The sequence below is a fragment of the Rhizobium sp. 05N430 genome, from assembly GCF_056396985.1.
Window position 1 is genome coordinate 1 of record NZ_JBFTMO010000025.1, and the last position, 51,999, is coordinate 51,999.

Genomic DNA, 51,999 nt, shown 5'->3' on the forward strand with positions numbered 1-51,999 from the left:
ACCGCCAAACCGCCAACCAAGACCAGAAGGTTGGTATCGAGATCGTCCGCAGGGCGATCGAGGCCCCCGTTCGCCAGATCGCCGAAAACGCTGGTGCCGAAGGCTCCGTCATCGTCGGCAAGCTGCGTGAAAAGACCGACTTCTCCTTCGGCTGGAACGCCCAGACGGGCGAATACGGCGATCTTTATACACAGGGCGTCATCGATCCGGCCAAGGTCGTGCGGACCGCACTCCAGGATGCGGCCTCGGTCGCCGGCCTTCTGGTGACGACCGAGGCGATGATCGCCGAGAAGCCCAAGAAGGATGCCGCGCCGGCGATCCCGGCTGGGGCAGGCATGGATTTCTAAACAATCGGGCCAGGCTCGCCCCACTCGCTGGGGCGAGCCAATCGCGGAGTGGTTATGAGCTTGCCATCGAAAGAAGACGCGCGTCTGTGCGCGAGTATTGTCAGGGAGATCGCACGGGCCAAAGGAATAACGGGTGACCCGACCTCCGTCGGAGCGCTGACGGTAGCAGTCGCCAGACTCTTCAATAAGGGTCTGCGGGACCGCGAAACTCTTCTGTCAGAGGCAATGACAACCGTCGATGAGCTGATGTCTGATAAGGAACGTGACTCGCTTTCCGGCGTGCTGCGACACATGAACCGAGGTGCCATCGATCGTCTATCGAGCCAGACGATGAGTGAGGACAACCAGCAATAACAGCCAAGCCGGCCACTTAGCACTGCTTCATCCGGTGAACATCATCCCCGTAAGACGTCTCGACGACGTATGCGTCTGCCGCCTTACTCTCTGATGAACATAACCGTGGATAAGGGCGGCAAGTCCGCCTCTATAGAAAACGATCGACCATGCGCGGCATTGGTTTGGGACTGAGCGTCTGAAGTTGCCATGCCGGAGCCACCATATACTGTATCATCGGTGCTGAGGATTCGGCGCCAAAGGCCGTCCAACGGCACGCCTATCCGGTAACGGTGCCGTGGTACCGGCGTAAAGTTTGATACGATGAGGCAGACGGCCTTTTGCTTTTCGTCGTACCGGATCATCGCCAGCACAGAATGTTCAGCATCGTCAGCGACAGCCCACTCGAATCCATCCGAATTTAGGTCTCCGTATTGTAGGGGTGGAAAATAAGAGTACACTCGGTTCAAATCCCTGACCAATCGCTGGAGCCCGCCATGGCGAGGCTCGTCGAGCAGATCCCACTCGACTGAAGTGTCGTGGTTCCACTCGCTCCGCTGTCCGATGTCGCACCCCATGAACAAAAGCTTTTTGCCTGGATGGCCCCACATGAAACCGTAAAGCGCTCTTAGGTTTGCAAGCTTCTGCCAGTCGTCGCCCGGCATCTTCGTCAGCAAGGAACCCTTACCGTGCACCACCTCGTCATGGGAAAACGGTAAGACAAACCTTTCCGTGTAGGCGTAGATCATCCCGAATGTCATAGAGCTGTGATGGTATTTGCGATAGACGGGATCATCCGACATGTAGTTGAGGGTGTCATGCATCCAGCCCATGTTCCACTTCATATCAAAGCCTAGGCCGCCATCTTCGGGCGACGCCGTCACCTTTGGGAACGCCGTTGATTCTTCGGCGATCATCAAGACGTTCGGGTGGCGTTCATGCACGACGCTATTAAGATGCTTGAAAAATTCGATGGCTTCCAGGTTCTCGCGGCCCCCATACCGGTTGGGTATCCATTCCCCTTCTGGCCGGCTATAGTCTCGGTAAAGCATCGAGGCCACGGCGTCGACACGAAGTCCGTCAACATGATACCTGTCCAACCACTCCAAAGCGCTGGCGATCAGGAAGCCTTTCACCTCGGCCCGGCCCAAGTTGTAGATCAGTGTATTCCAGTCGCGGTGATACCCTTCTCGCGGGTCCTCGTGCTCGTACAAAGCCGTTCCGTCGAACCGAGCGAGGCCCCAGACGTCACTGGGGAAGTGAGCTGGAACCCAGTCCAGAATGACGCCGATATCACTATCGTGGCAGCGGTCTACGAAATATCCGAAGTCCTCTGGCGTGCCATACCGTCCTGTCGGCGCAAACAGCCCTAAAGGCTGATATCCCCATGAACCGCCGAACGGATATTCCATGATCGGCAAGAGCTCGACATGGGTGAACCCCATTTCTTTGACGTACGGTATCAGCCGCTGCGAGAGCTCGAACCAGTCGAGTGACCTGCCCCCGTCGGTCATTTCCCGTAGCCACGATCCAGCATGGACCTCGTAAATCGATATCGCACGATCCAAAACGTTTGTGCTTGCGCGTTTCTCCATCCACCGAGCGTCGCGCCACCTGACGGGTTCAGGGGACGCAACGACGGAAGCCGTAGACGGCGCGGCTTCAGCAGCTCGTGCGACTGGATCGGCCTTCTGCGCGAGCACGCTCCCCTGACCATCCAAAATCTCGAACTTGTAGCGCTCTCCAACCGTCAGATCCGGAATAAAGATCTCCCACACGCCAGCCTCGCGCCTCAGGCGCATAGGATGTCGTCGACCGTCCCAGGTGTTGAAGTCACCAACAACCGACACCCGACGGGCATTCGGCGCCCAGACGGCAAAACGGACACCCTCAACGTCTTCGACCCAAATCGGATTCGCGCCGAGCGCCGATGCAAGTTGATAGTGCGTTCCCTGGGAAATCAGATGAAGGTCGAGTTCGCCGAGCAGCGGAGCAAACCGATAGGGATCGTCGGTTTCCTGCGCGCCACCTGGCCAGAGGATTTTCAGCCGGTACTTTGCGCCGCTTTCGACCGAAGCTTCGAAGACTCCAGCCGGGTGCACTCGCGCCGATACCGCGAGAACCGTGCCGCTGAGGCTGTCAAGCAACTCGACGCCGAGCGACCCTGGAAAAAACGTGCGGACCTTCGTCTCGCCGTCGGCTGTTTTATGCGGACCGAGAACGCCGAAAGGGTCCCCGTGCCGGCCCTCGACGATCGCAACCAGTTCATCGGGATCAAGATCCGATGTCATCGCTACTGCTTGCTGTGTCATGCAGGCTCTCCTTGGAGCCGCGACACAATTTCGCCGAAACCAAACAGAGGTATCGGAAGCCACTTCGGCCGGTTGCGGGCCTCGTAGGCGATTTCGTAAGCGGCCTTCTCCAAGAGAAAGATGTCGAGGAGTTCTTGTACCGTCTGGGGATCACTTGGCAGGTTCGACGATCCAGCCAAGGCATGAGTGTAATTTTCAAGAAAAAGTCGTTTGGCGGAAGTGCCGAACCGGACGATAAGTTGGCGCCGGCGTTCATCGTGATGGTCGGAAACAGCGTCGTTCTCGAGCGTCGCGGTTGCCACCAGGTAGTCTAGCGAGCGTAGTAGTCCCGCTGCGTCCCGCAGGGGGCTCGTCTTGGCACGACGCTCCGCGAGATTGCGCGCAGGTTCGCCTTCGAAGTCGATGATGACGGCGTCGCCTTCGGTCACCAAAATCTGACCCAGATGGAAATCGCCATGGGCGCGCGTAAGAAGCGTCGTCGCAGATTTTTCAGATCGCCGAGCCGCGAGATCTAGGATCTGGTCCCTCTCAGCTAGCAGCGACCGAACGGCATCTTCGAGCGGGCCCTCAATAGTATCAGCGATCTCCTGCAGCTTCGAGAATGCATACGCGATTTCTCCGGTGACCGATCTTTTGATCGTGTCGACGTCCGCCAATCCAGCCCGGCGGGGCGCGAAAGACGGATCTTCGGTCGGCTTGGCTAGCAGCACATGCAGCTCCCCGAGGCGCTGGCCGATCATGGCCACAAAACTGAGAAGTGGCCTTAATTGATCGTCGGCAGCGTCCAACTCGGCTTCGGTGGTCGCAACCTCGTCGGCAACGCGACGCAGATTGGCGAGCATCCAGTTCCACGCGTCTCCCTGGTTGYGGATAGCGCCTTGCACGACGATAAGTGTTGAGCGGCGCCCTTCTCCGTCGGTGCGAGCGACCTCGCCAAGAAGGGGTGCAGTGTGTTCATATCCCTGCAGGGTTAGATGGCGCGTCATCTCTACTTCGGGATGGATGCCTTCAAAGACGTGCCTAATGAGTTTTATCATTGCGACGTCGCCAACGATGAGAGAACTATTAGACTGCTCGGCTGATAACCACCTGATTTCCATCTCGTCGTTGATATCCAGGCGGTCAAGGAAGTCGGTTCCAATATACTCTATGGTCCCGGACCGACCGGTGATCTTAGATCGATTTTTCAGACCCTCGATGATCCCCCGCGCCATGGGCTCGACGGTAAATCCATCCGTCAAGAAACCGACACGCCGCCCTTGCCGAATTCTCGCGAGGGCCAGTTGTTGCCCGAGGATGTTGGGCGTGGTGTCATCCCATTCGATCGCGAGCGGAAGCTGATAGCTTTCGACGTGATCGGGCAAGACTGCCTCGACTTCACCGAGCACGACGCCGTCGGCGAAGGGTATGGAGCTCGCCGAAATCAGTCTCGCCGACTGAAGCGGCTGGTCCTTTGCGCCGAACCATCGCCGTCTCGCCAGGTACGCCGGAAGAATGTCGCCGGCCAGCACGGCTTGATGTGGAGTTTCATCGAAAAGTTCGGTGAGGCTGCGCCGGATCACAACCGTATGAAAATCTGGAAGTTGCTCCGGCGGAGCGGTGCGCCATGCGGGACCGTCCGATTGAGCGTTGAGTTGAAACCAGAAGAATCCGTAGGGTGGCAGCGTCAGAAGATAGGTGAGCTGCCCGATCGGCGGAAAAGGCGACATACCCGTAAGCTCGACAGGCACTCGACCCTCGTAAGCCGAGAGGTCAAGTTCGACGGCTTGAGGGACTCGCGACAGGTTGGCCACGCACAGTATCACCTCGTCGTCATGCTCGCGGATATAGGCCAGAATGCGCCGGTTCTCCGGTGTCAGAAATCGGAGCGATCCTCTGCCGAAAGCGGGATGGCGACTGCGCAAGGCCAGCATTCGGCGCGTCCAGTTCAACAACGAGTGCGCGTCTGAAGTCTGGGATTCGACGTTGAGGGCCTCATAGCCATATTGCGCGTCCGAAACGGGCGGAAGCACCAAGCGCGCAGGATTGGCTTTAGAAAACCCGCCGTTACGATCGGGGGACCACTGCATCGGTGTGCGAACGCCGTCGCGATCTCCGAGATAGATGTTGTCGCCCATTCCGATCTCGTCGCCATAGTACAGCACAGGTGTGCCACGCATCGATAGAAGAAGTGCGTTCATCAGCTCGATCCGCCTACGGTCGCGCTCCATGAGCGGTGCGAGACGGCGCCGGATGCCGAGATTGATACGCGCCCGCTTGTCGGACGCATACGTGTCCCAGAGGTAGTCGCGTTCCGCATCGGTCACCATCTCCAGCGTCAGCTCGTCGTGATTTCGCAGAAAGATCGCCCACTGGCATGTATCAGGAATGTCCGGGGTCTGCCGCATAATGTCTGTGATCGGAAAGCGATCCTCCTTTGCAATTGCCATATACATCCGCGGCATGAGGGGGAAATGAAACGCCATGTGGCACTCGTCTCCATCCCCGAAATATTCGCGGGTATCCTCCGGCCACTGGTTGGCCTCGGCAAGCAGCATGACGCCAGGATGGGTTTCGTCGAGCGCCGCTCGGATCCGCTTCAGGATTGCATGCGTTTCCGGCAGGTTCTCGTTATTCGTCCCTTCACGTTCAACCAGGTAAGGGATTGCGTCCAGACGAAAACCATCGATTCCCGTCTCCAGCCAAAAGCGCATCACAGACAGCAGTTCTTTCATTACGAGTGGATTGTCGAAATTAAGATCGGGCTGGTGCGAGTAGAAGCGATGCCAGTAGTATGCCCCAGCGGTCTGATCCCAAGTCCAATTGGATTTCTCGGTGTCTATGAATATGATGCGGGTCTCGGGGAATTTACGGTCGTTGTCAGACCAGACATAGAAGTCGCGTTCGGGGCTCCCCGGAGCAGACTGCCTCGCCCGTTGAAACCAGGGGTGCTGGTCGGAGGTATGGTTGATGACCAGCTCCATAATCACCCGGATGTTCCGATCGTGGGCGGCTGCAACGAATTTGCGGAAGTCGTCAATCGTGCCGTAATCGGGACTGACGCTGCCATAGTCTGCGATGTCGTAACCGTCGTCGCGCCGCGGTGAAGGAAAGAAGGGCAGCAGCCAGATGGCATTGGCGCCAAGCGCCGCAATGTGATCGAGCTTTTCGAAGAGTCCTTCGAAATCCCCTATCCCATCGCCGTTGGCGTCGTAGAACGACTTAATGTGCAACTGATAAATGATGGCATCCTTGTACCACAGCGTGGAGTCCGCAGTCTCGGTCCGGTTCTCGCTTGTCGACACGGCGTCCATTTCAAATCTCTCCTGTTCTGACGCGCCAGATTGCGAACGGCAAATGCCACGGATCCAGCCGGAGCGTCTGCCACTTGCCCGTAAGCAAGAACCTTCGGCCGCTGACCAGGTCCTCTAAGTCCAGTGTGCCGCCATCGTCTTTTCCAAACTGCCATAACGGGATCTCGACAGTACTTTCCTCGCTTCCGTGAGGGTTGAGGCAAATCCCAACGAGCAAAACATTGTGACGGCCGGGCGCCGCCTTCTCAAAAAACATCACATTGGGATTTGAAGAACTGAGGAGTGTAAGACCAAGGTGGGAATGGAGAGCGGAATTGTCGCGCCGAATGCGGTTCAACATCGTGATTTCAGGTTTTATGTTGCCGGGACGGTCATAGTCCCAAGCGCGAATTTCATATTTCTCGCTGTCAGCATATTCCTTGCGCTTGACGTCCGGACGGCCCTCGCAAAGTTCGAAACCGTTATAGACGCCCCAGAGCCCTGACAGCGTCGCAGCCAAGGCAGCGCGGATGGCGAATGCTGGCCGTGGAGCATCCTGGAGAAAGTCCGGATTGATGTCGTGCGTGTTGACAAAGAAGTGCGGCCGAAAGAATTCCTTGGCCTCGGTCTGGGTAATCTCCATCATGTACTGCTCGAGCTCCCACTTGGTGTTGCGCCAAGTGAAATAGGTGTAAGACTGCGAAAAGCCGACCTTGGCCAAGCGGTACATCACCTTCGGTCGCGTAAACGCTTCCGACAGAAACACGACGTCTGGGTGACGAGCGCGGATGTCGCCAATCAACCACTCCCAGAAGGGGAACGGTTTGGTGTGCGGATTGTCCACGCGGAACAGTTTGACGCCCTCGTCCACCCATAGCTGGACAATATCGCGCAGTTCCTCCCAAAGGGCGGGCACCGCGTCCTTGGAATAGAAGTCGACATTGACGATGTCTTCGTACTTCTTGGGCGGGTTTTCGGCGTAGCGGATGGTGCGATCCGGGCGCCATTCGAACCAGCCTGGGTGATCCGTTAGCCAAGGGTGGTCCGGGGATGCTTGGATCGCGAGGTCCAACGCAAGTTCCAATCCATGTTCTCGGGTTGCCTTGGCAAGACGCCTAAACCCTTCGAAGCCACCGAGCTCCGGATGTATTGCATCGTGGCCCCCCTCCGGCGACCCGATTGCGTAAGGGCTGCCGGGATCGCCCGGCTCCGCCCTAAGACTGTTGTTACGACCTTTCCGGTTCGTACTTCCGATCGGATGAATGGGGGGAAAATATAGGACGTCAAATCCCATGTCGCGAATTGCCGGTAGTCGGCTGATGACGTCGTCGAACGTGCCGTGACGCTCGGTGTCACCGCTTTGCGACCGCGGAAAGACCTGGTACCAGCTTGCGAATGCAGCCTGCACTCGTTCAGCGTCAACAAGCGAGGGTGGTGAACGGGTGCGGAATGGACGCTCGTCGGCTTCCGACATCAGTGCCGACAGATGAGAAGACAGAAGCACCTTCGTCTTTTCACTAGAGTCGCTATTTGCCAAGATTTTTAAAATTTCAGTGATTTTTTCTCCGGGGGCCGCCATTCTTTCGCTGGCCTTGCGCAAAAGCGCCTCCCCCTCGATCAATTCGAGCGTGAGATCCAAACCAGCTTCAGCTTTCTTTGAGAGTTCATGGCGATATATGGCAAACGGATTTTTCCAAGCTTCAACGCAAAATTCATAGCGACCGATCCTGTCGAGCCGGAATTGCCCCACCCACCGGTCGTTGTTGTCGAGGATGAGAGGAGATTCCGTCCAGTTGGCATCATCAACGGCACGATACAGAAGAGACGCTGCCAGCCGATCATGGCCATCGGCGAAAATGTCCGCTTTGACGGAAACCGTCTCCCCGACAACGCGCTTTGCGGCAAAACGCCCTTTATCGACTTGCGGCTCGATATTCTCGATTGCGATCCGTTCCGACTCATCAGACGCCGCTCCCGGCGAAGACACGCTCTCGCTGACAATCTCGTCGCCTACGGCCGCATTGAGCAGTTGAAGTTCTCCAGCCGCTAGGAATCTAGGTTCGCTTCCGGGAGCTTGGACGAAAAAAGGCGCTGCGGCCTGTGAGACAATTTCCCAGGGCAAGGGACTGGGCCGGCGAAGGTCTCGGTTGATGACCACGATCCCCACCCGCTCCGCCACGCGAAGGTCATCGTGATCGGCTAAGGTTATGGCGGTTGCTTCCGGAGAAGTCACGTATGCCGTCGGCACCATCGGCCTTGAGGAGGCAATGGCGTCGTTGGCCTCCCGGACTGCTGAGGAAATATCGAATGCTCCGCCAGACCGAAGCATGTCGAAGTCTAGTTCTCCGCCACGCGTCACGTCGAGCGGAAGTACGGCACCAAATTCGAAACCCATCGGAATCATCAACCCGTCTCCGAGAGCGGCGGAGAGCCGGAGGGCACGCACGGATCTTCGTTCTCGTACCTCGCGACCTTCTGTTCCATGGGCTAATCGTCTAGCGAAAGGCGCTTCTGGAAACGCCACCTGCAGGCCTAGCGCTCGTTGTAAACGGTGTTCTTGGAGAAACCATCCCTCGCGCATGTCCCACCAGGCAAGGGAGGAAAATACGCCATCAAAGCCGCGGCCTTCCAATCTGGCGCGAAAGGCGAAATCGGTACCGGGCGTATAGACGAGCCGCAACGGCCGCTTATGCCCGAAATCGAACCCACCCAGGCGTTGCAAATCTAAATCCCCGAGCCGTTCCAGTCCTAGGAACCGGAAGCCGGCGACGCCGAGTTCGGAAAGCTCCGAAACACGTGCAATGAGAGCTTGAACGTCTAACGTCGCGCTGTCGGCGTGTCGCCATGGAGCAGATGGTGAGTGACGGGGATCAAGAGCCCCTAACCCGACGCCCCCTTCTGTTCGAAAGGTTGCAATCGGTGCGTCCATCATGAGGCCCAGGCCTCTAGATGCCGCGCTTTCACATAGAAACGATAGGGGGTCATTCAACGAGTTGGGAAGTCTCGACCCGTTATCGATAAAGTTGCGATTTGAAACGTTTACGATCCCACCGCAAAAAAGCGGCGCGGTCATCACTGTGTCAAAATGCAATGAGGCGGCGTGATCTAGGGTTTGCAGCCAGCTATTGGCGTCCGAAAGATCGATGAGGTTCACATAGTAAATCCGAGGTCTCGAAATTGGTAGTTGGCGCGCGGGCATCATAAACGCTGTCTCCAAGGTCGGGCATGGCGGGGCGCAGTACGCCAACCAGAGCCAAAGAAACTTCGAAATATGGCTGTTGTTCCACTCTAAACCGATGTTCCGGCGGTATCGCCCCGAAAGCTAGGTGGCTGTCGCCCGCAGCCTGCAACTCGAATGGATCATTTCTGACCGGGGGCGACACCATATCGATGACCCACAGTTGGATTTACGGCAACCTCTGGAGAGACTGCAGCACCACTGCCGACAACGTAAACGTCGGCGTTGAGGCAAGGCAGCCGGGACGGCCTGCACATTCGCCTAGGCGGCCATCCGGACCAGTGTTTCGGCAACCATGCGACTGTCATACGGTTTCGGAATGAAAACGCCGCGCTCCGGAATTTCGTTGCTGCCTGGACGCTGTTTGCCTGAAACGATGAGAATTTCGACGGGCGGCCAGCGGTCGCGAACGGCAGCGGCTAACTTTAAGCCATCCATGGAACCCGGCATGTCGATGTCAGTCCAGAGGATGACGATTGCTGGATCGCTCTCAAGAAGCGCGATCGCTTCATCGGCGTTGCTCGCTTCGATGGCCTCGAAACCAGCGTCTTCGACGACCCCGACCGCCATCATCATCAAGAGAGGCTCGTCTTCCACTACGAGGATTTTGGTGCGACTCGCAGTCATTTTCCCTCCTCGCTTTGAACCCGAGCGTCCGCGGTAGCGAACGGTTCCACCGTGAAACCAACTTCAAACGCCAGGCCTTCGGGACGGTAATCTGGGTTATAGCGGGCTTTTGCGGCAGCAGGAAACGCTCTTTCGATGAGAATGGATCCAAACCCCTTGCGCGTCGGTGCTGAGACTGGCGGGCCGCCTGTTTCCGTCCAGAGCAGGTAAAGCCGCCCGTCGCCGTAAGTCCATTCGATGGAAACCAGTCCGCCATCGCTGCCAAGGCTTCCGTACTTGGTAGCGTTGGTAGCCAGCTCGTGAATGACGAGCGAAAGCGGAAGCGCCAGGTTTGCAGGCAGGGCAACCTCCGGCCCATCAATTCGGAAGCGCTGGTGATCGTCGCCCCCGTGAGACCGCAGCGCGGTCTCGACCACCTCTCGCACGGTAGAGGCGCTCGCGTCTTTCGACAGAAGGAGATCGTATGTCGATGCCAGAGACGACAGTCGGCTCGCGAACGAATGGTAGGCGTCGGGATCGGCCTTGCTGAAGCTCTGACGGGCAATAGCCTGCACAAGGGTAAAGCCGTTTTTGACACGATGCGCAAGCTCGCGGACCAGAAGCATTCGCTCCTCCTCGGCCCGCTCGTTCTGGACGCGACGACAGTCGAGCTCGTCCAGAAGGGAATCGAGCGCAGCGCCCACGGCGTGCATTTCGTCGGTGGGTTTCATCGAGGTGCGGGCCGTAAGCTCGCCCGAACGCCAGCGATCCATGACCGAGGCGACCGAAACCACTGGCGATATCAAGAACCTGGTCCCCACGAAGAAAGCCGCCAGGAAGGCAACAACAACGCCTCCAACGATCGCAAGGACGTTGATGGTCGTCGCCCGGTTGATGGGGGCGAACGCTTCGTCCTTCGAGAAGCCAGCGCTCACATAGAGGGGACTGCCGCCCGGCGTAATTGGCTGATAGCCAAGAACACGCTCGGTTCCATCCTGGCTCACCACCTCGATCACGCCCGGCTGCACGGCGTGGACCAGCTTTTGAAAATCGTGAGGGATGACAGTTCCAACGAAACGTTCCGGCTGTGGCACGCGCGCGAGGATGGTGCCGCCGCTATCTGCGATCGTGACGGCATTGCCTGGAGCGACCCCGCGCTCGGCGATGCGTTTCTGAAGCCAGTCGAGCTTGACCCCGCTAACAACCACCGCCTTCGTGGTGCCGTCGACGACCACCGGCATCGCCACGGGCAGAACGGCCGTGTCCGACATCCTGCTCTTCGTGTACGTCCCGACGACGAAGTCTTCGCCGGCGACGGCAGCCGTGAAGTAATCACGATCGGAAAACGTCACGCTCGCAGGGGCTTCAACGCTTCCGCATACGGGCCTGCCTTCGAGATCGACGACGAAGATCATCCGGATGTTCGGGACGCTGGATGCAACCGACCTAAGGAACGCGTTGCAGACGGCGGGGTCGAGGTTCCGCACTGCCGGCATGGAGCGCACGGAGATGAGAAGCGAGTGCAGTCCTTCGACGATCCGCTCGACTTCTGAGGACGCCTGCCGGGCCGCCTGCGCAGCTTGTGCGCGCACTTCGTCGTTGCGCTGGCTCCGCATCGCATACTCGTTATATCCGAGCATTGCGACGACCGGAGCAAGCGCGGCGACGGCGACGGCGACAAGCTTCCTTCTCATGAGACTCCCTCTCGATAAGGGTGGTTAGCATGCCGAAAGATTGTTGGCTATCGGGGCGCGGCGAGACGGGCTTGGCCCATGGCCGCGTTGCACTAGATACGGTGTCAAATGGAGGAAACAGAATGACGAAACTTACATACCATGTCGGTGCGCACGACGGCGGCTACGGTTACAGGCTGGGCGACGTCTGGTCGGAGACTTTCGCCGACCATGACGTGGCGCTGTCCGCTGCGAAGTCGGCCGCGGAACGGCAGCATCTCGAAGGTCGCGACGCTGAGATTTCCTATCAACTTTCGGATGGTCGCTGGCACAGCGAGCACGTCGACGGGGGAGATCGACCGGATACGGAGGTGGTGGACGACGGAACAGGAGCCCCGAAATGACGACACTGACCGGTTCCTGCAAATGTGGAAACGTCCGAGTTGCCCTGCGTGGCAACCCAGTCAGGATCGGCATCTGTCACTGCACCGACTGCCGACAGGAGAGCGGTTCGGCCTTCACGTTTTTCGCAGTGTGGCCGGCTACTGAATTCGAATCCCAGGGCGAAACGCGCGAGTTCGCTGGACGGCGCTTTTGTCCGAACTGCGGTTCCAGGTTGTTCTCGGCGAACGAGGACGAGGCCGAGATCAAGCTCGGCATCCTCACCGAGGCGCCCACACCACTCGCACCGACGTACGAATTATGGATAAAACGGCGGGAGAAATGGCTACGGCCCATCGAAGGAGCGGAGCAGTATCTCGAAGATCGGACATGAGATCCGATAAGCGGGACTGAAACTCATCCCGGTCTTGGAGCCTGGTTTTCTTGCGGGGAATGAATGCGCGCATCTCTATCCGCTCTCTGCTTCGAAGCTATTTCGGTGTCGACGGGCCGCTGATTTCGAATGAACTCGGACTCGCGCCTGTTGAATTCGGTTGGCTTGCGTCTGCGTTTTTTGGATCGTTCGCGGTGCTACAAATTCCTGTCGGCATCGCCTTCGATCGCTGGGGCATGCGGTTGCCGATGACCTTGATGATGATCGCGGGCGCTGCAGGTTCAGCACTTTTGGCGGCTTCATCCGATTTCTGCTCCGCCTCCGCTGGTCAGGTTGCGATCGGAATTGGATGTGCGCCGATGGGCGTTTTCTACTATCTCGGACGACTTCATTCACCAGACAAAGCCGCCCGCCTGGCGGCCACGGTGAGTTCTGTAGGTTCCGTGGGAGCGCTGCTCTCAGCGTCTCCGTTATCATGGTTCACGGCAGAGTGCGGGGGGCGCGCTGCATGCTGGTGGCCTCGATGATGATGCCGGGCTGCGCCTTCTCAGTCGCGGCAACCCTACGACAGACAGGCTCGTCGTTAAACGCTGTTCAGGTAAGCGCCGCTAGCTCGTGGAGGTTGTCCCACCTCCTCTATCTTGTACCTATCTGCTTCACGCCCTCGCTCGGAGGCACTTTTCGAAAACGCTTGGGCTGGACCGTACCTTACGGACGTATTCGGGCGCGACACCGATGTCGGCGCAGTACTGACCGGGGTGAGCATATTGGGAGTTGCGACTTCGCTCGCATTGCCATTCGTGCTACTCAAATGGCATGCATGGTCGGACACTCGTGACCGCCACCTATGTCATCGGCCTTCTAAGCGCGGTTCTTCTCGCCCTCTCACCGGGATCAAGCGTGTTTGCGGCATCCGCAGGGTTGGCTCTGCTCTACGCCATGGGCAACATTCATCCGGTGGCGATGACCGAGGCTCAGGCATTGCTCCCGGATCGAATGAGAGGCATCGGACTTGGCGCGCTCAACACGCTCGTCTTTCTTGGCGTGTCGGCTTCATCCGCCATCTTTGGCGCGCTCGCCGAACTTCGTCTCAGCGTCGCCTGGACGTATGGCCTGATCTTCGGAACAACGGCGATGGCCCTGGCAATCGCGCTTGGAACCTACGTGACCTGTCATCCGAAGGCTGTGGGGCAAAAGGCGACGCCCTCGTTGGATTGAAAGCGACTTTCCGATTGCCGCCAACGCTCGTTGATGCCGGTGCCACTGGCAGCGATACGCGCTAAGCGCAGTGGCCGGTGCCACGATCCAACCAAAAATCACTGATCTCGAGCTGGGAACTTCGACTTCCAAAAGGGGTTTTCTAGCGGTGACCTCACGGTCGAAATCTCAACAACTAGGAAGACAACGATGACTCTCGAAGGCAAGAAGATCGCGATCCTCATCGCACCCCGCGGCACCGAAGAGCCCGAGTTCAAGAAGCCCAAGGACGCGGTCGAAGCCGCTGGCGCCACGGTTACCGTCGTCGGCATCGAGGCTGGAGAAGCCAAGACAAACAACAGCGACCTTGACCCCGGTAGCTCCTATACGGTCGACAAGAAGGTGACGGATGTCGCCGCAAGCGACTTCGACGGCCTCATCATTCCAGGCGGATGCGTCGGCGCGGATAAGCTGCGAGCCGATGCCGACACCGTGTCGTTCGTCCGTTCGTTCTTTAAGCAAGCGAAGCCCGTCGGTGTCATCTGCCACGGTCCGTGGCTGTTGGTGGAAGCAGACGTCCTGAAAGGTCGTACCGTGACGTCCTACTCGTCGATCCGGAAAGATATCGAAAACGCGGGTGGAACGTGGGTGGACAAGGAGGTTGTCACCGACAAAGGACTCGTTACGAGCCGCAAGCCAGACGACCTGCCCGCGTTCTGCGCGAAAATCGTTGAGGAGTTCGCCGAGGGAAAGCATCCCGAGCAGGCTCGTAGCGCCGTAGCGTAACCTGAGCCCAATTGGCGAGGACATTCAATGTCAGGGATCATCGAAGGCTTCGAACAACGCCATGTTCGAGGTGATGGCATGGGCATCGACACGCTCGTTGGGGGCAGCGGACCGCCGCTGCTCCTTTCTCCACGGCTGACCGCAAACAAGAATGTGCTGGACGGCCGTGGCACCGAAACGACCGATATGTTCACTGTCGTCGTGCCCGACCTTCGAGGCGGTTAAGAACGCGCCGCGTCCTTGAACGCGGAACGAAGGGATCGTGCGTCGCCGCGTTTCGGCGAGATGTCCGTTGAGATTTCTCTCCTGACCACAGGTATTACGCGCGAAACTTTCCGCGATAACCGGCGTTCGTCGTCGTACGTGTGTGCAGCATTTCAGGAGGATCAAATGACAAAAGACAGCGACATCGACACCAATCAGGTCCTGGCTGATTTCGCCGAAGCGGTGAACATGTCGTCATCGGAGCTGGAGAAGTGGCTGCGCACGGAGGAGAGCCTCGTCAACGGGTGGAAGGCGGACGGCCGCAAGGAGTCGATCGATCATCACTCCGGACGACGTATCGTCGATATCAAGCACAAGAAGAGGGCAGATCTGACGGACGAGGACTATGAGCATATGCGAAAAGTCGTAGGCTACGTGCACAGACATCTCGCCCAAGGCGGACCGAAGGTGGACAAGGAGCGTTCGGCGTGGCGCTACTCGCTAATGAACTGGGGGCACGATCCCTTGAAGGAGCGGTAGGGAAAAGCCTAAACCCCGCCGGAACTCCCGGGCACGCTCGCCGTTAATCGTAAAATCAAAGGAGCCACCATGACCTACGTCGCAGTCCGCCGACGATCCCGCCCGGATCGAGGATTTGAAGCAATGCCTGGAAACGGCACGGAGGCACTTGAACGAAACTTCGAGCGCGTCCGATGAAGACAAGGCGGCCGAATTGTTGACATCTGCGGTCGATGCCGGCTGGGAAGAGGCTGAAGTTCGCTCAGCGGTCTCCAGCGCTGCGAGCGAGCGAAAAGATAACGACGTGTTTCTGACGCCGACTCTCGGGATCGTTCCGTCGTCGTCCATGTGAAGAGTGCGGTCAGCTTGGTTTAGGGTTTCGAACTATCGCCAGTCTTGGTCAGGCTACCTGGCTTGTGAGCTGCCCGCTTGGCAGTCTTTTCGCTTTCGACGATGTATTCGGGATTGGATCGCGACGCCTTGACATCGTGACCCTTGATCTTGGTTGGCGTCGTCTGTTTCTTCACGACCTTGCCTTTGGTTTTCCCTTGACTGGTGTCCCAGGTGACTTTGTCGCCCTTCTTGAGGTCGCTCATCGATTTCTCCGTTCGGTTGTTCGTTCGGGCAAATTCGAATGCTTGGGGCGAGACCACTCGCCCCAGAGTTTGCGGTGGCGATCCCGATCTATTTAATTTTCTCGGTTCCGGCTGGCGTCGTCACCTGTGTCGGGCCGCTGCCACTGCCACTCGGAGTCGGAGAACGATCGGTCGCTTCGGGCGGACGGCTGCTGCCGTCGGCTGCGTTGTTGTCGAACGTTCCGGCGCCGGACGGCTGTGCGTTGATCGGATCGGCCTTCGTCGAAGCCGTGGGCTCGGCGTCTCGATCGATACTCTCGCCCCAAATCTCGACCCCGCCCCAGGCGAGCAGTGCGAGCAAGATGCCACAAACGAGAACGATGAAGACCGGCTTCCCGAAGCTGCCCTGGCGTGCTTCGATGGCGGTTTCGGTGACCTTGGGCGATTCGGTGTCGTTACTTCTAGTGACCATGTTCGGTCTCCTCGGTTATTGGATCTGCAGTTGCGGTCTTGTCGATTTCCTCGAGAACAAGCCTGATCTCCCGGACCGGTTTTCGTTCTTCGTTGAAGACCTCGACGGACAGCATTTTGTATTCACTGGTCGGAAGCCCATCGGCTGCCATTTCGGACAGCGCCGTGCGCGCTTCCTCGATCGCAGCTTCCGCAGTGTCGAAGTCGTACAGCATCTCCGCAGGACGGACGCCTTCGTGGTCAAGCAGTTGAACGTAGAACTTCGCCATCTCCAACCTCAGTAGCCGCCGACGATGGGGAGGATTTCGCCGGTGATGTAGCTGGACATCTGTGGCGATGCGAGGAAGACGTAGGCGGGCGCAATCTCCTCAGGCTGAGCGGCGCGTTTCATCGGCGTCTGACTGCCAAACTTCGCTACGTCGTCGGCCTGCTTGTCAGAAGGATTCAACGGCGTCCAGACCGGTCCGGGCGCGACGGCGTTGACGCGGATGCCCTTCGGGACGAGCTGGCTGGACAGGGCCTTGGTAAGAGCGTGAATGCCGCCCTTCGTCATCGAATAGTCGAGCAGCTCCTTAGAGCCTTCCAATCCGGTGACCGATCCGGTGTTGATGATCGCCGACCCGTTGGAGAGGTGAGGAATTGCGGCCTTGGCCATATAGAAATAGCCGTACAGGTTGGTCTTCAGTGTTTCGTCGAAATGCTCGTCGGTAAGATCCTCGATTTCGGCGGTATGGACCTGGAAAGCGGCGTTGTTGACGAGGATGTCGAGACGAGAGAACTGCTTGGCAGTCTGGGCTACAGCGTCACGGCAGAACTTGGGGTCTTTCACATCGCCCTTGATAACCAAGCAGTGGCGGCCTTCCTTCTCAACCACGGCTTTGGTGTTTGCCGCATCCTCGTTCTCGTCGAGATGGACTATGGCGACGTCGGCGCCCTCGCGTGCGAACAGAATCGCGACCGAGCGGCCAATGCCCGAATCTCCACCGGTAATGAGTGCGACCTTGTCCTTCAGCTTTCCCGACCCCTTGTAGAACGGCGCATCGTAAAGCGGCATGAGCGGTAGGTCAGCCTCGGAGCCAGGCTTCTTCTGATGCACTTTCGGCAAAGGCGGTTCCGGGTATTTCCGCGCACCCGCCTGCATCGCGCCGCTAGGCGTCGATTTTGACTTTTCGTCGGCCTTCGCGACCTGGTCTTGGATATCGCGCTGCTTTGCTGCGGTGGCTTTCGATGACATCTCGGTCTCCTTTCGATCGTGAGAGGACAACGTCGGCGACGCGAAAAAGTCCCGCCGACCCAAATCAAAAAAGGCCCCGCAGCGACTGCGAGGCCTCCGATGGTTTCCTATAGAACAAATTACAGACGGTTGACGCGATAACGGTCGCGCTCGGCGGCGATCTGCTCGATTGTGTAGGGATCGGCGGTCTCGTCGAAACGTGTCCAACCCTGCTCGGCATAACGTGCCCGACGCTCTGCGACGTTTACCCGCGGCGATCTGTTGAGGATCGCGTCTACGGACGTGCGACGGTCGTCTTCCACACGCGCCGTCACGACAGAGCCGCCGCGACGAATGCTTTCAGCATAGAAGTTGGCATCTTCTTCCGGCACACCGGATTCGACCATCGCGCCGACGATCCCGCCGACGGCGCCGCCAGCAACGGCACCAGCGACTGCGCCAGCCGCCGTGGCCGCGAGCCAGCCCGCAGCAACGACTGGACCAACGCCTGGAATGGCAAGGAGGCCAAGGCCGGTCAGCAGACCGCCCGCGCCGCCAGCCAGAGCGCCGAGGCCTGCACCGGCGCCGGCACCTTCGCCTGCCCGGTTGCCTTGCCCTTCGACATTGACGTCGCCATTAGCCTTGTTGGTGACTATGCTGATGTCGTCCGACGGGACGCCCGCATCTTCGAGCGCTTTCACGGCCGCCTTTGCATCGTCGTAACTGTCATACAGTCCTGTGATTGTGGTCTTCATGGGGATTTCTCCGTTATATTTTTACTTGGCAAGCGTGACGTTGCCCTGGAAGTCCAGGGAGACGTTGGCGGACTTGCCGTCCTTGGAAGCGGTGGCGCGCCAAACGCCCTGATCGTCGAGCTTCAGACCGGATACGTCGGTGTAGCCGGCCTCTTCGATGCGGGACTCAGCCTGAGTTTCGGTGAAGCTGTTCTTACCCGCGACAGGTGCACCGGGATTTTGCTCGGTATTGACCGCTGGCGTCGTCTGCGAGGTGGTCGGCGTTTGGCTCTGGGCAAAAGCCGCTGAGGCGACAAGCGCGAGGCTCGCGGTCAGAAGGATAATTTTCTTCATGGGTGTTTCCTCTTGGTTTGTGGATCGAAAACACGCGGAAAACCTAGAGGTTCCAATCATTTATTTGTGACGGAGAGCGTTGCAACCGGTCGCGTCTACTCTATGAAGGGATGGCGCCGTACTCGGGCAGTTTGAAGTCGTCCGCGCCGGATAAGAACAGCTTGGTCACGAGCTGCTTAATGCCCGGCGTGTCAGAGACGCGCAGAACGCCTCGCTGCGAGGCGATGCCCAGCAAGGTCTGTGGCTGCAGCATTTTCGGAGCGAATTTCGGGACGTTCTGTCCCTTTTCCACATAGGGCCGCATAATTTCCTCGTACCGTTCCAGTGCTTCCTGAAGGTAGGATGAGCGAGACAATTCGCCGGCCAGAGCATAGACGCCGACAAGGTGTGCCATCGCTCAGTTGCTCGATACTCGCAACGCCAGATCAATTCGATTGACCGTGGGTGCTGGCTGGCTTCGATATCAATAGAGATCTCGACGACGCCCGCGAGTGGCGCCTCATCGCGCGTGCTGCCGTCGTACGACGCGTCGCCGCGTAAGGCCTTCGACCCGGACGTGTTCGCCGCTGAAGCCGCTGCACCGGATGTTCTATTGCGAGGTCTACAGCTTCGCGCGTGTCGAAATTGGCGCGGATGGTTACGGTGCTGTCATCGGCCATGATTGCCTCCCAACGGACGATGGAGGACCCGCGAGGGGACGGCGGCGGCGGGCGAGGCGCAGCACCCCCCGACGAGCGGGGGTGCTATAGTTTGATTATGGCGAAGCTCGCAGAGCGCGAAGTTGTTGCGTACCGCGGCCATCTAGTGAAACGCCCAGACCGGCGTGCATTGGTCAACACCCCCCAAACAAATAGCGAAAGCGTCGTCGGACCTGGAGGATCTACCGATCGCGACGGGAATGACCAAGGCGGAGATTGGTCGCTGTCGATCCGAATCTGTTGCTGGCGTTCATCCGGCCGTTAAGACGCCGTTCTTCTTGATCAGCATCTTCGATAATCCAATATCAGTAACCAATCGTATAAATCTTAATCAGCGATTGCTGGTCGCCGGACGCTATGGCAGACAGGCATTCCCACCCGAGAAAGCAGGATGTCCGCCATTGAGTTATGATAGGTCCAAAGTCGATCTGAGCAATTGCGATCGGGAACCCATCCATATTCCGGGCAGCATCCAGCCTCACGGAGCAATGATCGTCCTGAACGAGCAAGGGATGGTTTCGTTCGTTTCGAAGAATATCGACGAATTTCTCGGCGATACCAATCGCGACTATGTCGGCGCGGAGCTTGCCGATCTGGTCGGTACGACCGTCTCCCATGACATCGCAAACGCCGTCGCTCGGGCCGGGGCTGGCCAGATCGCAGGCGTCGTGCTCAAGGCGAAGCTCTCGGAAGGCGCGAGCGTCGCCGACATCACAGCCCACCGATACAAGGGCCGGACGTTCCTCGAGCTTGAGCGGCCCGCGTCTCCGGAGGACACGGAAGTGGCGCTCCATCTGACACAATCGTTGATCCGACGGGTGGACGGCTACCGGGAGTTTGACCCGCTATTCAAATCAGTCGCGCGGCTCGTCCGCGCCATGCTCGGCTACGACCGCGTGATGGTCTACCGGTTCCTGCACAACGGGGCCGGTCGGGTGGTCGCGGAGGCGAAAGACGCTTCTCTGGGTAGCTTTCTGGGCCAGCACTTCCCGGTATCCGACATCCCGGTGCAGGCGCGCAAGCTTTACGTCAAGAACTGGATCCGTGTGATCGGCGACGCATCGTTCGTCCCCGTGCCGCTCCTTCCGAAGATCGCCGAAGGCGATCCGGCAGTCGACCTCTCGTTCGCCCATCTTCGAAGCGTCTCCCCCATCCACTGCGAATATCTACGAAATATGGGCGTCGCCGCCTCGATGTCGATCTCGATCGTGGTAGACGGCCAGCTCTGGGGCCTCATCGCTTGCCACCATAACACGCCAAAATGGCTCTCCATCCCGCTGCGCGTGGCGACCGAACTGTTCGCACAGTACTTCTCGCTGCATGTGGCCGCCATCGAGCACCGCGAACAGCAGGCGTCCGCCGCGGCGACGCGCAGTCGTCTCGATGCGATCATCGCAGGCGTCGATCACGCCGACCCGGTCGAGGTTACGCTTCGCAGAAGGCTTCGAGAATTCTCTTCTCTGATCGCCAGCGACGGGGCGGGCCTATGGTCGCGTGGTGAGTGGGCGTCGTATGGCGTTTCCCCATCGGAGACGGCGATACCGCATCTGATGGAAATCATCGGCAAGAAGGCGGGCCGGAACATCTGGGACACGCAGGACCTCCAGTCCGAGACCGGTGACGTCGAAGAGTACGGTACGCGCATCGCAGGGGTGCTAGCGATTCCGATTTCAGTCTCTTCGCCGGATTTCCTGGTGTTCTTCCGAAGCGAGGAGGCCCATCAAGTCGAGTGGGCAGGCGAACCGCGAAAGAAAGAGGAGCTCACCGAGAACGGCGTCAGGCTATCGCCGCGCGGCAGCTTCGATACCTGGAGGGAAGACGTCAGGCACAAATCGCTCCCGTGGTCGAAGGCAGACGTCGTCGTGGCCGAATCCATCAGGGGATATGTCCGCGACGTGATGCTGTCGCACAACGACGCCACCGAGGAGCAGCGCGAACGGACCGAGAGCCAGCGAAAGCTGTTGAATTCGGAGCTGAACCACCGCGTGAAGAACATCCTCGCGCTGGTGAAGTCGATAGCGACGCAGACCGGGGCGAACTCCCAGTCGGTCGACGAATATGCCAAGTCGTTCGAAGGGCGGCTCCGGGCGCTCTCGTTCGCTCACGACCAGTCCTTCGGTAGCCGGGACGGCGGCGAACTCAGGGGCCTGATCGAGGCCGAGGCGGATATGCATCGGTTTGCAAAACTGCCGGATCGCATCCAGATTTCGGGAGATCATATCGGCTTGACCGAACGGGCGTTCGGCGTCTTCGCTCTGCTTCTGCACGAGATGATGACCAACGCCGCGAAGTACGGCAGCCTTTCCGTTCCGTCCGGAAAGCTGGAGATATCTTGGACGATCGCCGAAAATGGCGACTGCCATCTTTCCTGGAAGGAAAGCGGCGGCCCGGAGGTCGTTGTGCCGACACGCCGCGGTTTCGGTTCGAACTTGATCGAGAAGACCGTTTCGCACGACCTTGGGGGAAGCATCGACCTCGACTTCGCCCCTGCCGGCCTCGAGGCCAGAATCATGATCCCCGGCGAGCACCTACGCGAGGTCGTGGAAAACTTGCAGCCCGGCAGCCCAGCCATCGCGGAAGCCGCGTTCAAGCCGTTGGACCGAATGAGCGTCCTGCTCGTCGAGGATCAGTCGCTGATCGCGATGGACACCGAGGAACTGCTGAGGTCGATCGGTGCCGAAGAGGTTTCGATCGCGGCCAATGTCGCCACCGCCTTGAAAATCCTTACCGAGGGATCGCCCGACTGTGCGGTTCTCGATCTCAATCTTGGATCTTCCACATCCGAGGAGGTCGCGAAGGAGCTCGAGAAGCGTGGCATTCCATACGTCTTCGCGACAGGCTACCGTGACGGCGTCCATATCCCGGCAGACTTCGCAACTATTCCCGTGGTTCGAAAGCCTGTATCGCAGGCAGCGTTGTCGAGTGCGGTCGGGACGGCGCTTGGCATAGGGCCGACGAGACCGGGCCGCTAAAGCATCCCCAATCTTGCCAAGTGTCGCGGCCGCCTCAGCTACGCGGCGAACTCCATCGTGGAGATCGTGTGCGGTCAGGCACGAACTGGGTACGCAGCGTTTTGACCACGGATGTACTGGCACTGGTGTGAAGGCGATGTCGACAAGGTCGGTGCGATTTTGTCGCGGCCTTTTCTCATTGCGCTCTACCTCATATCAATTTTAAGAATAAGACAGGGACCGTCCGGCGATCCGCGTCACCTGCCTCGGCTCCCCGTTTCCCGAAGGACTCAGCAAGCGCCATTTCCAACAGTTCATCGCGAATTCCCGCACATGCGAACATCGCTACCGGCGAAATCCGTTGGGCGTGGAAGTCGCCGCCTCGTCTGGTTACCAGGAACACCGCACCACGACGATGCATGTTGTTCCAATCACTCTTCGTGAAACGCAGATCGGTCGCCAGCGCAAGATCGGCCTTCCGCCGTTCTTGAGCCGATCCAGTCATATGTCCGCGGGGCGCGTCGCGCCGGCGCTCACACAGATGACGTCGGCGGCACCGAATTCCACCGACCCGTCGTCGCACTGAACAATGGAGACATTCGGTTAGGATGAGAGATTCGCGGCCGCACACGCAGCCAGATCAAGCGCGACCTCGACCGCCGTCGCTTTCCCAAAGACATTGACAAAACTCGCCTGATCGCCGGGTAGAAGCCTGCCCCGACACCGATATGTACGACGTGTTCGACCTCACACTGCGCCGCGTTCGACAAGAACAAGGCATGGATGGTGGGCTGCGCGTCGTGGGCGAAGGCTTCGATTGCGGCATCCGGGTCGGCTACCTTCGCGCATCGTTTCCAGTAAGATTGGATCGCTCCGCGCGCGCCTCTACGCAAGCGCCTGCGTACGTGCCGAAGAACGGCGAACCCAAGGGCCCGGCAGACATCCTGAAACACTCGGCGATCACGCCTGGTACGGACAGGTGGACCTTCACAAGGGACGACCAGTCCGCTTGCCCGATTCGAGCATCGAGCGATTGCGCCGGACGGATCTTGATGTTGCCTGAGGTGGTCGACTTCAAAAAAGCTTCAGAAGCACCGCCTGCCCTGACAGGCTTCTGCCAGCGCGTTCGACAACTGAGCCTGGCTGAACGGCTTCGATAGCCGCACGACCCCGGCCAAATCGCCGACGCCGTCCGGTAGCTCCGCATATCCTGTAGCAAGAATGATCGGAAGCGTCGGGTACCGCGCATGGATTTCCTGACACAGGCGCGCCCCTGTCATGTTAGGCATGGCGTGATCGGTTATAACGACATCCGGCGGAACGCCCGTCTGCAGCGCTGCCAAAGCCTCCTCGCCCGAAGATGCCTGAATGGTGTCCATGCCCAGATCCTCGAGCAGCAGAACCGTGTTCATGAGAACGAGGGCGTCGTCGTCGACTACAAGAACGGTTAGCGCTGTCGGAGCGGGCTCGAACGGCACATCTGGTGTTGCCGGAGCCTTTGTTTCCACTTCGGTGCTATCGGCGACGGGAAGCCACAGCTCCGCGGTCGTTCCCTGTCCCACCTCGGACTTCAGGATTAGCTCGCCGCCGGACTGTGCCATCAGGCCGTGCACCATGGGAAGACCGAGGCCCGTTCCCTTTCCAACGCCCTTTGTCGTGTAGAAGGGCGTCGTCGCGTTGGCCAGCGTCTCGTCATCCATGCCCTCCCCCTGATCGCGGACAGAGAGGCAGACGTAGTTTCCGGGCGGCAAGGTCGAGCGGCTAGGCCGGTCGGATCTGCGCTCGGCGGCGATGGTGATCTCTCCACCGCCCGGCATGGCGTCGCGGGCGTTGACAACGAGGTTGAGAAGAGCGCTCTCGAACTGATTGGAATCGCTGCGAACCTTCGGCAGATCCGGTGCGAACTTGCTGGTGATCACGATCTCGGGGCCGATGGTGCGCCGCATGAGCTCGGTCATCCCACCGACGAGGTCGCCGACGTCGACGGGGGCGAGCTGAAGCTCCTGGCGACGAGAGAACGCAAGCAGCCGCTGCGTCAACGTGGCGCCGCGTTGAGCCCCCTGAATCGCGTTGTCAATGAGATCTATGACGTCCTGCCGGACTGCTCTTTTCCTTGCGATCTCCAGGCTTCCGAGGATCGCCATGAGGAGGTTGTTGAAGTCGTGTGCGAGTCCGCCGGTCAACTGCCCGACCGCCTCCATTTTTTGCGCTTGGAAGATCGCTTCCTGCGCCGCCCGCTTCTCACTGATGTCGCGCGTGATCTTCGCGAAGCCGATCAGTTCGCCCTGGGAGTCCCTGATCGGATCGATGATGACGTTCGCCCAGAAGCGCGAACCGTCCTTTCTCAAACGCCATCCCTCGCGCTCGAAGCGCCCTTCTTCCTGCGCAAGCCGAAGGGCAAGTGCCGGCAGGCCGCTCTCTCGATCTTCGTCGGTGTAGAACGTGGAGAAGTGTCGACCGACGATCTCCTCCTCCTTGTAACCTTTGAGACGCTCGGCACCTGGGTTCCAGCTCGTGACGAAGCCGCCCGGGTCGAGCATGTAGATGGCGTAGTCGGTAATGGCCTCGATGAGCAGGCGGTAGCGCTGCTCGTTCCTGATTTCGGAATCGTTCATGATGCCTCCCCGTCTGTCGCCACCGACAGCCTTGAAAATACATATCGGAAGAGATTAAACCCACCCCGGACTAACGTCTGATACCGCTGTCAATTCGTAGACTTGTGGTCTGATATCATGCAGTTGTCAAAAATCGCGATAGAGAGCACCGACTGGAATGTTGCGTACAAAGATATCGGAAATCGACGTCGCTGTAGGCACGGGTAAGAAGCCGCCGCAAGCTTTCTGCGCATGTCGCAAATGACCTTGGCCGAAGGGATTGGCGTGACATTCCAGCATGTCCAAAAGTATGAGAAGGGCACGAACCGCATCGGTTCAAGCCGGCCAGCTCAGATTGCCCTCGTCCTCGGCACCAGACCCGGATCCTTGTTCGACAAAGACGAAGCCGGCACGTCCGCGGCGCCTCGCTCCCTCGAGCTGAGGGCGATATCGATATGTACAGGGGGACGCGTATGGTGCCGGTCTCCTTGAGCCCCAGGTGACGGATCGCTTGGAAAAATCGGGGAGCGACCGGCGGATCCCGAAAGATTCGCCTCCGCTCAAGCATCTTTGTGCAGCCGCGGCATTAAGTCTTCCGACTGCCAAGCCCCCCGTCAACCTCTACGGGCCACGTCGTTCAGCATCCCATGCCACTTGCAAGCTTTCGAGAGGGTGCCCGCGTCTGCGATCGGGTCACGCGGTACCGGTGGGCGGCAAACGGCATCAATGCTGGAAAAGACAGCCCATTCGGGCGCTATAGTCATCAGGTGCACAACGCGAGTGGAAATAGATAGACATTATCCGCAGATTACTTGCCGCCTTTTCCACTGTTACTCTTGCTGCCCCCGTTGCCGCTGTTGCTCTTTCCACCGCCATTTCCGCTGCCACCACCGTTACCATGTCCACCGCCATTCCCGTTGCCGCCGCCATTACCCTTCCCGCCATCGCTACTACCCTTGCCGCCGTTGCCACCGCCGTTGCCGTTTCCACCGCCGTTGCCCTTGCTGCCACCATTCCCAATTCCGCCGCCGCTGCCCTTGCCACCATCGCCCTTCCCGCTGTCGCTACCTTTGCCGCCCTCTCCATTGCCGTCGGAGTCGCCGCCTTTGCCGGAACTGCCCTTCCCCTCGCCGTTATTGGCAATGTTGGCACTGGTGTCGTCAGCTCCTTTTTTTGACTTGCCCCTGTCTTCAGGCGCGGCGTCGGGTTCGCCGGACAGCTTCTTGGCGCCCAGGGCCGGAACGACTTCAACCGATGGTGCGACGGACGTTATGGAAGGCTTTGACACCGCTCCTGCGACGTCCATGCCGCTCTTCCGGTCCACAGTCGCGCTCTGTCGGGGCCCAACGTTGGCCTGTTGACCGCTTCCGAAAGACGTGACCTGCACAAGACCGCGATCTACGGCAACCGATGCCTTAGTCTTGCCGACCGTCACGTGGAAGATCGTACCCTTCACAACGGCGGCCAGATAGGGAGTCTGAACTGTTGTATGCGGCTGGCTCCGCTTTTCGATCTCAAGATCGAGTTCCCCGACCTGCTGGAAGACCTCCGTCTTTCGCGGCGAAAGGAAGCCGCTCGGCTTTGTCGTAATCGCAGCCAATGTGTTCGGCTGGAACCCAATGCTTTCAACACCACGCACGAGCTGAACGCGGCCACGAGGGCCTGTGGAGATCCAGGCTTTGTTTGGCACCACATCGCCCACACGTAGGTTGGTCCACTGTTTCCGGTCAATAGTGTACCTAACCTGGCTGGTGGTCTTGGCAACCTGCCAGTCATCACCGGACGCGTGTGCGACAAAGGGTGCCAGGAAAAGGAACAAAAGCAGGATACGAACGAATGCAGACATGGATGCGATGCCCCCAGATATTGAGGGCGACTTAATCACGGCCAAACTTAAGAATAATTTTAAATCATCGAGTGATTTCGGGGAAGGTGGCCTTTGGTACGTTACCGGACAGGCCGTAAACGAGGTCCGCAGTCGGCTGCTGGGCATCATCGGGATCTGGATGCTGGCCTCCACACTCTTCCGTCGCGGCAATACCCGCGGGGAAGGCGAAGGCTGAAGACGAGACGCATGCGGAATGGTGGCATCGGCCCCATCCAGGAGCAGGAGTAGGCGGCGGTCAAACGGCGCGCGGCGCCGGCATTGCCACGATGGCGATGAGGGTCAGGCCATCGAGAAAGCGGCGGCCGCGCTTATCATTGCCGCAAAAATCTAAAGAAGAAACCTCGGAACTACCATTTGCCCTTGGGTCCCGAGGTTTTCCATGCGCACCAGCATTACTGCGATGGGTATCTCAGGTCCATCACAACCAAAATGCTAAAGTAAAGGCGCCCGATTCGTCAACGCAGGTTTGGTTTTCTCAAAAATCCTGCCACAATCGGACGCGCCAGGCCGGCCCCTAGCAAGGCCCCTTACCGGAGAACTCATCACAAAGAGTACCAAGCGTCTTGTGAAGCAGGCGTGACCGAACCATTTCCAGACTAGGGGGTGGATCAAGCAACTATGCACACGGAGTTCCCTGGTACGCCGGGAGTGGCGAGCGATCCGAACCTAATGTGGCAAGGCTTGTCGGAGACGCCTGTCGAGTTTCAAACCAAGGGCGTATCAAGACAGTCACGTCAACAGTTTGGTCAAGTCTTCCTCATCCTTAACCCCGTGGCGAAACGCCCAAATGATCTTGTTTGACAATTCCTTCTGTCGCATTTCGAGCACGATTTGTTTGGAAGCGCAGAGACGATCAAATACGCGCTCACAGAGGGCTACCTCCTCCTGAGCGAGTGCAAATTTTGCTTGGGCCAGTTGTTCTTTGATCATGACCTATGCCTAGTGAATGTCGCGCTGCTGTGAGGGTAGAAGTGCTGCATCTTTGTCCCCAATGATCTTGAGCGACTCCCAGTCTGGTAGATCCTTCTCGCTGAGTCGCTCCTGAACAGCGCAGAGCATCCATCCCGCCGCCTCGACTTCTCCGCCTCCATATGGACCTGAATCTGCTCTGTGCAAGCCACGACGCAAGGGCGCGCTGATCCCCCTTCCCAGGGAAGGGTTGCGGCCACGGTCCTCGCCTTGGAATAGGCATTGGCGATCCGCTGTTTCGCGGCACCGTCACTTTCCAAGATAACGCCCAAGGTGAAGACGATCGTGTCCATCAAATGTTGGCATCATCATCGGGTCCCAGCAAGAAGGTACCTCCAATCGGAAAATTCAGACCCTGCGACGTAACGGCGACAGATGCAATTTTTGAATGTAACAAAAAAGGGCATGTCGAGCAGCGCGATGCCGACGCCTCGATCATGAGATTGATGGGTTCGTCCGGTTCGAGATGGTGCCGCGGCTCTTCTTGCGGGACGCGCTCGGGATCTTGAGGCGGCGTATCAATGGGCGGTGGTGATGGCGGCGGGACGATGGGTTCATATGGATCGCAAAACGTCAACTCTCGTTCCGGCTACCTTAGCGATCAGCACATATCTCGCGGAAGGGCTGATAGATGCCGGCCCTTCCTTAGTGTCAACGCTGTCGTTAATCCGACGCGGCCATCGACGGTGGCCGAGCATGCGCGCCGGATGATTTTTCGCGGCGTTTGTCGTTGAACTCCTCGGAAGCGTGCTTATTTGCCTCGGTCCTCATCGGCTTGGCCTGGGCATGTTGGTCTTCCGACCGCTGCCAGTGATCATCGTGCTTGCCGTGAGGCCTGCCTTCATCTTCCCAAATCCTGTAGGCGCGCTTGCGTCTTTCCTGGTCCTTATCCATTATCGCTCCTACTGTGACTGACGTTAAACTTGCATTGAAGCCCTCCGATTCCGCTCGTTCGATGACAAACCACAACTTACGCGAGCCGCGAGCCTCGCGCTCTTGCGATTGATATTGTGCGATCGTCTTGGCCGCGCGTTCATTCACTCCAGACTGCGATCGTCATCAGCGTTCCTCCTGCATAGCAACGGCGATATGCCGAACGAGCACGAGTCCTTCTAGCCGCTCTATCGATACCGAAAGCTTCGGCTTCCAGTTCGGATAGCTGTCCCTAGTGCCAGGAATGTTCGTCGGACGCTTTTCGCCCGTCATATCTGCCAGCCTCACGGCGGCCAGCACAGAACTCGTTTTTGCAATGAAGCGATGCGCGCTCACGATGAGCTTGCTCAGCTTTTCCTCGCTGACTGTCGCGGCGGGTGTCCTTAGTGGGGGATCCGTATGCGCGTTTTTCAAAGCGACCATCATCTCTTTTCGCTCACGCCGCCGTTCCTTGCGGTGTTCTTCCGTCATGTGGGGTGGAACGATGCCGTGCTCCGCCCTTGTCCTGATATCCGCATCTCGCCACCAGCCAGCCAAGGTCTGGTGATCGTGCGTCGAGATGCAAGCAAGCGATAGTCTCGGGTATGAGCCAGGGGACCTAAATCCATCTTTCTCGCGCTCGTAAGACAGAATGCGGTAGGACAGTATATGCGCTCGGGAAAGATCATACTGAAGTCCTTCCGGAAGCATCCCCAGATCTTCTCCGATAACCAGGCAACGATATTTTGTCGACGCGTCGGCTAGGATCTGGAGAAGCCTTTCCTGCGGATAGTCGACATAGGCACCCTTCTCCGGACCTTTGTCGGCGGGAACCAGGAAAAGCCGCTTCAAAGCCGCGGCATGATCGATTCTGATGGCGCCAGCATAACGCATAGCAGATGCGACCATTCGCAGGTATGGCGGATTTCTCCCAGATGCAATTTTAGCCGGATGAAACGCCGCAAGATGCCAGTCCTGACCCTTGGGCGCGAACGGGTCGGGCGGGCTCCCGACCGTTGCTGCGGAAATGTAGGCGTCACGTTCGCTCCAAGTGGCCGAGCCATCGACCGCTTCTCCGACGGCAAGGTCGAAATAGAGCCCGACCCGCAGACCGGCCTCACGCGCGGCCTCGGCGGCATGCGATAGCTGCTGATCGGCGATCCATTGCAGCCACATGTGGAAACCGATCGTGTCGGCATGTTCCTCGACGAGCGCCGCGACCTCGACGCCATCAGGAAGGTGCAACTCTTCAGGCCAGGACGTCCAGCCCGCGCCAAGGCCTCGCGCCACCATTAGTGCCGACAGGGTTTCGAAAATTGCGTGCCGTCGTAGGTTTTCACCGCCCTCCTTGACAAAGCCCTGGAAGTCGCGGGAAGCCTTTGACTGCCGATCGGAGGAAATCCGCCATTTCTCCCAAAGCGTGCGCAGGGCGGACAGCTTGGTTTCGGCCACTCCGACATAATCGACGAGATCGGTCGACCGCAGCTCTAGGAGCCGATCTTCAAGATCTGAGTTCGCCTCGAACCCTTCGACCTTGTCGACCGCGATGTATAGGGGATTAATCATCTGACGGCTTGAAGGCTCGTACGGACTGCACCGGTTTGGATCGGACAGAAACGGTGCATGCAGCGGGTTGAGACCGATGAAATCGGCGCGAAGCGACCCCGCGAGGCCAATCATTTCGATCAGGTCCTCGAAGTCGCCGATACCCCAGTTGCGCCTCGATCGGAGTTCATAGAGCTGCAGGGTGATCCCCCATAAGCGGTGCTTTTCAAGAAACTCCGGTATAAAGGACTGAGGAATGACCTTCTTACCGTGCCGTCTTGCCGACTTCCGTTCAGCAGGTTTGTCCAGAGCGTCGACCATCACGCCGAGTGCCTCAAGGAGCTGGTGCTTCGTGGCGTCCGTGACCGGCACGTCCACGTTATCCGGGCTCGGTCTCGTCAACGCGATACCGTGACTTTCCGCTAGTAGGTCGAGACGCGAGCGGACTGGACTGCTATTTGAGGACGATCGACTCACAGCATTTATCTCCGGGCAGACGAAACGCTGAAGGCGACGGCCCACGTTCCCAGAATGTTGCCGCTGATATCTCCCAGTGAATAGATCGTTTCCCCAATAGGCGGTGCTAAGACCTTCGCCGGCTTGTTGGATAGGTTTGCAAGCAGGTGGAGCTCCGCACCATCGCGGGATCGCCACTTGACTGCCGTCACCGCATCCTCCTGACAAAATTTTCCCGCTCCGCTTCCAACGTGCTCGATCATCGGCACGATGCGCTCATGGCGCAGAGCGAGAAGAGATCGGTAAAAAAGGAGCATTTCAGACGCATCGGTGTCAGACAGTTTGGACCAATCGAGCTTAGCCGCCTCAAACGTGGTACGAGCGCTGGGATCAAGAAGGTCGTCCGCGTCGAAACCCGGAAGTCGTGAAAGTTCCTTGCGCCGTCCCGTCCTCACCTTTTCGTTCAGGTCGTCGTTGAAATCGCAAAAATAGGGGAAATTTTCGCGTGCTCCCCATTCTTCGCCCATGAAAAGCATAGGGATTTGAGGAGACAGCAGATAGATCGACGTCACCGCTTTCAGGGGGGCGAGCGGTCGGTATGTAATCATCCGATCGCCATGCGCGCGGTTACCGATCTGATCGTGGTTTTGAATGAACGATATGAACGCGGTAGGTGGCAGGTCACCCGTGGGCTTACCGCGAGTTTCCCCACGATAGCGCATGTGGTCGCCTTGGAACACGAAGCCCTCGGCAAGCGCCCGGCCCATCTTTTTGGCGTCGTCCGCGTAGTCCTGATAATATCCGAAGGTCTCGTCGGTTGCGGCGACGTGCAGGACATGATGCACGTCGTCGTTCCATTGCGCTGTAAAGCGGACAGCTCTGCCCTCCTCATCTCGCTTCAGCAGGTCGCTGTCATTGTCTTCATTCTCGACGATGAGATGGACATGCCGGTTTCCCGCGGCGTCGCGGACATGCCTGGCCAGTTCGAGGAGAACATGCTCGTCGCTGTCGTCGTTGATTGCATGCACGGCGTCAAGGCGGAGTCCGTCAAGCCTGAACTCCTTGATCCAGTAGACTGCATTCTGGATGACAAATTCGCGAATGGGCCGAGACTGGCTGCCATCGTAGTTGATCCCGTCGCCCCAAGGCGTCTTGTGGCGGTCGGTAAACAGCGGCGCATAGTTCGGCAGATAGTTACCATCCGGCCCGAAGTGATTGTACACGACGTCCAGAAATATCGATAACCCGCGCTCATGGGCGGCGTCGACCAGCGCCATGAAGTCCTCGGGACGTCCGTAGCTGCTGTCAGGCGCATAAGGAAGTACGCCATCGTAGCCCCAATTGTAGGCACCGGGAAAATCACTGATCGGCATGATCTGGATAGCCGTGATGCCGAGCCGGGCCAGATGGTCAAGCTTGTCCATTGCCGCGCGAAAAGTCCCTTGTGGCGTGAACGAGCCGACATGCAGCTCGTAGATGACTGACTCTTCCCAAGGGCGCCCGATCCAGTTGTCGGCTTTCCATTGGAAATGCGTAAGATCGACGACTTCGCTTGGGCCACGCACGTCTTCAGGCTGATGGCGTGAACCTGGATCGGGCACTTCAGAGCCCTCCGGAAGCACGAAACTGTAAAGACTGCCGGGAGCGGCTGCGCTCGTCCGGCATCGATGCCAGCCTTCCTCGTCGCGCTTCATTGGTATAGGGTCAACGTCTTTCAACTTGAGAACGGCGCTGTCCTTCAGCGGCGCCCACAAGCGGAACTCGACGCCGTCTTCGAAGATAATAGGACCGAAGCTGTATTCGCGCACTGTGAAACCTTGCTTTCTCATGAGACTAACGGAGCAGCCCCTGGCCGCCGTCCACCCAGATTGGAGACCCGGTTACGTGGCGAGACTGTTCGGACGCAAGAAATGCAATAACGTCAGCGACGTCTTCGCTGCGGCCGGGACGACCCCCCGTGATCGGAACCTGGCCTGCGGGCCAGACGACTGGGATAGCGGTCTCGTCTTCCTTTCGAAGACGGGTATTCGCGTCGATGCTGGTTTCGATTTCGCCGGGACAGACAGCGTTGATACGAATATGGTGGCGAGCAAGCTCCAGGGCGAGCTGCTGGACCATCGCAACTTGCCCGGCTTTCGTCGCCGTATAGGCGGTAGCGCCCGGAGTCGTAAACGTGCGGGTGCCGTTGATCGATGATACAACCACGATGGAGCCGCCTCCCGATCGCTTCAGCTCGGGAACGCTGGCGCGGATCGTAAGAAAAGTTCCGGTTAGGTTTACGGAGATCGTGGCGTTCCACTCGGCGACCGTCAGATCGTCGATCGGCGCCCAGACGCCGTTGATACCGGCGTTGGCCACGACGACGTCAAGTCGGCCGAACCGCTTGACAAGCTGTCCGACAGCGTCTGCCATCTGTCGTTCGTCGGCGATGTCGGCCAAGAGCGAAACACCTTTGCCGCCAGCGGCGTCTATCTCCGCTACGGTGGAAGCAATTTCGTCCGCGGTACGCCCGAGCGCGCCGATCGCGAAACCGTCGCTGGCCAATTTCAGTGCCGCAGCTTTACCAATTCCAGATCCAGCTCCCGTGACCAGGGCGACGGCTACGCTCATTGCGATCTCCTCATTTCCGAATTGGATAAACAACGAAACTTCGTCGCGGTTCCATGGCACCTTTCCCCGTACGGTTGAAGACGAGAATGTGCTTCGGAAGTCTCTGAGAAGCGCTGTTCAGAACGCGCTGCCTACGCCTTAGCGTCGAACAAGCCAGTTCCTCGTCACCGACTTCGTCGAGTTCTTCACCAAACAGCCGGGTGCGCGGCCGGCCGTGCCGACCACGGTACGCTACTTCGGCGGGGTTGATGCATCAGATGCCAGCATGCGCCGCATCATCCAGCGGATAGCCGCAAAGTTTGACCGTGTTCATTTCTGCTACGAGGCGGGCTGCCGCTGCCGCCGCTTTCGAACCGAAGGACCTCGTCGATCTGACGATTACGATCGCCGCCATGAACGCCTTTAATCGCCTCGGTGCACCGTTCCGACTTCCGGTAGCGGCAAAGGCCTAAGCAGCGTAATTCAGCACTACAGGGGTCCGCTTCATCACCTTATGACGCACACCGAAAGCCCATCGCCTTTCGTTCGGAGCTAGCCAGTGCGCGGCGCTTTCTTTAAGGTTGCTCCTGACGGCAAATCACTGCACCGTGTGGGCAGGAGGAATGCCAATGATCACGCTATCCGCAATTTTCGCAATTCTGATGCTTGTCTCAGCCGGGTGCTATCTCGCGATCTTGCCGATCGATAGCGAGGAACGGTAAGCTCAGCATTTAGTGGATAGTTTGCCCGCGAATGGCAAACTAGATCGACCAACCCTCACCTTTGTAGCTGCCAGACCCCGTAACGCTGATCATCGCGATAGCCTCGCCAGCTTTCCTGTCGTTGGGCACGTGATCGACTATTAAATTGAAGATCCTTACCCGCGGCATCTCTTCCCGTTCAATGACGAGTGTCGGGGTGATACGGCCAAACCTCATCATCGTTTTTCATGACGACAATTACGCATGCTTCTGGGTCCAACACCACTCGCAATACTCAGGCATCAGGACGGTGGGCAAAACTGTACGTTCCTGTACACGCAACCTTCGACGAAGTTCCACGTTTGTGAGCGGGAGGATTTCATCATGGTTTTTAGATCTTCGTACGGGTCGGCATACGACGAGTGCTGCGCAGCCGGGACTAACTCGTCGTCCATGCGTGCCGCGATCGATGCGGCATGGGCCGCCGACCCGACGCTCGACCGCAGCGGTATCGTGGTCAGAATACTCGGCCCGATCGTAATTCTTGAGGGATACCTTTCCGCGCGGGAGCATCGGGACATCGCCGTTCGCATTGCCACGGCTGTAGCCGGAGCTGGCAGGGTTCAGGACCGGATGCTCTATCGGTACAGCGCCCAATAATTGGAGGCAGGTTATGAAAACGATCAGCGATTGGCTTGAACACAAGCTCGACAATATGGGGTCGGAAATCGGCTTCGAGGAAGATGCGTCAGCATTCGAACAGCACGCCGAGCTCCTGCGTGCCGAAGCTGAAGAGGCCGGCTATACGGCCGAGGAGCTGACTGAAGCCTGCGGTGGCGATATCGCTGCGTTTCTTCGGGATCGTCAGAATTTGGCTACCGACAACGAGATGCAGGACAAGCTCGCGGGCGACCCGTTTCCCATTCCGCCTTCCGGCCTGAAACATGACTAACGGCGTTTCACCAAGTTGCCTTGTCGCCGAAACATCTGTATTTGCCCTGCGTTTCAGCGGGCCATCTTTTATCACCTGAAACGAAAAAGCTTCGCCCTCTGGAATGGAAGGAGCAGACAGGCCCTCGCCGTTTTTTTGACGGGGACGCTAAACTGATTTGCGGGATCTGAGAATCCCGACCCTGATGTGGAGCTGTCAGGGTTTGTGCAGCAAGGGTGGCGATTAGTCTGACGCCTCCTCAGACTTAAGTCCGAGTTTAGATTTTTCGTGGAACGGAAAACCCTGGCAACCATTTAATCGCGGTCTAATCACTTGAGGTAAGGCCCCATGAAGAAAATTATTCTTGCTGTCGCTGTCGCTTTTTCGTCCATCATTGCCGTCCCAGCAGCTTCTTATGCGGACACCGTGGTCATTCGTACTGATGACGGTCCTCGCCCGCATCGCGGCTGGGAAAGGGGCCACCACCGTGGCTGGGACAATGATCGGAGAGCACGGCTGGTACGTGAAGATTATCGTCGCCACCCGGGTTGCTTCACGAAACGAGTTGTAACCTATCGGGATGGTGAGCGAGTTTCGCGGACGACGAAGGTCTGCCGCTAACTGAATCTCAGGTTCGCCTCAAGGAGCCGGGAGTAAGTCACTCTCCGGCTCCTTTCGTTTGAAGAACCGCACGATCAGAGGAGCGTTTAATGGAGCGTCATAATCGGTAATGGACGCCGCCATTGATGAGGGCAGACGGCGTTGAAAATCTGAGCGTTGCAATTATCTGAACATCCCGCTTGGCAAAGGAGGTGTCAGAATGTGCTGAAAGAAGTTAAACAGGCCGAGCAATAGGGCCATCACAGTGCAAGGACCGGCGGCCTCGCGTCCACGCGGCCTTGCTGAGAGGTTACCGTTCGACTTGGTCAGAAGTAATCGCCCCGTCTCCGCAGCACCGCTATAGCGTTTTTGAAAAAGCTCAATGATCGACAGCGGGTTTGATTCCTCCGAAAAATGCACCAAGGAGTGTTTCGACGTGCCGAAGATGGTCAAGAAATCCGACTTGCCGACAAAAATTTGTATAGCCTGCGGACGTCCTTTCACCTGGCGACGAAAGTGGGGAAAAAACTGGAGCGACGTAAAGTTCTGCTCGGATCGCTGCCGGCGTTCGAAAACAACGAGCGTTTCAAATGCGAGGCCGCCGTCTCTGGTGGCCAGCAATTGTGGCGGCAAGCAAAATAGAACTGAGCAGTGAAACCCCTCTACCGCTACAGACTGGCTTAGACGGGAGAAGAAGCTGTCACTCGCACTTGCGGGGGCGCTCAGGTTTTCCGCATCGACAACAATGGTGCGCCGCGGAGCGCGTTTGATAAATGCAAACCACTGCCCAGCAGATAGGCTCAATATCCCCTGATTCTGACAAATCCTCTGAGCGTTATTCCTTTACCACCGCAAAAATCTGCACGGCATCGGCCCCGTCTAGAGACGACGTCTTCCGGGGGGCGCTGATCGAAGCCATCAACGTCAGAAGCTTCGACAGAGAGCTGTCCCTGCGCGGGTGCGAGGAACTGCTCTCATGCGATCAGGAAGTCGAGCAGATCGTGAGGGAAGAGCTTGTAACACGCATCCGGCGTATCGGACGAGATGGCTGGCGAGATCTGCGCGAACAGGGTTCCGCTCTTGTTTCGTCTCGCGAGCTAGATGCCGACAGGCTGCCGAAGGTCGAAGTCATGCTCAGAACATCGCTGAGCACGCACTCGGCCCTATCAACATAGAAGCTGTGGGTGCCGCTGCAGGACTACATCCGAATTACGCGATGACGGTTTTCAAGAAGGCTGTTGGCATGACAATGCATCAGGCCCTCACCGGACATCGGCTCGACACCGTGCAGTCTCTCTTGATCTCATCCGAACGACCGATCGCTTCTGTGGCTTTTGAAAACGCATTCGGCTCCCTCTCCCGCTTCTACTCAGCCTTCGAAAGCAGGTTCGAGATAACGCCATCGAAGTGCAGGGATGGCTTCGTGTCTTCGCTGCGAAGTTGATCCGCAGTCATAGACCGATCTCCCGAGCCCGAGCCTTTCTGCTATGCTGAGTGTACGCTCGGATAAAGGCGTAATTTACATGCTGGCCTCTCAGCGCATTTTCGGCATCATCATTGCAACGGGCCATTCTCTTCGAGCAACCCATCGTCGCCTTTGTCTTTGTCGATGGGCGTTTGTGATCCACTCTATCGATTGTATGTCAAAAAACCATCCGTCATTGACTATCTTCGCGTGAATGAAGCCGCAGAGATGGTTATCGTTTTGAACCGACGTGTGGCGACACTGATTGCTCTGTGTCAGCGGGCCATTTCGTCGTCACTTTTCGCTATCGATCTGCGCCAGGTCACCACGAAACTGAATTTTCGAAAGTGACATTTTAGCTGTTAGCACGACTCCTCCGGGGTTGTATGCGACATCCGCGTTGCCGTACGCGCTGAGGCTGGAGACGATGAGCCGCGATCCGAAGCCTACGCGCGTGGGGTCTGCAACTGTCGGACCATCCCGCTCGCGCCAGTCGATAGATAGACAATCTTCGCCGTCGATGTCCTCGATCCGCCAGGAGACATGTATGTGGCCAGCGTTATTGGACAGCGCGCCATACTTCATGGCGTTCGTTAAAAGCTCATGCAGGACCAGCGAAAACGAAAGGGCCGCCTGAGGCCCCAGTTCGAGTTCAGGACCTTCGACTTTAATCCGTTCACTTCCTTGCAGGCCAATGCTTATTTTAGCTGCTTCGACGATATTGCCGAGGGTCGCGCTTACCCAGTTCTTCTGTAGCAACAGGTCGTGAGCTTTCGAGTAAGCGGATATTCGTGACTGAAGCTTCACGGAGGCATCTTCGACTGACGTTGCATTGCGAAGGGATTGCGTCGCGATCGATTGGACAACCGAAAGAGTGTTCTTCATCCGGTGGCCGAGTTCGTGCATCAGAAGGCGCTGCCGGTCAGCTTGGTCGCGCTCATGCGTCCTGTCGCGAAGAATCTTAATAAAACCAATCACTGTGTCATCGTCCGCACGAAGGACCATCATCTCACCCGAAGCCCAAAACGTCGTGCCATCTTTTCTGAGATGCCAGCGTTCGTCGCTCCCTCTTCCGACGCTCAGAGCCGCGGTCATCTCCCGCTGAGGCACGCCTTTTTCCCTATCTTCTTGGACAAAAAAGGCAGTGGCGGGCCTGCCAACCATTTCTTCGGCTGTCCAGCCCAGGATAAGGTGCGCGCCCTCGTTCCAGCTTGTGACAAGGCCGTCCAAATCCAGCGATATTATAGCGTAGTCAATTGCGCTTTGGACGATCGCTTCGAGGAACCGCTCCCTAGACGAGATCTTGTCAGTCCCGATTTCGATCTTCATGGCTCGATCCTTGAGGCCGCATTCCGCGCTATCCATCACCGATAAGAGCCAGAAGTCAAATCTATTGACGATCCGTCTCCGGGACGCGCGACACTCTAAAGCTTAGATTTTCGAAAGACGGTTCAAACTGGCGACGATCCTCGTGAAATCGTAGGGCTTAGAGAAAAACTCTGCTCCGTGCGGCAAATCGATATCTTCAGGCGTTAGTCTCCCTGATACGACGACGATGCCTGCGTCAGGAAAACGTACCGCAACCGCTTTGGCTAGATCCACACCCGAAAGCTTTCCAGGCATTTGCACATCGGTGAAAAGCAGATTTATGCTGTGATCTTCAAGGAGCTCCATCGCTTCATCAGCCGAGCCAGCCTCAACTACCTCAAAACCGGCCTCTTCCAGCACGTCGATGACCGTCAGCCGGATAAGGACTTCGTCTTCTACTACCAGTACCTTGAGCATCCCAATCCCCCGTAGAAGCGCTGGTCAACACGCGGACGGGTGGAATGTTCCACATTATGTTTCGAGCGCCTACCGGACGGTCGATCTGCTTATTTTAAAAAAGAACATCCAAACCGAAACGCTCGCGTACAACGGATAAACGAGGAAAACGCGATGCAAGACATGAATTCTGCGATGCCCGATATTGATGGATTTTTTGGTCAATTCGGCGGGAGCTTTGTCGCAGAAACCCTGATGCCGCTTTTGCTCGATCTCGGCGCTCGATGGCAGGAGGCGAAAGCTGATCCATCGTTCTGGGAACGATTTGAGTACCTCTCGGGACACTATGTCGGACGCCCAAGCCCGCTTTATTTTGCCGAGCGTCTGACAGCCGCTCTGGGAAGCGCACGCATCTATCTCAAGCGAGATGAACTAAATCATACAGGATCTCACAAAATCAATAACTGTGTCGGCCAGATACTAATCGCCCAGAGGATGGGCAAGCGCCGTATCATTGCCGAAACAGGCGCCGGCCAGCATGGGGTCGCAACTGCGACAGTCGCAGCGCGCTTTGGCCTCCAGTGCATCATCTACATGGGCGCCAAGGATATCGAGCGACAGGCGCCGAACGTTTTCAGAATGAAGCTTCTGGGCGCAGAGGTAAGACCTGTCACGTCTGGGAACGGAACTCTCAAGGACGCCATGAACGAAGCACTTCGTGATTGGGTGTCCAACATCGACGACACCTATTATCTGATTGGCACCGTCGCCGGGCCACATCCGTATCCGGAAATGGTCAGAACACTACAATCGATTATTGGCACCGAAGCACGCAAGCAGATCCTCGAATATGAAGGGCGCCTTCCAAACCTCCTGATTGCGGCAGTCGGCGGCGGCTCGAATGCAATTGGCCTGTTTCATGCATTTCTCGGTGATCGTGACGTTGAGATGATCGGCGTCGAGGCCGGGGGCCGAGGCGTCGATACGGATGAGCACTGCGCTTCGCTTTCAAAGGGGACGCCAGGCATCCTGCATGGCAATCGCACCTACCTTCTCCAGGATCTAGATGGTCAGATTCAAGAAGGCCACTCGATTTCGGCGGGTCTCGACTATCCCGGAGTTGGGCCGGAGCACGCGTGGTTGAAGGAGCAAGGCAGGGTTTCGTACAGGTCAGCCACCGACCAGGAAGCGCTCGATGCCTTCCAGTATCTCGCTACCGAAGAGGGGATCATCCCTGCTCTGGAGCCGTCTCATGCATTGGCGGAGTTGATCAAGATTGCCCCCGAGATGCCGGCGGAAGCAATCGTCATCCTCAATCTCTGCGGCCGCGGCGACAAGGACATCTTAACGGTCTCCAGTTTGATTGATGGCGATAACGACGCTCAAGCAAAGGCCAGTGGGGCGACCAGTCACCGATAATTGTCCAGGGACAGCAGCCCACAAGCTCAGCAAGGAGCACGTCATGATAGGGTTCGGTTCGATGGCGACTGGCGCAGCAGCAGATTCAGATGCCAGGTGCCTGGCTCTCCTTGTTGATGACGACTGCGTGTTCGCGCGGCGACTTGGCAAAGCGCTTCAGGACCGTGGATTCGACACGGGGATCTATAATACGGTCAGCGATGCGATCGACGCGCTTGGACTTCGTCGTTTCGATATCGTTATAACGGATCGGCGATCGGAGTGGTCTCGATATCGTAGCGGAAGTGCGCGATATTTCTCCTGAGACCAAAACTCTGGTCTTGACTGGTTATGGAAACGTTCAGTCGGCCGTGACCGCAGTCAAACTTGGTGCAACTGAATTTTTGAGCAAACCCGCCGACGCGGACGAAATCCTTGACGTTCTCGGTGTGGCAAACGCATTAAAGTTGTCTTCAGGGGATGCCATCAAATCTGCCGAGCTCGTTCGCTGGGAGCACGTGACCAGCGTGTTTGCGGAAACCGGAAACAACGTCTCGGCGACTGCCCGTCTCCTCAACATGCACCGTCGAACGCTGCAACGAATGTTATCTCGCGGGCGGTCGGAAAAAATAAGTGTATGAGCTTCAACACGAGGTTTCGGTCGATGGGAGGTTCGCGGCCACCTTGCCAGCAGTCGCTCCCTCGCGATCTGACAAGCACCATTCTACGTAAGGTCAATACAAAGGAAATGTGATGTCCGATCGAAAGAAAATTGCAGTTATAGGGGCCGGGATTGCAGGACTGACCTTCGCACGATCGCTGCATGGCATTGCTGACATTACGATCTTTGAAAAGAGCCAAGGTGTCGGAGGCAGAATGGCAACCCGGCGTGCCGGCGAAATCACGTTCGATCACGGCGCCCAGTATTTTACCGTCCGCGACCCCTTGTTCCACGCTATGTTAGAGCCGGCACTCGAACTCGGCTTCGTCGAAACGTGGTCAGGAACCATCGGCTCCTCATCGATGGGCTCCGCATCAATCATCGACGAGAGCGATCGTGCCCCAAGATTTGTCGGCGTACCATCCATGACGGCGCTTCCTAAGTGGATGGCACATGGATTGGACATCCGGCTAGGCGTGACGATTGATGCTATCGAAGGGAGCCCGTGTAACTGGAGACTCGCCACTGGTTACGAGCGAGCTGGTCCCTTCGACTGGGTTGTCGCCGCCTGTCCTGCTCCCCAGGCGATGGCCTTGATGCCTGCGAACTACAGCGGCTTTCGAGCCGCAGCGAGCACAAAGATGAATGCTTGCTTTACACTGATGCTCATCCTTCAATCGCGTGCCTTGGGACGCCACTGTGCGGTGCGCTATGACGACGAGGTGATCGCATGGGTCGCCGACTGCACGTCACGCCCGCAACGCTCGCCTTTGCCGACGATTGTCGTTCACTCGCAAAACCAATGGGCCGATCGACACGTCGATGACGACTTGGAAGTCGTTCGTACGGCCATGCTCGATAGCCTGGCTAGACTGCTGCCCGGCGTTCCCGAAGGTGTTCTCTCGGCTAACGTCCATCGCTGGAAGTTCGCCAATGTACAGACAGTCAGTGAAAGTGACGTTCTTATGGACCTTGAAAACGGTCTTGCTGCATGCGGGGATTGGACGATTGGCAACAGAGTCGAAGCAGCATTTCTAAGTGCAACTAGGCTTTCCAAAGCGATCGGAGAACGGCTCTGACAGACATGGCCGATCCGGATGGCATGACTGCCCGCGTGTCGGACTTCACTTTCAGTTTGCCGCAACGAAGATAGGAAGCCATTGTCTCTGGTCAGAGCGGCAGAATCGGCTCGACTGTAGTTAGAGTGAAGATCCCCGGTCGGGCAAGTTGCGTGAAACTGCCAGGAAAAGCGTTGGGTTTGATTTACCCGATGTTTCCGAGTTGAGATCGAGCGGCTGGAACCGCTTTTTTCCGGTTCTTCAACGTCAGATCGAGCTGGTGGGATGCTAAGCCGACGATCGCAAAATGAAAGCCAGTTGTTAACCTCAGCCTAAGGTCGACGCCTATGGTTGAGACTGACTGCCGACCAAATCCCGTAGTCCAGAGAGGGCTTTAAAGTCTTCCGCACAGCACTTGTGGATCGACTTCGGCCGCCATAGCGCTCAAAGCGTGTCCGGGGCAGAGTTCCAGAAATGCACTTGCGCCAGCCTCCCTGCAACTCTCCAGACACCTGGCCCATTCAACTGTATGCGAGATTTGATCAGCGAGCTTAATCTGAGCTGACGTGAGATCAAGCACCGAGGCGCCGTCGATACCACTGAAGAGAAGAATCCCGCTCGGAACCTCAGGGCAGATGGCTGCTTTTGCTAGAGAAGATGCAAACGCGGCAGATGCGTTTGCGAGTCTTGGCGTATGTGAGGCAACATGGACTTTAAGACGGACAATACGCTCGGCGCCGCTGCGAACTGCCTCTTCTTCTAAAGTTTGGAGGACGGCGACTGTGCCCCCTACGACGAATCCATTGCCGGGATTGGCGATCGCAATTGCAGTTTCCTGCGCGCGGCATAATCTTGCGACTGCCTCCCGCTTCATTCCCCGGACAAACGTCAATCCTTCGCGACCGCGACTTGCTAGTTTCATCGCCTCCGCGCGCCGCGACGAGCCGGAGCGCCTGTGTCCCGCTGATGAGCCCCGCCAGCGCCCAGGCAGCAACTTCACGGACGCTGTATCCAGCGACTAAACGGCGCTTGGGCTCGTTCGCCGCGACGGAGATGACAGACAATGTTTCCGGGGAATGATGCTAATTGGCGTCTTCTAGGTCCGGCCACTCCGCACTGGCGTTGCCGCCGGTTAGCGTTCGAACGCGCCCGATACCTAAAAAAGAGAAGATCTATTCAGACCGAGAAAATGCCGGGCCGATAATTCGGCCCGGCGCTCGAACTCACATCTTCGGAAGAAGTACCTTATCAACGACGTGGATCACGCCGTTCGACTGCTTGACGTCAGCGATCGTCACGGTAGCAGTTCCTCCCGCCTCGTCGGTGAGCGTGATCTTGCCCATGTTTTCCTTGGCCTTCAAAACGCAGCCGCCGACGGTCTTGATGTCATGTTCGCCGCCATCATCCTTGATCATCTTGGCGACGGTGCTGGCCATGGCATCAGCGGCGACCACGTGGCAAGTCAGAATTTTGACGAGCTTGTCCTTGTTCTCTGGCTTGAGTAGGGTCTCGACGGTCCCTTTGGGAAGGGCATCAAAGGCTTCGTTGGTCGGAGCAAACACGGTAAATGGCCCCTTCCCTTCAAGCGTCGACACCAGGCCCGCAGCCTTGACGGCAGCGACGAGCGTCGTGTGATCCTTCGAATTCACAGCGTTTTCAACGATGTTCTTGTCCTCGAACATCGCCGCTCCGCCAACCTTAGGGTTGGCGGCATATGCAGCCAGGCTGCCTGTCATCATACTGGCCAACGCGACTGCCGAAACTACCAGAAATTTCTTCATGATCATCTCCTCTCAATGCCGGCCTCTTGGCTCGGTAGAGGTTCTACGAATGACCGCCGCTCCGGTTCAAAAATCAGACAAATATAGTGCAGCATGATCTGAACGGCAGGTAGTGGGAAGGTCTGCGGTTACTCGGCCGATGAATACTGAAGTCAAATCCCGAGGATTGGCTGTATCAACCGCAAAAACCTGCTCTTGAAGCGTAGGGGCGCCTCGGTCACTGCAAGACATATACAGTCTCTGCCAGCATCAGCTTTCGGCTGATGCGTCAAGCTGTCGTCGGCCATCTCTACATCGCCTCGCGCAAATCGCGAAACCTCGTCGCTAAAACTGCCGTCAAGCACAAGCGTTAATTCAACGCCTCGGTGAGAATGCTCCGGGACCGGCTGACCGGCCGGAATCTTGAGCAGTCTCACTGTCGTTGTTTCGTCGCTGGTCGGTATCATCATTTGGGCAGCGCCTCGACCGAGCTGGCGCCATTTCAGGCCTCCGGCTGCGTCGATATAGGTCCTCAGCGGCTGCGGGTACGTGTGATCAGACGACGAGCCTTTCTTAATGGGCACAACCTTGTCGATCTGACCCGCATCGATCTTAGCTTTGAGACTCTCCCAGCTTTGTGACACCGCGGCTTCATCAGCAGGTTCGCTGTCAATAAAATAACCGCCAACGCTTTCCAGCATTGAAAGCTTTGAGCGGCATGCCGGGCATAAGGCAAGATGAGTCGCCACAGCAACGCTCCAGCCTTCAGCCAGGGTTCCGGCCGCATATTGCTGGAGCATGTCATCATCCAGATGATGTTCGATCATTTGGCCTCGTCCTGAAGCGCTACGCGCAGTTTCTCGCATGCAAGCCTAATCCTTGATTTCACCGTTCCAATTGGGAGGTTTAGTTTTTCCGCGATCGTCGAATGGGTGAGCCCCTCGAAAAACGACATGCGCAGCACTTCCGCATATCTGCCCTTCAATGTCGTCATCGCGCCGCGCAGCGCTGCAGCACTTTGCTGACGCTCGATTAGCGAGTCGGCGGCCTCAAACTCATCCGGGACGAATGCCGGATCGTTTGGATCGAATTCAGGCTTTATCGCTCTTCGAACAGAGTCGATCATCTGATTTCTGGCGATCGTGAATATCCACGTTGACGCCTGGGCCTTGGACGGATCGAAAAGCGCCGCCTTGTGCCAGACGCGCATCATCGTTTCCTGCGCCAGCTCCTCTGCGAGTATCCGGTTTCCTCTCGTCATCTTGACCATGTAAGAGCGTACGCGCGGATAGAAGTGCCTGTAAAGGAGTTCGAACGCCACGATATCGCGTGACTCTGCCACAGCGGACATCAGCGCTTTAATCCGCTCGGCATCTAAGCTAACGGTCTCTTCCTCCAATTTCCCGACCTTTCGCGCTCCGTCTGAAGACGACCACACTTTCGCGTCAGCGCATGTGGTTCGAAGTACTCCGATTTGAAGCGGCATCTGCATATTCATGGCGTAACCTACGCATCAGCTTGCTGCTGGATCAAAAAAATGAACTCTAAAAATTCGCCTCCAAGTCTTTGCTTGGCCTTCGATAGCGCCTGCCGGCCTACGTCGCGTGCGGACATCAGAGGCGCGCCACAGCCCCAAAGATCCGATATGTGACCCAAAAACCGACACCTGATGCTGCCGCTGACAAGACTGTTCCCCAAATGAGGTCGGCGACCGTCAAGACAGTCGACCAGTTTCTTAAGGTAGACTGGTTGGTCAGATCATAGGTGGCATAAGCCATGAAGCCAACGGCTGCGCCGTAGATGACTGCTGTCGTCATTGATCCTGACGTCAAACCCGTCCGGACAGCGAGGAAGGTCAACCCCGCGGCGTAAATCAGGTAAAATGCCGCAGCAGGCGCCAATCGGAACTGCGGCGCAAGCATGTCGCCCAACGTTGGTCGATAGAGACGGTCGGCCATGGCGCTCAGCCAGACAAAATCGATGGCAACGAAGGCGATCAGCGTTGCGGTATATGCGGTCAGGTACGTTTTCATACGGGGCCCCCAGATGGATTTCCAAGCTCAGTTTATGCGTGTCCAGTCCACGCCCTTGCAGATTAGACCGGCGATGACACACCCTTTCGTGGTCATCCTGGCGCCGTCGACTTTGACGGTAAGCTTGTAGCTCAGATCGCGTTGCGGATCGAAAGCGGTGCCGGAATAGCTGCCCTCACTGTCCTCCTTGATCGACATGACCAGTTTGTCGCCTTCCTTCTCTTTCGGCGTACCGGGCTTAATCCATGTGTTGACCGCGCAAAGATCAGCGCCGCAAGGTGCAATACGCACACGCGCATTCCCGTCTCCGCGGGCCCAGTTGCCGTTTATATCGGCGGCTTCAGCAGGGAATACAGCTCCAACAAGAACAACCGGAATTGCCCAGGCAAACGATTTGGTTGTGTTCCTGTCAAAGAGCGCCTTCTTAGGCATGCTCGATCGTATAAAGTCCAACATTGATGCTTTCCTCCTCAAACCCTGCCTCGCAGTAACAAAGATAGTAGTGCCACATCCGCTTGAACGTCTCGTCGAAGCCGAGAGCGGCGATAGCCGGCCAATTCGCGTGGAACCGTGTGCGCCATTCCCGCAGGGTACGAGCGTAGGATTTGCCGAAATGTTCGACTTCCGTCAGCTTGAGCCCTGCGTCTGAGACAGCGTCCCGGAGAGCTGCGTCGGACGGCAGAAATCCGCCAGGAAAGATGTATCTTTGGATGAAATCGGTGCTGCCGCGATAGGCGTCGAACCGGCTCTCTTCGATCGAGATGACCTGTAGCAAGGTTCGCCCGCCTGATGTCATGCACCGCTTGATCATCGCGAAGTAATCCGGCCAATAGGCTTCACCGACCGCTTCGAACATCTCGATGGATACGATACGATCAAACTGACCGTGAAGATCACGATAGTCTTGCAGCCGCAATTCAACCTGACTTGTTTTACCCGCCAACTCTACGGCGCGGTTCGCCCACTTGAGTTGCGAGGGCGACAGCGTTAAGCCCATCACATGTGAATTTGAATGTGTGGCTATGTCGAGCGCCAGAGCGCCCCATCCGCAACCGACCTCGAGGACGCAATGCCCATCCGACATGTCCAGCTTGTCGCGAATGAGCTGGAGCCGATTTTGCTGCGCCGACTCAAGAGTCTGAGTTGCACTCTCGAAGACGGCCGATGAGTACAGCATCGAGCTATCAAGCCAGTGCTTGTAGAACTCGTTGCCCAGATCGTAATGGGCTTCAACGTTACGGCGGCTACCACGCCTGGTATTGGAATTCAGGATATGACGCAGGCGGCTGACAAGCCTTGCTATCCAAGTCCCGGACAGAGCAGGCGACAAAAGCGTCGCGTTTGCGGCCACCAAACGTATTAGCGCCGTCAGATCTGGCGTGGTCCAATCTCCGTGAATATAGCCTTCCGCCGCTCCGAGATCGCCCGACACAGCGAGCCTGCGAAGTGCACCCCATCGGCGGATCACAATTGTCGCGTCCGGTCCGTCCTCAGTTCCTCGCTCTGTGACGTGTTCCCCTTCCGGCAGGATGATCGTCAACCTGCCCCGCCGAAGGTCTTTAATCAGCCTACCAAATAAAACACCACCAATGCCAACCTTCGGCCGCTCGGCCGGAGCTGCGATCGGTGGGGTGGTAGTTTCGTCAAATTGCGCCATGGGATCCTGCCTCGAGAACTTGGGAATTTGCACGACAGGAAATTGACTGGTCTCGTCCAAGAGGCCATGACGTTCTGCTTGTAATCGTCATGCCATCACCTTCTGGTCGGCAGCCATCAAGTCAAACGGTCGTGCCGACGGGATGCGGACGATGCGGCCGCTTTCATCACTGACTTCCCATGGGCGCCGCACGCCGCCGAGATCTTCGGCGACGGCGAGACCCGCCTGAATGCCGTCCTCATGGAAACCAGAGCCGAAGTGTGCGCCGCAAAACCAAGTCTTTCGTATGCCCTGAAGTGACCAGATTTCGCGCTGGGCCCGGTCTGTGGCGAGATCGAAAACCGGATGCTCGTAAGTCTCTGTTGCGATGATCGAATCGGCGCGCGGTGGACGGGTCGGATTGAGCGTGACGAAGGTGGGGGGCGCAACACCGAGAGGCTGCAGCTTGTTCATCCAGTAGGTGATCGATGGCTTCGCCTGATCCCGCCGGTTCGAAACTCCTCTGTCGGCGACGTAGTTCCAGCTTGACCAGGCTGCATGGCGCCTTGGCATGAAGCCGGTATCGCCATGCAGAACCGCCTCGTTCCGAGAATAGCGAAAGCTTCCAAGGATCCTGCGCTCCTCTTCGGTGGGGTCGGCTAACATCCGGAGCGCCTGGTCCGCATGCGTCGCAACGACAACGTCATCGAACATATAGATTTTTCCAGATGCGTCGCGCACTTCGACGTGATCGCTGAGGCGGCGGATATTTCTAACTGGCGTCGAGAGCTTTACACGGTCAGCGAAACCAGCAGTCATCCGCGCCACATACTCCCGACTGCCGCCCCGGACCGTGCGCCACGCTGGTCTATTCCAGAGAGCAAGAAGTCCGTGATTGCAACAGAATTTGACAAAGCTGGCTGCAGGATAGGCGCCAACCTCCATCGCAGGCGTCGACCAGATCGCCGCCGCCATCGGATAGAGGTGGTCCTCGCGAAATGCGCGTCCGTAACCGCTCCGATGAAGATAGTCGTTTAGAGAAATGCCGCCCATTAATGGGAGATCGCGCGGTGCGTTGCGATAAAAGCGCAGAAGATCGCGCATCATCGACCAGAAGCGGGGATTGGCGACGTTTGACCACTGGGCGAACAGGCCAAGTCCAGTGCCGCCGGAATACTCGAATTGCCCTTCGTTGAGGGATACTGCGAATGACATATCGGAGGCTGCTGTCGAGACGTCCAGTGTGTCGAACAGCGCCGTGAGATTGGGATAGGTCACTTCGTTGTAGACGATGAAGCCGGTATCCACCGCAACCTTGCCGCTGTCAGCCTCGAATTCTACGGTGTTGCTGTGACCGCCAATGCGATCTGCGGCCTCGAACAGGGTCACGTCATGATTTTTTGCCAACAGCCAAGCGGCGGAAAGACCTGAGATTCCGCTGCCGATAATCCCAACCTTGATGCGGCATGATCCGGCAGCGCGAGCTCCAAATGCCATAGGTATCCTCTCTCTATAAATTTAAGAATTGACGATCTTTACGGACTGAATTCGCAGCGGTTCTCTCAAGCGAAGATTTTTTCGCATTTTTTGATTGCGGTCCGCAAACCGAGTTGCCGCAACCGGCGTAGAGGCGCTCGGAAGCAAATCGTTCTCGGGAATATGATGGACATCAATCCTCTAGTGATCATCGCGATTGGGCTCTCTGTGGCGATGGCTGGCGCGTGGGTGATACAGCGCACGACCGGCCTCAGCGGCTGGATTGACACGATTTGGTCTCTGGCTGTGGGGGCCGGCGGCATCGCGGCGGCAATCTTCGCCGATGGTAATACCAGTCGTCGCATAATGGTGCTGATGTTCGTGGCACTCTGGTCGCTCAGGCTCGCCAGCCATATTGGCGCGCGCACCAGAGGTGCGAAAGAGGACCCCCGCTACGCGAAATTTATCGAGGAGTGGGGCGATCGCGCGCCATGGCGGCTCTTCGTGTTCTTGCAAGTGCAGGCGATTGCCGCTTTCGTTCTTGTCTTGGCCGTCTATCTGGCAGCAGCCAATGGCGAAAATCTCCTTCGCACTCTGGATTTCATTGCCATCGGGGTTGGCTTTATTGCCTTGGGGGGCGAGGCGGCTTCGGATGCCCAATTGGCTCGCTTTAGGAAGTCCCCCGGCGCCAGAACAGGCGTTTGCGAGCTGGGTCTATGGCGCTACTCCCGCCATCCAAATTATTTCTTCGAATGGCTGTTCTGGTGCTGCCTTCCCCTCTTTGCGCTATCTGGGTCGATATGGAGCTGGTTATCGCTGTTGGCTCCGGCCATGATGTATTGGCTGCTTGTTCACGTCTCCGGTATTCCGCCCCTTGAAGATTATATGCTGCGAACGCGCGGCGCTAGGTTTCGTGCCCAACAGCAGCGCGTCAACGCCTTCTTCCCCGGCCCGCGCCGCAAACCCTCGTCCATTCCCCGCGGAGACGCTCCATGAACATGCTGGCTTTTGCCATCAACACCGCTGAACGCACCCCCATACCAGACGGGATATCCCTCGCAGCGATAGATTTACTTTGCAGCAGGATGAAACGACGGCTTTTGTCGACAACCAATGAGGCTGAACAGGCTTTCGTGGATGAGATGGATCGCTTTCCCGTCGCCACTCATACGGTAGAAGCCAACCGTCAGCATTACGAGGTACCGGCAGAGTTTTTCGCGCAAGTCCTCGGTCCGCAGCGGAAGTATTCCTGTTGTCTTTATCCCGACGCCACGACCTCACTTGCCGAAGCGGAGGCGCTCGCGCTCGCGGAGACCGTTAAACATGCTGAAATCGAAGATGGCATGGAAATCCTTGAGCTTGGTTGCGGCTGGGGTTCGCTTTCGCTCCACCTTGCACTGAAATTTCCGAAGGCTCGTATTCTCTCAGTATCCAATTCGGCGTCGCAGCGCTCGCATATTCTCAGCGTCGCAAACATGCATGGCATCAGCAATCTCGACGTCATCACTGCCGATATGAACGAGTTTGAGACCGACGAGCGGTTCGATCGCGTGGTTTCAGTGGAGATGTTCGAGCATATGTCGAACTGGAACGCCCTACTCCATCGTATTCGCGGCTGGACCAAGCCGGACGGCCAGCTCTTCCTCCACGTCTTCACTCACAAGAACAGATCCTACCGCTTCGACCGCGGCGATCCTGCAGACTGGATTGCACAGCATTTCTTCACAGGTGGAATCATGCCGGCTCACGATCTGCCACATAGGTTCGACAATCTTTTCCGGGTAGAAGCGGAATGGCGTTGGTCTGGACTGCACTATCGCCGCACTGCGCTCGACTGGCTTGCCAATTTCGATCGAGGCATTGAACAGATCCGGCCAATTCTTATCGAGGTATACGGGGCTGGCGCTGCCCTTTGGCAGCGCCGTTGGCGGCTGTTTTTTCTTTCCACCGCGGGGCTGTTCGGTCACGAAGGCGGCGACATCTGGGGTGTCGGCCACTATTTGATGGGACCCGTCAGATGAACGCTATCGATCGACTGCAAGACCCCTTGACGCAGGCTACGGTCACGATCGCTTGGGTGATCATCGCAAACAAGCCATTCTATCCGTTCTATGTCTGGTATCTGGTAGGCAATGGAGTGCCTGCGTCACTTTGGACGCTGGCAGCCGCTCCGCTCATGCTGATGAGCCCTGTTCTGGCGAAGCGCTCGCCGCTAGCTGCTAGAATCGCGCTACCCCTTATTGGAACACTCGATACATGGTTCGAGACGAAGCTGTTCGGCCAGAACTCCGGAACAGAATTGTTTTTTGCGGCCTGCATCATGTTGGCGGCAATTTCGTTCCATCCAGACGAGAAATGGTGGCAGCGAGGAATAGCTGCCTTCGTGTTCGTCGTCTTTGTTGCTTCGCGATCATTCATTGGTGCGCCGTTGCACGTTTGGAGCGAAAGTGATCTTTCCACGCTATTCAGTCTCAATGCGTTCGCTGTCGCGAGCCTGATGACCTTTATCGGGCTACGATACGCGGGGATTTGGCGCCGATCAGAGACATCAGGAACTCGGGTGCAAATTAACGATCAAGGGAGGTCTCAATGAAAAATCATCTTCGTAGCGTACGGCCGCTGCTTCTCGCTCTCGCCGTTGTTGTGTCGGCAACGTGCCTCGCTCGGGCCGAACCCGATGTCGTGAAGGTCGAACCAGATCACTACCGCGGCACCTGGCTGGAAATCGCCAGAAGACCGATGTACCTGACCGACGGTTGTGTTGCCGGCTACTCGTCATATCGTCAGGGACCGTCGCCTAGCGAGATCCTGATCGAGGATGGTTGCAGGGTGGATACACCGAAAGGACGCTTGAAGACCGTCAAGGGTATCGGTACCATCACCGATTATGAAACGACCAACGCCAAAATGCGCGTCCGTTATCCTTGGTTCATCACATTCAATTACTGGGTTTTGTACAAGTCACCGGATAAATCCTGGTTTATAAGCGCCGACCCGTCAATGACCAACCTGTGGATCTACGCGCGAGCAGTACCTTCGAAGAGCAAACTTCAACGCATGGTCCGGAAGGCGAGCGAGTTGGGTTACGACGTGCGTCAGCTAGAGTTCCCCGCGCAGTGATAATTTTTGACTATGAAGCCTGTGAGTTCGGGCAGGTTCAGAGAGTGAACTGCCCCCACTTTCGACCGGACACTCAGCATAAGCAGGAAGGCTCAAGCACAGGCTTGAGGATAAGCTTATGTCTAACGAGTTTCGACAGGTTGATCTGATGATCGGTGACGTCCGGCGGCGACGCTGGACAACGG

General features: G+C 57.6%; 52 protein-coding genes and 3 pseudogenes. 24 read left to right on the forward strand and 31 right to left on the reverse strand.

The genetic code is table 11. The features are described 5' to 3' along the window. Positions 1–347 (forward strand): TCP-1/cpn60 chaperonin family protein (locus AC1DJO_RS28160; protein ID WP_477973957.1); only part of this gene is annotated, 347 nt, incomplete at its 5' end. A 54-nt stretch (positions 348–401) separates the two neighbouring features. Beyond that, complete coding sequence (locus AC1DJO_RS28165; protein ID WP_112389383.1) at positions 402–701, forward strand: hypothetical protein; 300 nt, start codon at positions 402–404, stop codon at positions 699–701. Between the two features lie 83 nt (positions 702–784). On the opposite strand, the gene glgB is transcribed toward AC1DJO_RS28165, so the two are convergent. The 5 genes from glgB to AC1DJO_RS28190 all read right to left on the reverse strand — a co-directional run bounded on the left by glgB (position 785) and on the right by AC1DJO_RS28190 (position 11,802). Further along, positions 785–2,992, reverse strand: a complete 2,208-nt coding sequence (gene glgB, locus AC1DJO_RS28170; protein WP_112445383.1) for a 1,4-alpha-glucan branching protein GlgB — start codon at positions 2,990–2,992, stop codon at positions 785–787. Continuing rightward, complete coding sequence (gene treS, locus AC1DJO_RS28175) at positions 2,989–6,285, reverse strand: maltose alpha-D-glucosyltransferase (RefSeq protein WP_477973958.1); 3,297 nt, start codon at positions 6,283–6,285, stop codon at positions 2,989–2,991. Before treS ends, glgB begins: the two co-directional genes overlap by 4 nt. 1 nt (position 6,286) lies before the next feature. Next, a complete protein-coding gene (locus tag AC1DJO_RS28180; RefSeq protein ID WP_112445387.1) occupies positions 6,287–9,466 on the reverse strand; it encodes an alpha-1,4-glucan--maltose-1-phosphate maltosyltransferase in 3,180 nt (1,059 codons plus the stop codon). 297 nt (positions 9,467–9,763) lie between these two features. Next, on the reverse strand, positions 9,764–10,129 hold the full coding sequence (locus AC1DJO_RS28185) for a response regulator (protein ID WP_112389387.1): 366 nt from the start codon (positions 10,127–10,129) through the stop codon (positions 9,764–9,766). Further along, positions 10,126–11,802, reverse strand: coding sequence for an HWE histidine kinase domain-containing protein (locus tag AC1DJO_RS28190; protein WP_112445389.1), 1,677 nt, complete (start codon positions 11,800–11,802; stop codon positions 10,126–10,128). Before AC1DJO_RS28190 ends, AC1DJO_RS28185 begins: the two co-directional genes overlap by 4 nt. 122 nt (positions 11,803–11,924) lie before the next feature. Between AC1DJO_RS28190 and AC1DJO_RS28195 the strand changes: the two genes are divergently transcribed. The 8 genes from AC1DJO_RS28195 (at position 11,925) to AC1DJO_RS28230 (ending at position 15,614) form a co-directional block, all read left to right on the forward strand. Then, positions 11,925–12,185, forward strand: coding sequence for a hypothetical protein (locus AC1DJO_RS28195; RefSeq protein WP_112389389.1), 261 nt, complete (start codon positions 11,925–11,927; stop codon positions 12,183–12,185). Beyond that, positions 12,182–12,556 (forward strand): GFA family protein, encoded by a 375-nt coding sequence (locus AC1DJO_RS28200; protein ID WP_112516655.1) that lies wholly within the window; start codon positions 12,182–12,184, stop codon positions 12,554–12,556. The genes AC1DJO_RS28195 and AC1DJO_RS28200 overlap by 4 nt, the downstream gene beginning before the upstream one ends. A 59-nt stretch (positions 12,557–12,615) precedes the next feature. Beyond that, a complete protein-coding gene (locus AC1DJO_RS28205; RefSeq protein WP_477973959.1) occupies positions 12,616–13,083 on the forward strand; it encodes an MFS transporter in 468 nt (155 codons plus the stop codon). Positions 13,084–13,390: 307 nt separating this feature from the next. Further along, positions 13,391–13,774, forward strand: a complete 384-nt coding sequence (locus AC1DJO_RS28210) for a hypothetical protein (RefSeq protein WP_477973960.1) — start codon at positions 13,391–13,393, stop codon at positions 13,772–13,774. 189 nt (positions 13,775–13,963) lie between these two features. Beyond that, positions 13,964–14,539, forward strand: a complete 576-nt coding sequence (locus AC1DJO_RS28215) for a type 1 glutamine amidotransferase domain-containing protein (protein WP_112389391.1) — start codon at positions 13,964–13,966, stop codon at positions 14,537–14,539. Positions 14,540–14,566: 27 nt separating this feature from the next. Further along, positions 14,567–14,764, forward strand: a complete 198-nt coding sequence (locus AC1DJO_RS28220; RefSeq protein ID WP_477973961.1) for a hypothetical protein — start codon at positions 14,567–14,569, stop codon at positions 14,762–14,764. Positions 14,765–14,929: 165 nt separating this feature from the next. Next, on the forward strand, positions 14,930–15,283 hold the full coding sequence (locus AC1DJO_RS28225; protein ID WP_112389393.1) for a DUF3140 domain-containing protein: 354 nt from the start codon (positions 14,930–14,932) through the stop codon (positions 15,281–15,283). 148 nt (positions 15,284–15,431) lie between these two features. Beyond that, positions 15,432–15,614: a hypothetical protein gene (locus tag AC1DJO_RS28230; protein ID WP_477973962.1), complete on the forward strand. Its 183-nt coding sequence runs from the start codon at positions 15,432–15,434 to the stop codon at positions 15,612–15,614. A gap of 19 nt (positions 15,615–15,633) precedes the next feature. Here the strand turns inward: AC1DJO_RS28230 and AC1DJO_RS28235 are convergent, their stop codons facing one another. From AC1DJO_RS28235 to AC1DJO_RS28270, 8 genes and pseudogenes are all read right to left on the reverse strand, one after another. Continuing rightward, complete coding sequence (locus AC1DJO_RS28235) at positions 15,634–15,858, reverse strand: hypervirulence associated TUDOR domain-containing protein (RefSeq protein ID WP_112389395.1); 225 nt, start codon at positions 15,856–15,858, stop codon at positions 15,634–15,636. Between the two features lie 88 nt (positions 15,859–15,946). Then, the gene (locus AC1DJO_RS28240) at positions 15,947–16,309 is read right to left on the reverse strand and encodes a hypothetical protein (RefSeq protein ID WP_112389396.1); all 363 of its coding nucleotides are present in this window, start codon (positions 16,307–16,309) and stop codon (positions 15,947–15,949) included. After that, on the reverse strand, positions 16,299–16,577 hold the full coding sequence (locus AC1DJO_RS28245) for a DUF6894 family protein (RefSeq protein WP_477973963.1): 279 nt from the start codon (positions 16,575–16,577) through the stop codon (positions 16,299–16,301). Before AC1DJO_RS28245 ends, AC1DJO_RS28240 begins: the two co-directional genes overlap by 11 nt. 8 nt (positions 16,578–16,585) lie before the next feature. Beyond that, entirely contained in the window at positions 16,586–17,542 is a 957-nt protein-coding gene (locus AC1DJO_RS28250) for an SDR family oxidoreductase (protein WP_477973964.1), read from the reverse strand. A 119-nt stretch (positions 17,543–17,661) separates the two neighbouring features. After that, complete coding sequence (locus AC1DJO_RS28255; protein ID WP_112445397.1) at positions 17,662–18,276, reverse strand: general stress protein; 615 nt, start codon at positions 18,274–18,276, stop codon at positions 17,662–17,664. 21 nt (positions 18,277–18,297) lie between these two features. Continuing rightward, positions 18,298–18,609, reverse strand: a complete 312-nt coding sequence (locus AC1DJO_RS28260; protein WP_112389400.1) for a PepSY domain-containing protein — start codon at positions 18,607–18,609, stop codon at positions 18,298–18,300. Positions 18,610–18,709: 100 nt separating this feature from the next. After that, a complete protein-coding gene (locus AC1DJO_RS28265; protein ID WP_112445398.1) occupies positions 18,710–19,003 on the reverse strand; it encodes a Rossmann-fold NAD(P)-binding domain-containing protein in 294 nt (97 codons plus the stop codon). 53 nt (positions 19,004–19,056) lie between these two features. Next, positions 19,057–19,268: pseudogene (locus AC1DJO_RS28270) on the reverse strand (hypothetical protein); the annotation flags it as partial. Positions 19,269–19,708: 440 nt separating this feature from the next. On the opposite strand from AC1DJO_RS28270, the gene AC1DJO_RS28275 reads away from it, so the two are divergent. Next, on the forward strand, positions 19,709–22,279 hold the full coding sequence (locus tag AC1DJO_RS28275) for an HWE histidine kinase domain-containing protein (protein ID WP_477973970.1): 2,571 nt from the start codon (positions 19,709–19,711) through the stop codon (positions 22,277–22,279). Between the two features lie 1,064 nt (positions 22,280–23,343). Here the strand turns inward: AC1DJO_RS28275 and AC1DJO_RS28280 are convergent. After that, the gene (locus AC1DJO_RS28280; RefSeq protein ID WP_112445404.1) at positions 23,344–24,873 is read right to left on the reverse strand and encodes a PAS domain-containing sensor histidine kinase; all 1,530 of its coding nucleotides are present in this window, start codon (positions 24,871–24,873) and stop codon (positions 23,344–23,346) included. 787 nt (positions 24,874–25,660) lie between these two features. After that, positions 25,661–26,698 carry a FecR family protein gene (locus tag AC1DJO_RS28285; protein ID WP_112445406.1) on the reverse strand — a complete coding sequence of 346 codons (1,038 nt, stop codon included), beginning with the start codon at positions 26,696–26,698 and terminating at the stop codon, positions 25,661–25,663. Here AC1DJO_RS28285 and AC1DJO_RS28290 point away from each other — a divergent pair. Beyond that, a complete protein-coding gene (locus AC1DJO_RS28290; protein ID WP_112445408.1) occupies positions 26,697–26,915 on the forward strand; it encodes a hypothetical protein in 219 nt (72 codons plus the stop codon). The two genes, AC1DJO_RS28285 and AC1DJO_RS28290, sit on opposite strands and share 2 nt — an antisense overlap. 554 nt (positions 26,916–27,469) lie before the next feature. On the opposite strand, the gene AC1DJO_RS28295 is transcribed toward AC1DJO_RS28290, so the two are convergent. The 5 genes from AC1DJO_RS28295 to AC1DJO_RS28315 form a co-directional block, all read right to left on the reverse strand. Further along, the gene (locus AC1DJO_RS28295) at positions 27,470–27,670 is read right to left on the reverse strand and encodes a hypothetical protein (protein WP_112445410.1); all 201 of its coding nucleotides are present in this window, start codon (positions 27,668–27,670) and stop codon (positions 27,470–27,472) included. 702 nt (positions 27,671–28,372) lie between these two features. Then, positions 28,373–28,603 carry a DUF2934 domain-containing protein gene (locus AC1DJO_RS28300; protein ID WP_112445414.1) on the reverse strand — a complete coding sequence of 77 codons (231 nt, stop codon included), beginning with the start codon at positions 28,601–28,603 and terminating at the stop codon, positions 28,373–28,375. Between the two features lie 165 nt (positions 28,604–28,768). Further along, positions 28,769–30,538 carry a 4-alpha-glucanotransferase gene (gene malQ / locus AC1DJO_RS28305; RefSeq protein ID WP_477973965.1) on the reverse strand — a complete coding sequence of 590 codons (1,770 nt, stop codon included), beginning with the start codon at positions 30,536–30,538 and terminating at the stop codon, positions 28,769–28,771. A gap of 110 nt (positions 30,539–30,648) precedes the next feature. Then, on the reverse strand, positions 30,649–32,451 hold the full coding sequence (gene treZ, locus AC1DJO_RS28310) for a malto-oligosyltrehalose trehalohydrolase (RefSeq protein WP_112445418.1): 1,803 nt from the start codon (positions 32,449–32,451) through the stop codon (positions 30,649–30,651). A 4-nt stretch (positions 32,452–32,455) separates the two neighbouring features. Beyond that, the gene (locus AC1DJO_RS28315) at positions 32,456–33,232 is read right to left on the reverse strand and encodes an SDR family oxidoreductase (protein WP_112445420.1); all 777 of its coding nucleotides are present in this window, start codon (positions 33,230–33,232) and stop codon (positions 32,456–32,458) included. A 329-nt stretch (positions 33,233–33,561) separates the two neighbouring features. Between AC1DJO_RS28315 and AC1DJO_RS28320 the strand changes: the two are divergent. From AC1DJO_RS28320 to AC1DJO_RS28330, 3 genes and pseudogenes are all read left to right on the forward strand, one after another. Then, positions 33,562–33,684: pseudogene (locus AC1DJO_RS28320) on the forward strand (carboxymuconolactone decarboxylase family protein); the annotation flags it as partial. A gap of 681 nt (positions 33,685–34,365) precedes the next feature. Beyond that, the gene (locus AC1DJO_RS28325) at positions 34,366–34,572 is read left to right on the forward strand and encodes a BON domain-containing protein (protein WP_310295179.1); all 207 of its coding nucleotides are present in this window, start codon (positions 34,366–34,368) and stop codon (positions 34,570–34,572) included. A 13-nt stretch (positions 34,573–34,585) separates the two neighbouring features. Then, the gene (locus AC1DJO_RS28330) at positions 34,586–34,864 is read left to right on the forward strand and encodes a hypothetical protein (RefSeq protein WP_112445424.1); all 279 of its coding nucleotides are present in this window, start codon (positions 34,586–34,588) and stop codon (positions 34,862–34,864) included. Between the two features lie 762 nt (positions 34,865–35,626). Here the strand turns inward: AC1DJO_RS28330 and AC1DJO_RS28335 are convergent. Continuing rightward, positions 35,627–36,247, reverse strand: a complete 621-nt coding sequence (locus AC1DJO_RS28335; protein ID WP_477973966.1) for a hypothetical protein — start codon at positions 36,245–36,247, stop codon at positions 35,627–35,629. Here AC1DJO_RS28335 and AC1DJO_RS28340 point away from each other — a divergent pair. Together AC1DJO_RS28340 and AC1DJO_RS28345 are read left to right on the forward strand one after the other, a co-directional pair. Next, entirely contained in the window at positions 36,217–36,618 is a 402-nt protein-coding gene (locus AC1DJO_RS28340) for a hypothetical protein (RefSeq protein ID WP_477973967.1), read from the forward strand. The two genes, AC1DJO_RS28335 and AC1DJO_RS28340, sit on opposite strands and share 31 nt — an antisense overlap. A 5-nt stretch (positions 36,619–36,623) precedes the next feature. Further along, positions 36,624–36,797, forward strand: a pseudogene (locus AC1DJO_RS28345) (helix-turn-helix domain-containing protein); the annotation flags it as partial. 405 nt (positions 36,798–37,202) lie between these two features. Here the strand turns inward: AC1DJO_RS28345 and AC1DJO_RS28350 are convergent. Further along, on the reverse strand, positions 37,203–38,237 hold the full coding sequence (locus AC1DJO_RS28350; RefSeq protein WP_112445660.1) for a sensor histidine kinase: 1,035 nt from the start codon (positions 38,235–38,237) through the stop codon (positions 37,203–37,205). 102 nt (positions 38,238–38,339) lie between these two features. Beyond that, on the reverse strand, positions 38,340–38,693 hold the full coding sequence (locus AC1DJO_RS28355; RefSeq protein ID WP_112445426.1) for a response regulator: 354 nt from the start codon (positions 38,691–38,693) through the stop codon (positions 38,340–38,342). 153 nt (positions 38,694–38,846) lie between these two features. Between AC1DJO_RS28355 and trpB the strand changes: the two genes are divergently transcribed. From trpB to AC1DJO_RS28370, 3 genes are all read left to right on the forward strand, one after another. After that, on the forward strand, positions 38,847–40,091 hold the full coding sequence (trpB, locus tag AC1DJO_RS28360; RefSeq protein ID WP_112445428.1) for a tryptophan synthase subunit beta: 1,245 nt from the start codon (positions 38,847–38,849) through the stop codon (positions 40,089–40,091). 248 nt (positions 40,092–40,339) lie between these two features. Then, positions 40,340–40,711, forward strand: a complete 372-nt coding sequence (locus tag AC1DJO_RS28365; protein ID WP_112445430.1) for a response regulator — start codon at positions 40,340–40,342, stop codon at positions 40,709–40,711. A 112-nt stretch (positions 40,712–40,823) separates the two neighbouring features. Then, positions 40,824–41,810, forward strand: a complete 987-nt coding sequence (locus tag AC1DJO_RS28370) for an NAD(P)-binding protein (protein ID WP_112445432.1) — start codon at positions 40,824–40,826, stop codon at positions 41,808–41,810. A 373-nt stretch (positions 41,811–42,183) separates the two neighbouring features. Here AC1DJO_RS28370 and AC1DJO_RS28375 read toward each other — a convergent pair whose 3' ends face one another. The 8 genes from AC1DJO_RS28375 to AC1DJO_RS28410 all read right to left on the reverse strand — a co-directional run bounded on the left by AC1DJO_RS28375 (position 42,184) and on the right by AC1DJO_RS28410 (position 48,715). Next, entirely contained in the window at positions 42,184–42,711 is a 528-nt protein-coding gene (locus AC1DJO_RS28375) for an ACP S-malonyltransferase (protein WP_477973968.1), read from the reverse strand. Positions 42,712–43,012: 301 nt separating this feature from the next. Continuing rightward, complete coding sequence (locus AC1DJO_RS28380; protein WP_405049597.1) at positions 43,013–43,570, reverse strand: fasciclin domain-containing protein; 558 nt, start codon at positions 43,568–43,570, stop codon at positions 43,013–43,015. 152 nt (positions 43,571–43,722) lie between these two features. Next, positions 43,723–44,376, reverse strand: a complete 654-nt coding sequence (locus tag AC1DJO_RS28385; protein WP_112445434.1) for a ChrR family anti-sigma-E factor — start codon at positions 44,374–44,376, stop codon at positions 43,723–43,725. Continuing rightward, positions 44,373–44,948 carry a sigma-70 family RNA polymerase sigma factor gene (locus tag AC1DJO_RS28390; RefSeq protein ID WP_112445662.1) on the reverse strand — a complete coding sequence of 192 codons (576 nt, stop codon included), beginning with the start codon at positions 44,946–44,948 and terminating at the stop codon, positions 44,373–44,375. The genes AC1DJO_RS28385 and AC1DJO_RS28390 overlap by 4 nt, the downstream gene beginning before the upstream one ends. A 214-nt stretch (positions 44,949–45,162) precedes the next feature. Continuing rightward, positions 45,163–45,582, reverse strand: coding sequence for a DUF2177 family protein (locus AC1DJO_RS28395; protein WP_112389424.1), 420 nt, complete (start codon positions 45,580–45,582; stop codon positions 45,163–45,165). A 27-nt stretch (positions 45,583–45,609) separates the two neighbouring features. Beyond that, positions 45,610–46,014, reverse strand: coding sequence for a DUF2147 domain-containing protein (locus AC1DJO_RS28400; protein WP_442208117.1), 405 nt, complete (start codon positions 46,012–46,014; stop codon positions 45,610–45,612). Continuing rightward, positions 46,007–47,239 (reverse strand): SAM-dependent methyltransferase, encoded by a 1,233-nt coding sequence (locus AC1DJO_RS28405; protein ID WP_112445664.1) that lies wholly within the window; start codon positions 47,237–47,239, stop codon positions 46,007–46,009. The genes AC1DJO_RS28400 and AC1DJO_RS28405 overlap by 8 nt, the downstream gene beginning before the upstream one ends. Before the next feature lie 87 nt (positions 47,240–47,326). Continuing rightward, on the reverse strand, positions 47,327–48,715 hold the full coding sequence (locus AC1DJO_RS28410) for an NAD(P)/FAD-dependent oxidoreductase (RefSeq protein WP_112445436.1): 1,389 nt from the start codon (positions 48,713–48,715) through the stop codon (positions 47,327–47,329). A 162-nt stretch (positions 48,716–48,877) separates the two neighbouring features. Here AC1DJO_RS28410 and AC1DJO_RS28415 point away from each other — a divergent pair, with 162 nt between their 5' ends. Genes AC1DJO_RS28415 through AC1DJO_RS28430 form a run of 4 tightly spaced genes read left to right on the forward strand, consistent with a single transcriptional unit; the run spans position 48,878 to position 51,814 of the window. Then, the gene (locus AC1DJO_RS28415; protein WP_112445438.1) at positions 48,878–49,690 is read left to right on the forward strand and encodes a DUF1295 domain-containing protein; all 813 of its coding nucleotides are present in this window, start codon (positions 48,878–48,880) and stop codon (positions 49,688–49,690) included. Further along, on the forward strand, positions 49,687–50,715 hold the full coding sequence (locus AC1DJO_RS28420) for an SAM-dependent methyltransferase (RefSeq protein WP_477973969.1): 1,029 nt from the start codon (positions 49,687–49,689) through the stop codon (positions 50,713–50,715). Before AC1DJO_RS28415 ends, AC1DJO_RS28420 begins: the two co-directional genes overlap by 4 nt. Continuing rightward, positions 50,712–51,287: a hypothetical protein gene (locus tag AC1DJO_RS28425; RefSeq protein ID WP_112445442.1), complete on the forward strand. Its 576-nt coding sequence runs from the start codon at positions 50,712–50,714 to the stop codon at positions 51,285–51,287. The genes AC1DJO_RS28420 and AC1DJO_RS28425 overlap by 4 nt, the downstream gene beginning before the upstream one ends. After that, positions 51,284–51,814: a lipocalin family protein gene (locus tag AC1DJO_RS28430; RefSeq protein ID WP_112445444.1), complete on the forward strand. Its 531-nt coding sequence runs from the start codon at positions 51,284–51,286 to the stop codon at positions 51,812–51,814. The genes AC1DJO_RS28425 and AC1DJO_RS28430 overlap by 4 nt, the downstream gene beginning before the upstream one ends. The last annotated feature ends 185 nt before the right edge of the window (positions 51,815–51,999 follow it).

Excerpts from the sequence above, each read along its gene's own strand:
- AC1DJO_RS28285 (WP_112445406.1), bottom strand. The coding sequence starts at position 26,698 with ATGTCTGCATTCGTTCGTATCCTGCTTTTGTTCCTTTTCCTGGCACCC.
- AC1DJO_RS28385 (WP_112445434.1), bottom strand. The coding sequence starts at position 44,376 with ATGATCGAACATCATCTGGATGATGACATGCTCCAGCAATATGCGGCC.
- AC1DJO_RS28245 (WP_477973963.1), bottom strand. The coding sequence starts at position 16,577 with ATGGCGAAGTTCTACGTTCAACTGCTTGACCACGAAGGCGTCCGTCCT.
- AC1DJO_RS28250 (WP_477973964.1), bottom strand. The coding sequence starts at position 17,542 with ATGTCATCGAAAGCCACCGCAGCAAAGCAGCGCGATATCCAAGACCAG.
- AC1DJO_RS28300 (WP_112445414.1), bottom strand. The coding sequence starts at position 28,603 with ATGGATAAGGACCAGGAAAGACGCAAGCGCGCCTACAGGATTTGGGAA.
- AC1DJO_RS28295 (WP_112445410.1), bottom strand. The coding sequence starts at position 27,670 with ATGATCAAAGAACAACTGGCCCAAGCAAAATTTGCACTCGCTCAGGAG.
- AC1DJO_RS28165 (WP_112389383.1), top strand. The coding sequence starts at position 402 with ATGAGCTTGCCATCGAAAGAAGACGCGCGTCTGTGCGCGAGTATTGTC.
- AC1DJO_RS28355 (WP_112445426.1), bottom strand. The coding sequence starts at position 38,693 with ATGCTCAAGGTACTGGTAGTAGAAGACGAAGTCCTTATCCGGCTGACG.
- AC1DJO_RS28290 (WP_112445408.1), top strand. The coding sequence starts at position 26,697 with ATGGATGCGATGCCCCCAGATATTGAGGGCGACTTAATCACGGCCAAA.
- AC1DJO_RS28255 (WP_112445397.1), bottom strand. The coding sequence starts at position 18,276 with ATGAAGACCACAATCACAGGACTGTATGACAGTTACGACGATGCAAAG.
- AC1DJO_RS28265 (WP_112445398.1), bottom strand. The coding sequence starts at position 19,003 with ATGGCACACCTTGTCGGCGTCTATGCTCTGGCCGGCGAATTGTCTCGC.
- AC1DJO_RS28190 (WP_112445389.1), bottom strand. The coding sequence starts at position 11,802 with ATGAGAAGGAAGCTTGTCGCCGTCGCCGTCGCCGCGCTTGCTCCGGTC.
- AC1DJO_RS28395 (WP_112389424.1), bottom strand. The coding sequence starts at position 45,582 with ATGAAAACGTACCTGACCGCATATACCGCAACGCTGATCGCCTTCGTT.
- trpB (WP_112445428.1), top strand. The coding sequence starts at position 38,847 with ATGCAAGACATGAATTCTGCGATGCCCGATATTGATGGATTTTTTGGT.
- AC1DJO_RS28260 (WP_112389400.1), bottom strand. The coding sequence starts at position 18,609 with ATGAAGAAAATTATCCTTCTGACCGCGAGCCTCGCGCTTGTCGCCTCA.
- glgB (WP_112445383.1), bottom strand. The coding sequence starts at position 2,992 with ATGACACAGCAAGCAGTAGCGATGACATCGGATCTTGATCCCGATGAA.
- treZ (WP_112445418.1), bottom strand. The coding sequence starts at position 32,451 with ATGAGAAAGCAAGGTTTCACAGTGCGCGAATACAGCTTCGGTCCTATT.
- AC1DJO_RS28325 (WP_310295179.1), top strand. The coding sequence starts at position 34,366 with ATGCGTGCCGCGATCGATGCGGCATGGGCCGCCGACCCGACGCTCGAC.
- AC1DJO_RS28215 (WP_112389391.1), top strand. The coding sequence starts at position 13,964 with ATGACTCTCGAAGGCAAGAAGATCGCGATCCTCATCGCACCCCGCGGC.
- AC1DJO_RS28375 (WP_477973968.1), bottom strand. The coding sequence starts at position 42,711 with ATGAAACTAGCAAGTCGCGGTCGCGAAGGATTGACGTTTGTCCGGGGA.
- AC1DJO_RS28280 (WP_112445404.1), bottom strand. The coding sequence starts at position 24,873 with ATGAACGATTCCGAAATCAGGAACGAGCAGCGCTACCGCCTGCTCATC.
- AC1DJO_RS28220 (WP_477973961.1), top strand. The coding sequence starts at position 14,567 with ATGTCAGGGATCATCGAAGGCTTCGAACAACGCCATGTTCGAGGTGAT.
- AC1DJO_RS28410 (WP_112445436.1), bottom strand. The coding sequence starts at position 48,715 with ATGGCATTTGGAGCTCGCGCTGCCGGATCATGCCGCATCAAGGTTGGG.
- AC1DJO_RS28415 (WP_112445438.1), top strand. The coding sequence starts at position 48,878 with ATGATGGACATCAATCCTCTAGTGATCATCGCGATTGGGCTCTCTGTG.
- AC1DJO_RS28400 (WP_442208117.1), bottom strand. The coding sequence starts at position 46,014 with ATGCCTAAGAAGGCGCTCTTTGACAGGAACACAACCAAATCGTTTGCC.
- AC1DJO_RS28195 (WP_112389389.1), top strand. The coding sequence starts at position 11,925 with ATGACGAAACTTACATACCATGTCGGTGCGCACGACGGCGGCTACGGT.
- AC1DJO_RS28225 (WP_112389393.1), top strand. The coding sequence starts at position 14,930 with ATGACAAAAGACAGCGACATCGACACCAATCAGGTCCTGGCTGATTTC.
- AC1DJO_RS28350 (WP_112445660.1), bottom strand. The coding sequence starts at position 38,237 with ATGAAGATCGAAATCGGGACTGACAAGATCTCGTCTAGGGAGCGGTTC.
- AC1DJO_RS28180 (WP_112445387.1), bottom strand. The coding sequence starts at position 9,466 with ATGATGCCCGCGCGCCAACTACCAATTTCGAGACCTCGGATTTACTAT.
- AC1DJO_RS28405 (WP_112445664.1), bottom strand. The coding sequence starts at position 47,239 with ATGGCGCAATTTGACGAAACTACCACCCCACCGATCGCAGCTCCGGCC.
- AC1DJO_RS28315 (WP_112445420.1), bottom strand. The coding sequence starts at position 33,232 with ATGAGCGTAGCCGTCGCCCTGGTCACGGGAGCTGGATCTGGAATTGGT.
- AC1DJO_RS28420 (WP_477973969.1), top strand. The coding sequence starts at position 49,687 with ATGAACATGCTGGCTTTTGCCATCAACACCGCTGAACGCACCCCCATA.
- AC1DJO_RS28200 (WP_112516655.1), top strand. The coding sequence starts at position 12,182 with ATGACGACACTGACCGGTTCCTGCAAATGTGGAAACGTCCGAGTTGCC.
- AC1DJO_RS28330 (WP_112445424.1), top strand. The coding sequence starts at position 34,586 with ATGAAAACGATCAGCGATTGGCTTGAACACAAGCTCGACAATATGGGG.
- AC1DJO_RS28205 (WP_477973959.1), top strand. The coding sequence starts at position 12,616 with ATGAATGCGCGCATCTCTATCCGCTCTCTGCTTCGAAGCTATTTCGGT.
- AC1DJO_RS28235 (WP_112389395.1), bottom strand. The coding sequence starts at position 15,858 with ATGAGCGACCTCAAGAAGGGCGACAAAGTCACCTGGGACACCAGTCAA.
- AC1DJO_RS28380 (WP_405049597.1), bottom strand. The coding sequence starts at position 43,570 with ATGAAGAAATTTCTGGTAGTTTCGGCAGTCGCGTTGGCCAGTATGATG.
- AC1DJO_RS28370 (WP_112445432.1), top strand. The coding sequence starts at position 40,824 with ATGTCCGATCGAAAGAAAATTGCAGTTATAGGGGCCGGGATTGCAGGA.
- AC1DJO_RS28430 (WP_112445444.1), top strand. The coding sequence starts at position 51,284 with ATGAAAAATCATCTTCGTAGCGTACGGCCGCTGCTTCTCGCTCTCGCC.
- AC1DJO_RS28425 (WP_112445442.1), top strand. The coding sequence starts at position 50,712 with ATGAACGCTATCGATCGACTGCAAGACCCCTTGACGCAGGCTACGGTC.
- AC1DJO_RS28185 (WP_112389387.1), bottom strand. The coding sequence starts at position 10,129 with ATGACTGCGAGTCGCACCAAAATCCTCGTAGTGGAAGACGAGCCTCTC.
- AC1DJO_RS28340 (WP_477973967.1), top strand. The coding sequence starts at position 36,217 with ATGCAAACCACTGCCCAGCAGATAGGCTCAATATCCCCTGATTCTGAC.
- AC1DJO_RS28240 (WP_112389396.1), bottom strand. The coding sequence starts at position 16,309 with ATGGTCACTAGAAGTAACGACACCGAATCGCCCAAGGTCACCGAAACC.